At 72.4% G+C, this 57671-nt stretch carries 49 protein-coding genes and 1 tRNA gene (2 of these 50 cut by a window edge); 20 read left to right on the top strand and 30 right to left on the bottom strand.

What is annotated here, in order from left to right:
* A protein-coding gene (locus ACIPLC_RS20415) for a twin-arginine translocation signal domain-containing protein (protein WP_400474407.1) crosses the window boundary here: on the bottom strand, positions 1–1201 show its 5' portion. It extends 74 nt beyond the left edge of the window; the window shows 1201 of its 1275 coding nt (coding positions 1–1201); its start codon is at positions 1199–1201; its stop codon lies off the left edge, out of view.
* Positions 1202–1422: 221 nt separating this feature from the next.
* Here ACIPLC_RS20415 and ACIPLC_RS20410 point away from each other — a divergent pair, with 221 nt between their 5' ends.
* Positions 1423–1947, top strand: a complete 525-nt coding sequence (locus ACIPLC_RS20410; RefSeq protein ID WP_400474406.1) for an ATP-binding protein — start codon at positions 1423–1425, stop codon at positions 1945–1947.
* A gap of 34 nt (positions 1948–1981) precedes the next feature.
* Positions 1982–2953, top strand: coding sequence for a hypothetical protein (locus tag ACIPLC_RS20405; RefSeq protein WP_400474405.1), 972 nt, complete (start codon positions 1982–1984; stop codon positions 2951–2953).
* On the opposite strand, the gene hemC is transcribed toward ACIPLC_RS20405, so the two are convergent.
* Positions 2950–3876: a hydroxymethylbilane synthase gene (gene hemC, locus ACIPLC_RS20400; protein WP_400474404.1), complete on the bottom strand. Its 927-nt coding sequence runs from the start codon at positions 3874–3876 to the stop codon at positions 2950–2952. The genes ACIPLC_RS20405 and hemC overlap by 4 nt on opposite strands.
* Before the next feature lie 101 nt (positions 3877–3977).
* Between hemC and ACIPLC_RS20395 the strand changes: the two genes are divergently transcribed.
* The gene (locus ACIPLC_RS20395; RefSeq protein ID WP_400474403.1) at positions 3978–4418 is read left to right on the top strand and encodes a hypothetical protein; all 441 of its coding nucleotides are present in this window, start codon (positions 3978–3980) and stop codon (positions 4416–4418) included.
* Between the two features lie 108 nt (positions 4419–4526).
* On the opposite strand, the gene ACIPLC_RS20390 is transcribed toward ACIPLC_RS20395, so the two are convergent.
* The 5 genes from ACIPLC_RS20390 to ACIPLC_RS20370 form a co-directional block, all read right to left on the bottom strand.
* Positions 4527–5096: a DUF6262 family protein gene (locus tag ACIPLC_RS20390; RefSeq protein ID WP_400474402.1), complete on the bottom strand. Its 570-nt coding sequence runs from the start codon at positions 5094–5096 to the stop codon at positions 4527–4529.
* Complete coding sequence (locus ACIPLC_RS20385; RefSeq protein WP_400474401.1) at positions 5093–7030, bottom strand: tyrosine-type recombinase/integrase; 1938 nt, start codon at positions 7028–7030, stop codon at positions 5093–5095. The genes ACIPLC_RS20390 and ACIPLC_RS20385 overlap by 4 nt, the downstream gene beginning before the upstream one ends.
* A 313-nt stretch (positions 7031–7343) precedes the next feature.
* Entirely contained in the window at positions 7344–7568 is a 225-nt protein-coding gene (locus ACIPLC_RS20380; protein WP_400474400.1) for a hypothetical protein, read from the bottom strand.
* Positions 7565–8662, bottom strand: a complete 1098-nt coding sequence (locus ACIPLC_RS20375) for a tyrosine-type recombinase/integrase (protein WP_400474399.1) — start codon at positions 8660–8662, stop codon at positions 7565–7567. Before ACIPLC_RS20375 ends, ACIPLC_RS20380 begins: the two co-directional genes overlap by 4 nt.
* Positions 8663–9037: 375 nt before the next feature.
* Positions 9038–9823 (bottom strand): class I SAM-dependent methyltransferase, encoded by a 786-nt coding sequence (locus tag ACIPLC_RS20370; RefSeq protein WP_400474398.1) that lies wholly within the window; start codon positions 9821–9823, stop codon positions 9038–9040.
* A gap of 324 nt (positions 9824–10147) precedes the next feature.
* On the opposite strand from ACIPLC_RS20370, the gene ACIPLC_RS20365 reads away from it, so the two are divergent.
* The gene (locus ACIPLC_RS20365; RefSeq protein ID WP_400474397.1) at positions 10148–10918 is read left to right on the top strand and encodes a pirin family protein; all 771 of its coding nucleotides are present in this window, start codon (positions 10148–10150) and stop codon (positions 10916–10918) included.
* 67 nt (positions 10919–10985) lie between these two features.
* Here ACIPLC_RS20365 and ACIPLC_RS20360 read toward each other — a convergent pair whose 3' ends face one another.
* The 9 genes from ACIPLC_RS20360 to ACIPLC_RS20320 all read right to left on the bottom strand — a co-directional run bounded on the left by ACIPLC_RS20360 (position 10986) and on the right by ACIPLC_RS20320 (position 21500).
* Positions 10986–12464, bottom strand: coding sequence for a LuxR C-terminal-related transcriptional regulator (locus ACIPLC_RS20360; RefSeq protein WP_400474396.1), 1479 nt, complete (start codon positions 12462–12464; stop codon positions 10986–10988).
* Positions 12465–12595: 131 nt separating this feature from the next.
* Positions 12596–14053, bottom strand: coding sequence for an aldehyde dehydrogenase family protein (locus ACIPLC_RS20355; protein ID WP_400474395.1), 1458 nt, complete (start codon positions 14051–14053; stop codon positions 12596–12598).
* Positions 14054–14065: 12 nt separating this feature from the next.
* Entirely contained in the window at positions 14066–15076 is a 1011-nt protein-coding gene (locus tag ACIPLC_RS20350; protein WP_400474394.1) for an alcohol dehydrogenase catalytic domain-containing protein, read from the bottom strand.
* Positions 15077–15138: 62 nt separating this feature from the next.
* A complete protein-coding gene (locus tag ACIPLC_RS20345) occupies positions 15139–15894 on the bottom strand; it encodes an SDR family NAD(P)-dependent oxidoreductase (protein WP_400474393.1) in 756 nt (251 codons plus the stop codon).
* Positions 15895–16108: 214 nt separating this feature from the next.
* On the bottom strand, positions 16109–17071 hold the full coding sequence (locus tag ACIPLC_RS20340; protein ID WP_400474392.1) for an oligopeptide/dipeptide ABC transporter ATP-binding protein: 963 nt from the start codon (positions 17069–17071) through the stop codon (positions 16109–16111).
* Complete coding sequence (locus ACIPLC_RS20335; protein ID WP_400474391.1) at positions 17068–18063, bottom strand: ABC transporter ATP-binding protein; 996 nt, start codon at positions 18061–18063, stop codon at positions 17068–17070. The genes ACIPLC_RS20340 and ACIPLC_RS20335 overlap by 4 nt, the downstream gene beginning before the upstream one ends.
* Positions 18060–18932 carry an ABC transporter permease gene (locus ACIPLC_RS20330; protein WP_400474390.1) on the bottom strand — a complete coding sequence of 291 codons (873 nt, stop codon included), beginning with the start codon at positions 18930–18932 and terminating at the stop codon, positions 18060–18062. Before ACIPLC_RS20330 ends, ACIPLC_RS20335 begins: the two co-directional genes overlap by 4 nt.
* On the bottom strand, positions 18919–19941 hold the full coding sequence (locus tag ACIPLC_RS20325; RefSeq protein WP_400474389.1) for an ABC transporter permease: 1023 nt from the start codon (positions 19939–19941) through the stop codon (positions 18919–18921). Before ACIPLC_RS20325 ends, ACIPLC_RS20330 begins: the two co-directional genes overlap by 14 nt.
* Positions 19938–21500, bottom strand: coding sequence for an ABC transporter substrate-binding protein (locus tag ACIPLC_RS20320; protein ID WP_400474388.1), 1563 nt, complete (start codon positions 21498–21500; stop codon positions 19938–19940). Before ACIPLC_RS20320 ends, ACIPLC_RS20325 begins: the two co-directional genes overlap by 4 nt.
* Positions 21501–21749: 249 nt before the next feature.
* Here ACIPLC_RS20320 and ACIPLC_RS20315 point away from each other — a divergent pair, with 249 nt between their 5' ends.
* The 4 genes from ACIPLC_RS20315 to ACIPLC_RS20300 all read left to right on the top strand — a co-directional run bounded on the left by ACIPLC_RS20315 (position 21750) and on the right by ACIPLC_RS20300 (position 25293).
* Entirely contained in the window at positions 21750–22355 is a 606-nt protein-coding gene (locus ACIPLC_RS20315) for a TetR family transcriptional regulator (RefSeq protein WP_400474387.1), read from the top strand.
* A gap of 113 nt (positions 22356–22468) precedes the next feature.
* Complete coding sequence (locus ACIPLC_RS20310) at positions 22469–23209, top strand: tyrosine-protein phosphatase (RefSeq protein ID WP_400474386.1); 741 nt, start codon at positions 22469–22471, stop codon at positions 23207–23209.
* A complete protein-coding gene (locus tag ACIPLC_RS20305; RefSeq protein WP_400474385.1) occupies positions 23203–24984 on the top strand; it encodes a glycoside hydrolase family 3 protein in 1782 nt (593 codons plus the stop codon). Before ACIPLC_RS20310 ends, ACIPLC_RS20305 begins: the two co-directional genes overlap by 7 nt.
* Before the next feature lie 235 nt (positions 24985–25219).
* Positions 25220–25293, top strand: a tRNA-Met gene (locus tag ACIPLC_RS20300).
* A 128-nt stretch (positions 25294–25421) separates the two neighbouring features.
* Here the strand turns inward: ACIPLC_RS20300 and ACIPLC_RS20295 are convergent.
* Complete coding sequence (locus tag ACIPLC_RS20295) at positions 25422–26054, bottom strand: cyclase (RefSeq protein WP_400474384.1); 633 nt, start codon at positions 26052–26054, stop codon at positions 25422–25424.
* Positions 26055–26444: 390 nt separating this feature from the next.
* Between ACIPLC_RS20295 and ACIPLC_RS20290 the strand changes: the two genes are divergently transcribed.
* From ACIPLC_RS20290 to ACIPLC_RS20275, 4 genes are read left to right on the top strand one after another with little or no spacing between them, the layout of a single operon-like run.
* Entirely contained in the window at positions 26445–26579 is a 135-nt protein-coding gene (locus ACIPLC_RS20290) for a hypothetical protein (protein ID WP_400474383.1), read from the top strand.
* Between the two features lie 12 nt (positions 26580–26591).
* Positions 26592–27770, top strand: coding sequence for an agmatine/peptidylarginine deiminase (locus tag ACIPLC_RS20285; protein ID WP_400474382.1), 1179 nt, complete (start codon positions 26592–26594; stop codon positions 27768–27770).
* A gap of 7 nt (positions 27771–27777) precedes the next feature.
* Complete coding sequence (ureA, locus tag ACIPLC_RS20280) at positions 27778–28527, top strand: urease subunit gamma (protein ID WP_400474381.1); 750 nt, start codon at positions 27778–27780, stop codon at positions 28525–28527.
* Between the two features lie 8 nt (positions 28528–28535).
* Positions 28536–30233, top strand: coding sequence for an urease subunit alpha (locus tag ACIPLC_RS20275; protein ID WP_400474427.1), 1698 nt, complete (start codon positions 28536–28538; stop codon positions 30231–30233).
* Between the two features lie 171 nt (positions 30234–30404).
* On the opposite strand, the gene ACIPLC_RS20270 is transcribed toward ACIPLC_RS20275, so the two are convergent.
* Positions 30405–31001: a TetR/AcrR family transcriptional regulator gene (locus tag ACIPLC_RS20270; RefSeq protein ID WP_400474380.1), complete on the bottom strand. Its 597-nt coding sequence runs from the start codon at positions 30999–31001 to the stop codon at positions 30405–30407.
* Between the two features lie 350 nt (positions 31002–31351).
* On the opposite strand from ACIPLC_RS20270, the gene ACIPLC_RS20265 reads away from it, so the two are divergent.
* The 4 genes from ACIPLC_RS20265 (at position 31352) to ACIPLC_RS20250 (ending at position 35191) form a co-directional block, all read left to right on the top strand.
* Positions 31352–32350, top strand: coding sequence for an agmatine/peptidylarginine deiminase (locus ACIPLC_RS20265; protein ID WP_400474379.1), 999 nt, complete (start codon positions 31352–31354; stop codon positions 32348–32350).
* A gap of 178 nt (positions 32351–32528) precedes the next feature.
* A complete protein-coding gene (locus tag ACIPLC_RS20260; RefSeq protein WP_400474378.1) occupies positions 32529–33917 on the top strand; it encodes an ABC transporter substrate-binding protein in 1389 nt (462 codons plus the stop codon).
* Between the two features lie 113 nt (positions 33918–34030).
* On the top strand, positions 34031–34666 hold the full coding sequence (locus tag ACIPLC_RS20255) for a TetR/AcrR family transcriptional regulator (protein WP_400474377.1): 636 nt from the start codon (positions 34031–34033) through the stop codon (positions 34664–34666).
* Between the two features lie 69 nt (positions 34667–34735).
* The gene (locus tag ACIPLC_RS20250) at positions 34736–35191 is read left to right on the top strand and encodes an ester cyclase (protein ID WP_400474376.1); all 456 of its coding nucleotides are present in this window, start codon (positions 34736–34738) and stop codon (positions 35189–35191) included.
* 53 nt (positions 35192–35244) lie between these two features.
* Here ACIPLC_RS20250 and ACIPLC_RS20245 read toward each other — a convergent pair whose 3' ends face one another.
* The 7 genes from ACIPLC_RS20245 to ACIPLC_RS20215 all read right to left on the bottom strand — a co-directional run bounded on the left by ACIPLC_RS20245 (position 35245) and on the right by ACIPLC_RS20215 (position 44530).
* Positions 35245–36651 carry an APC family permease gene (locus ACIPLC_RS20245; RefSeq protein ID WP_400474426.1) on the bottom strand — a complete coding sequence of 469 codons (1407 nt, stop codon included), beginning with the start codon at positions 36649–36651 and terminating at the stop codon, positions 35245–35247.
* A gap of 173 nt (positions 36652–36824) precedes the next feature.
* Positions 36825–37859, bottom strand: a complete 1035-nt coding sequence (locus ACIPLC_RS20240; RefSeq protein ID WP_400474375.1) for a chitinase — start codon at positions 37857–37859, stop codon at positions 36825–36827.
* 665 nt (positions 37860–38524) lie between these two features.
* Positions 38525–41752 carry an AfsR/SARP family transcriptional regulator gene (locus ACIPLC_RS20235; RefSeq protein WP_400474374.1) on the bottom strand — a complete coding sequence of 1076 codons (3228 nt, stop codon included), beginning with the start codon at positions 41750–41752 and terminating at the stop codon, positions 38525–38527.
* 17 nt (positions 41753–41769) lie between these two features.
* Positions 41770–42747 (bottom strand): DUF4184 family protein, encoded by a 978-nt coding sequence (locus ACIPLC_RS20230; protein WP_400474373.1) that lies wholly within the window; start codon positions 42745–42747, stop codon positions 41770–41772.
* Between the two features lie 110 nt (positions 42748–42857).
* Complete coding sequence (locus ACIPLC_RS20225) at positions 42858–43760, bottom strand: hypothetical protein (RefSeq protein ID WP_400474372.1); 903 nt, start codon at positions 43758–43760, stop codon at positions 42858–42860.
* Positions 43757–44083, bottom strand: a complete 327-nt coding sequence (locus ACIPLC_RS20220) for a PadR family transcriptional regulator (protein ID WP_400474371.1) — start codon at positions 44081–44083, stop codon at positions 43757–43759. Before ACIPLC_RS20220 ends, ACIPLC_RS20225 begins: the two co-directional genes overlap by 4 nt.
* A gap of 108 nt (positions 44084–44191) precedes the next feature.
* On the bottom strand, positions 44192–44530 hold the full coding sequence (locus ACIPLC_RS20215; RefSeq protein ID WP_400474370.1) for a hypothetical protein: 339 nt from the start codon (positions 44528–44530) through the stop codon (positions 44192–44194).
* 56 nt (positions 44531–44586) lie between these two features.
* On the opposite strand from ACIPLC_RS20215, the gene ACIPLC_RS20210 reads away from it, so the two are divergent.
* The gene (locus ACIPLC_RS20210; protein ID WP_400474369.1) at positions 44587–45402 is read left to right on the top strand and encodes a hypothetical protein; all 816 of its coding nucleotides are present in this window, start codon (positions 44587–44589) and stop codon (positions 45400–45402) included.
* An 89-nt stretch (positions 45403–45491) separates the two neighbouring features.
* Here ACIPLC_RS20210 and ACIPLC_RS20205 read toward each other — a convergent pair whose 3' ends face one another.
* Positions 45492–46103 carry a TetR/AcrR family transcriptional regulator gene (locus tag ACIPLC_RS20205; RefSeq protein WP_400474368.1) on the bottom strand — a complete coding sequence of 204 codons (612 nt, stop codon included), beginning with the start codon at positions 46101–46103 and terminating at the stop codon, positions 45492–45494.
* A 187-nt stretch (positions 46104–46290) separates the two neighbouring features.
* Here ACIPLC_RS20205 and ACIPLC_RS20200 point away from each other — a divergent pair, with 187 nt between their 5' ends.
* Positions 46291–47253, top strand: coding sequence for an alpha/beta hydrolase family protein (locus tag ACIPLC_RS20200; protein WP_400474367.1), 963 nt, complete (start codon positions 46291–46293; stop codon positions 47251–47253).
* A 42-nt stretch (positions 47254–47295) separates the two neighbouring features.
* On the opposite strand, the gene ACIPLC_RS20195 is transcribed toward ACIPLC_RS20200, so the two are convergent.
* From ACIPLC_RS20195 to ACIPLC_RS20180, 4 genes are all read right to left on the bottom strand, one after another.
* Entirely contained in the window at positions 47296–47496 is a 201-nt protein-coding gene (locus tag ACIPLC_RS20195) for an MbtH family protein (RefSeq protein WP_400474366.1), read from the bottom strand.
* Positions 47497–47576: 80 nt separating this feature from the next.
* Positions 47577–48395 (bottom strand): dimethylargininase, encoded by an 819-nt coding sequence (gene ddaH, locus ACIPLC_RS20190; RefSeq protein WP_400474365.1) that lies wholly within the window; start codon positions 48393–48395, stop codon positions 47577–47579.
* A gap of 77 nt (positions 48396–48472) precedes the next feature.
* Entirely contained in the window at positions 48473–49297 is an 825-nt protein-coding gene (locus ACIPLC_RS20185) for an ABC transporter permease (RefSeq protein WP_400474364.1), read from the bottom strand.
* Between the two features lie 175 nt (positions 49298–49472).
* On the bottom strand, positions 49473–50384 hold the full coding sequence (locus ACIPLC_RS20180; RefSeq protein WP_400474363.1) for an ABC transporter ATP-binding protein: 912 nt from the start codon (positions 50382–50384) through the stop codon (positions 49473–49475).
* A gap of 421 nt (positions 50385–50805) precedes the next feature.
* Here ACIPLC_RS20180 and ACIPLC_RS20175 point away from each other — a divergent pair, with 421 nt between their 5' ends.
* Together ACIPLC_RS20175 and ACIPLC_RS20170 are read left to right on the top strand one after the other, a co-directional pair.
* Positions 50806–51282, top strand: coding sequence for a GNAT family N-acetyltransferase (locus tag ACIPLC_RS20175; RefSeq protein ID WP_400474362.1), 477 nt, complete (start codon positions 50806–50808; stop codon positions 51280–51282).
* A gap of 313 nt (positions 51283–51595) precedes the next feature.
* Positions 51596–57671: the 5' portion of an amino acid adenylation domain-containing protein gene (locus ACIPLC_RS20170; RefSeq protein ID WP_400474361.1), read on the top strand. 1148 nt of this gene lie beyond the right edge of the window; only the first 6076 of its 7224 coding nucleotides appear in the window; the start codon lies at positions 51596–51598; its stop codon lies off the right edge, out of view.

The raw sequence follows: 57671 nt of genomic DNA, 5'->3' as shown, positions 1-57671 counted from the left end.
ACCGGACCAGCCCGTCCCGGTAGGCCGCCGGCAGCTGCTGCCAGACCTCGACGGCCATGTCAGCGGCTGCGGCCGGGTCACCGTCCATGCTCAGGCAGGTCGCGGCGTCCATGGTCAGCAGGGCCCGGGTCATGACGGACGGCGACCTGGTGAGGGCGAGGGCCGCTTCCTGTTCGGCGTTCGCCTCGCGGGTGCGGCCCATCAGCGTGAACGCCTGGGACAGGTGGACGTGGTGCTTTTGGAGCGGGTAGCCGAACCAGGTGTCGGCGGCCTGCGCGGTGTTGAGGTGTTCGGCGATGGTGCGGGCGTCGGCTACCGCGCGAAGGGCCCCTCGGTGGTCACCGATGGAGGCCAGGGCGCGCGCGGTGACGGCGGCGGCCAGGGCTGCGGCGGCCGTGGGGGTTCGGCCTGCCTCGCGGCGGGCGCTGATGGCCAGGTTCGCGGCGGCGTTCGGGGCGCCGTAGTTCAGCGGGACCATCGCGTGCCGGGCCAGGACCCAGGCAAGCATGTGCCGGTCGCCGGATTCGCGGGCGGCCTTCTCGGCGGTGGCGAACCAGCCGTGGGAGTCGCGCTGGTCGCCTCGGTCGTGCTGGATGATCGCGACCAGTCCGGTGATCCCGGCGGCGGTGCGGGCCAGGTCGGTACGGGTGCCGGCGGGGTGCGGGCGGCTGAGGACGTCTTGTAGGAGGCCGAGGTCCTGGCGCATCTGCGTCAGCACGACGCCCGGTGCCCGGCCGTGGTAGCCGCCGCGGTGGCGTTCGAACGCCCCGTCGAGGTAGGCGAGATCGCCGGCGTCGGAGCCGGACAGGCCGGCTTCGATCCCCTCGCGCGCCTCCGCGATGCCTGGCAGCGTGGCGACCCCTGTCGCCAGTGCCGCCGCGCCGAGAAACTGTCGTCGATTCACCGCCGTACCCTCCTCTCCTTCGTCTTCGACCGGCTGCTGGTGGAGCCTGCGCCAGCGCCGCGAAGTGGCCACTGCTCGGGCGACCTCCTCCACCGAGAGCCCGTACCCGTCGGACAACAGTTGGTGCCACCTCGGGGTGGGCAGACGTCGCTCGGTCTCCCAGCGCTTCAGGTTCTCCGGGTCGAACCACGTGCCGCCTTGAGCGTCCTGTAAGAGCAGGGCCTGCTCGTCGCGGGTGAGTTCGGCCGTCTCCCGGATCCGCCTCAGCACGGCGCCGATGCCGTCTGGTGCCATCATGCCCGTCCCCCAAGCCTCTGAATGACTGGTGCCCGATCCTGGCCCCCCAAAGCGGCCCCCCGTGCGGAAAATGCACCCCCTGCTGGCACCACCGGTAGCACTACGGGCGGTAGTTGACTGTGTACCAGCCAAGCGGAGATCAGGCGAGATCAGTTCCTTCCCTCCGCACGGCACCCCCAAGCCCCCAGCTCCGGCCTGACGCCCCGAAGGGTCCCTTCGACATGCGCGTGTGCAGCAGCAGCTTCTTCCTGGCCCGCGACCCCGTCTCCGTCCCCATCAGCCGCCAGCGGCTCGGCCGACTGATCAAACAGTGGGGGGTCCGCACGGACAACGACAGCCGCCTGGCCCTGGACACCGTGATCTCGGAACTCGTCACCAACGCGGTGCGGCACACCACCGGGGCGATGCTCACCGTCGGGGTGCACGCCAACCTCGACCTGCGGCGCCTGATCATCGAGGTCTACGACGGCTCGCAGGCCCTGCCCCGCCAGCAGGTCTCGGGCCCGGACGCGGAGGCCGGCCGGGGCATGTTCCTGGTCGAGCGCCTGGCCCTCGCCCACGGGGCCGAGCACACAGTGCGGGGCAAGAAGGTCTGGGCCGAGGTCGCCCTGCCCGAGCAGCCGCTCACCCGCCGCCAGCTCCTCGTTCACCCCCGCCGGGCGGCCCGCGCGGTGGCCCGCCGCCTGTCGGGTCGGCGCCGCCCGCCGATACATCCGCCCGCCCTGGCCGCAACTGGCGCCCGCTGATTCACGCGCCCGCAGCCACGATCGAGAGGACGACATGACCACCACCCAGCACCACGCCGCGATCACGGACGCCGCCCGGCTTCACGGCCGGGCCGCCGTCCGCAGCTTCCTGGAGGGCCCCTCGCTCACGGCGGCCGACCTGTCGATGGTCCTGCTGGTGCGCGAGGACAGCGAGGGCGCCGACCGGCCGATGCCGACCGTCACGGTGGCCGAGATCCCGCAGACGGTGCGCGACCTCGCCGCTCTGGGCGTCCGCTCGGTGAAGGTGTTCGCCAACAGCCTGCACCGCGACGCCGAGGCGTCCGGCGCCGTGGCACCGGACAGCCTGATGGTGCGGGCCATCCACGCCGCCAAGGACGCCGAGCCGGGCATCGCGGTGATGACCGAGAACTGCCTGTGCGGCCACACCGACACCGGCGAGTGCCACCTGACCAGCGCTGGCCGGATCGACCTGGACCGCACGGCGGCGATGATCGCCGCCCAGGCCGTCATCCAGGCCGGCGCTGGCGCCGACATCGTGGGACCGGCCGCGATGATCCGGGGCACCACCGCCTGCGTGCGAGCGGCCCTGGACGATCACGGCCACCGCGACGTGGCGACCATGCCGCACCTGATCTTCGACTCCGCGCTCTACGAGGGCTACCGGGCCACCATGCGGGCCACCCCTGCCTCCGGTGCCCACCGGCCGTTCCAGATCAGCCCGCGCCAGCCGGAGACCGCGGTGGACACCGGCCTGGCCTTCGTCGGCGAGGGGGCGGACATGCTGCTGCTGGAGCCGGGGATGCTCTCGGTGGACGTGCTCGCCACCCTCAAGCAGAAGACGTCGGCGCCGCTGATGCCGTTCTCCGTCTCCGGCGAGTACACGCGGCTCGCCCCGCTCGACCCGGGCACCGGGCGGCGGGACTTCCGTCCGTTGCTGGAGCTGTTCACGATGCTCAAGCGCTCCGGGGCGGAGCGGATCATCACCTATGCCGCTGCCGACCTCGCCCGGCTGCTGACCGGCTAAGCGGCCGGGCGGATCTCCGACAGGATCGCCTCGGCGCCCTGGTCCAGGAGAAGGCCGGCCACCTGGATCCCCAGCTTCTCCGGCTCCGAGACGGGGCCGGAGAGGCGGGCCTCGACCTGCTTGGTCCCGTCCAGGGAGGTGACCTGCGCGTGCAGCGACAGCATGTCGCCGGTGGCCTTCGCGTAGGCGCCGACCGGCACCGAGCACCCGCCGTGCAGCTCGCCGAGCATCGCCCGCTCGGCCCGCACCTCCGCGTCCACCACCGGGTCGCCGGTGCCGGCCAGGATCTCGCGGGCCAGCTCGTTGTCCTCGCGGATCTGGATCCCGAGCGCCCCCTGGCCGGGGCTCGGCGGGAACTGGTCGAGCGGCAGCAGCTCGCCGATCGCGTCGTCCAGGCCGAGTCGCACCAGCCCGGCCGCCGCCAGGACGACGCCGTCCAGGTTCATCGTCTTGAGCTTGTTCAGCCGGGGCGGAACGTTGCCGCGAATCGGCACGAACACCAGGTCCGGGCGGACGTGCAGCAGCTGGGCGATCCGGCGGGCCGCCGACGTGCCGACCCGGCCGCCCTGCGGCAGGGCGGCCAGCGTCGAGCCGCACAGCGCGTCCCGCACGTCCTCGCGGCCCGGCGGGGGCAGCAGCACCAGGCCGGGCGGGTTGCTGGTCGGCAGGTCTTTCAGCGAGTGGACGATCACGTCCACCTCGCCCCGCACCAGCGCGGCTTCCTGCTCGGTGGAGAACGCGGAGCCGCCCGAGCGGGCCGACACCTGCGACAGGGCCGTCTTCCGGTCCCGGTCACCGCCTTCAAGGATCACCTGGTGGCGGAACTCGACGTCGGGGAAGCGCTCCCGCAGCGGCGCCAGGAACTCCTTGACCTGTGCTCGCGCGAGGTGACTGGCCCGCGATCCGACAATCAGCGTCCGCATTCCCGAACTCCCAGCATCTGAAGAGATGTTGACCGCATGTTACTCGAACACGGGCCTACCTTTTTCCGACGGTTTGTCGGAGTCGTGATTGGAGAGATCGAATGCCGTCCAACCGCCGCACGATCCGTATCGGTGCCCGCGCCTCGGCCATGTCGCTCGCCCAGGTTGCAGGCGTCCGGGCCGACCTGGCCGCACTTCACCCCGACGTGGTCACCGAGCTGGTGCCGTTCGTCGCCGCCGGCGACCGCGAGCCCGGCGAGCAGGCCGAGCTGCACGACAAGGGCGCCTTCACCGGCGACATCGAGGAGGCCCTGCTGAGCGGGGTGTGCGACCTCGCGGTGCACTGCATGAAGGACGTGGCGGGCGACCCGCTGGTCACCCCGGGCACCGTCTTCGCGGCCCACCCCAAGCGGGCGGACATCCGAGACGCCCTGATCCACCCGGGCGGCCTCACCCTCGACCAGCTGCCGCCCGGCACCCGGGTCGCCGCCTCCTTGATCCGCGACGGCGCCCGCGGGCTGATCGACTCGATCGACCACTGATCTCGCCCCTCGGCGGCGCCGGGGCCCTGCCGGGCGGCCTCCGAAGCGGCCTTCGGCAGGGCCCCTTGCCGGCCGCTTGGCCTCCCCGAGAAGGCTGCCGTGAGCCGGTCAGCCGTCGCGGTTCTGCGTTCGCATCATCTTCCCCAGCGCCGCGCGGGCCGAGATCATGTCGTCCTGGGTCTCGGCGAGCTCGCGCTCCAGTCGCTGTCTCTCAACCTCGGCGGCCGCCAGCTGGGAGGCCAGAAGCTGGTTCGCCTCGGTGAGTTCTTGAACCCGGGCGACCAGGTCCTTGGCCTGGACCGCGTTGACCTGCACGCCGAGATTCCGCTGCACGGCGGCCTTGAGCCGGTCTCGCTCCTCGGTCACGGCCCGAAGCTGGCCCCGCGCGAGCTCCAGATCCGTGGCCAGGCTCGCAGAACTCGCCACCGCCCCTTCCTTGCGCTCCCGGCCGCGGTTGCCGGCCTGCGACTTCCGGGCAGCCTCGATGTGCTCGCGGACGCCGTCGGCATAGACCAGCCAGTTCGACACCCCGGCGGCCCTGGCCACTGCCAGGAAGGTGATCGGGCCGCCGTTGGCCTTCAACTCGTCCACGACCGCGAGCACCTTGGCCCGCTTCTCTTGGCTGGCCTTCTGCCGGGCCTCCAAGAGCACCTGGGCGGGCTTGCGCGGCTGGGTCACGCTGCCTCCTCCGGCGGGCCGACGGTGGGCATCCCGAGGCTTACCGCCGCCCCCGAGGCGCCTGCCCGTAGCTTCCGCAGAACCTTGCTGGCCTCTTCCACCTCGTGCCTCATCTCCTCGGGCATCGACGCCAGATTCTTCTGCTGGGTCTCGCGCACCGCCTGGAAGGCGGCGATCTGGTCCTCGAAGTTGCGGACCACGTACTCTGCCGCACCCATCGCGATGGCGGCTTCCCGGTCTGCCTTCAACGCTCGGACGTGCTCCTCGATCGCAGGCAGGTAGGACGGGTCCGGACGGTAGGAGCCGCAGCCCGCGCACTGGAACCGGATGGGGCACTGCTTGCCGCCGGCCTTCACGTTACTGGGTTCGATACAGTTCCCGAACGGCACCGCAACCGACCCCAGCTCGTAGGCGGTGGCCGACCCGATCGGCGCGGGCGAGCCGTACCGGTCCGTCGCCAGCCGTCGAACGGTATTGATCGCCTCACGCTTCATCTTCGCGGGAACCCGATAGTAAGTCCCGGTGGTTTCAGCTGACTTGTGGTCCATCAGCGCTTGCAGGACATGAGGCTCGACACCGGCGTCCGCGTACCGCTGGCAGAAGGTGTGCCGGAAGGCGTACGGGAAGATCGCCGAGCGGTCGAACGGCAGCGGACTCCCGTCCGGACCGGGCTCCTCGGAGTCCAAGCCGGGCAGGCCGTCGATCCATGCCCGGATCGCCTTGGAGATGTAGCCGGTCGGCAGGTGGGCGCTTGCGGTCTTGTCGGTCAGCGTCGGGAAGAGGAACGGGGCGCTCTTCTTCGGCACGTCGATCGTGGCCCGGAGTGCCTGCCACTCCTTGATCGCGGAAACGGCCTCCATCCCGGCCATTGGCAGGGTCCGCCTCAACCGCTTGCCCTTGAAGTTGTGCCAGATCAGCTCGTACTCGCCGGAGTTGTACCGCAGGCAGTTCAGGTCGAGTCCGGCGACTTCGAGTGGACGCCGGCCGGTGTCACGAAGGATCACGTAGGCGGTCCGGAACATCGCGTGGACGTGCTCGGGCGCCATCCCTCCGTACGCCTGCCAGCCCAGCAGGTGCAGCTGCCGGTCGAGTTGGCGGATGACCGATTCCGGGATCGCCTTGCCGATCTCGTCTTCCTCGGCATCGACCCAGTCGATGCGGTGCTCGCGGTGACGGGTGAAGCGACTGGAGAGCCCGTCGAGGACTCCTTCCCGCCGGCCGAAGTCGATCACGGACAGGAAGTGGTGCAGCCAGCGGGCGCGTTGCTTGTACGCGACCGGGCTGCCGTCCTTCTGCGGAGCGGTCTTGAAGCCGTCCACGACGGCAGTCATGTCGGCATATCCGAGAACCGCGGGATCGTGGCCACCTCCAGGCCGAGTGGCAAGGGCTCGCGATGCAATACCTGCCGCGCGAAGCCCCAGGCGGAGCTCGTGTCCGTCCGGAAGAACAGTCTTCACCCAGTGCATGGCCAACTCGCGCAGCCACACCTGCTGAATCTCCGTGAAGTCGATACTTCCCGAGTGTCGCCGGAATCCCGTCAGGCTCTGCTTGGACGGAAGTCGCTCGGGGAGCGCAATGATATCCCAGACAAGCTTATCGGTCTCCTCAATTCCACGGGACCGGTCGAAGCTCCTCCGAAGGTCCTCCCCGAGCTCCTTGATAAATGAGTGGACCCCACCGCTCGTGACCTTGGGGAGTCCATCCTCGGACTCGCTCTGCACGATCAGGGAATGAATCCCCTTGAGGAAGCGCACAGCCTGCCGGATGTTCGTCGGACGCAGGGGGAACTGTCCGCGATCGTCGCGCAATTGAAGAACATGGAGCATTTCAAACCGGGCGAGCGGCTGTAGCGGCGTCAGGGAGAACTGATGAGCCGAAAGCGACGGCTCATGGAACTTGACCCACTCGTCATCGGGACGGTCCGGCGGCTTCACTCCCGGAATGTCTGGACGGTTCTTGACCCATTCGAAGCGGTGGGTTCCGCAGAGCCCGGCAGGCATTGTCCGCTCGCGCGGGCATCCCTGGATCGCGCAGGTGGCTTCGGCTTCGAGCGGCCGTTGCCCCGCAGCCCAAGCCGTCAGGCTCTTCCCCTGGGCGTCGTGGCGGTGGAAGGACCGCCAGCCCGAGTAGTGAGTTCGACACAGGCCCATAGACGAGTAGTGCCGTTGACAGCCGGAGACTATGCACAGGGTCTTCTCGACGTTGGTCCACCGGCGAACGTGCGGCGACTTCGGTATCCTCTGAAACTCATCGTGAGGCAATCCGCTCGCCGGTGAAAAGGAGCGTCGAACCGTTCCACTCGGTGGGCCGCCAGGCCGAATCAAGAGAGGTTTCGAGCCAGGATTTCCAGCCGTCGAGTGTGTCCTGGTTGAAAGCAATATCCTCCCTGAAGGCGATCACGTCGGCGTAATCGCCGGAACGAGGGGTGATCACCTTGGGGGTCATGGCTGCCACTGATGCTTTGCCCTTCACTTGGAATTCCTCAGATTAGTGACAGCTTCCACGGCGTCGCGCTTTTCCTGATCGCTGGCATGGATGTACTGATCCATCGACTGCGGACTCACGTGCCCCAAAAGATCCTGGACGACATCACGCCGACGCCCCTGGCGGATCCACCGGGTGGCCGCCGAATGACGGAACATGTGAGGGCGCGCTACAAATCCAGCCCGCTTGGCAAGGCGCTTGAACAGCTCGTAGGTGGACGGGTATTTCATCGGCTCGCCCAGAGGGACATGGAAAAGATTGACGAACACCATGTCGCACGCATCGGCCCGACTTACCGCGTCGCGCTCCCATTGGTATTCGGCGTAAAGGCCAGCAAGCTCTTGGGTGACCGGGAGCCACCTCGGCATCCGGGCCTTGGACAGCGCGCCGTTGGCGTTCTGGCGGCGTCTCACGTGGATGTGCGGGCCGGCCACCTTGCAGTCGAGCATCCGTGAGTTGGCCAGCAGGTGCATGTCCTCGCGGCGAAGTCCCAGGGCCTCGCCGATCCGAATTCCGGTCTCTGCCAGCAGAGTTACCAGAAGGCGGTCGCGCGCGTGCGTGGTGCAGCTGAGCACCTGCACGATCTCCTCGTCGGTCAGGTACTCGAATCCGGGCACCGCGACCTTGAATTTGATCTTCTGCGAGCGGACCGTGCGGTACTGGCCGTCTTCGCCGGGGTCGAAGCCTCGGGGCAGGTGGTGCAGGAACTTTGGCTCGCTCAACTGGGCAACCAGGTCGGCAGAGACCCAGCCGTGCATCGAACAGTGCCGCAGGAACTGGCAGATGGTGTTGATGATCGCGTTCGCAGTGCGCTTGTCGCGGTGGCGCGGCTCTGCTGGCACGGTCCGGCCCTTGGGCGGAAGAGGCTCGTCGATCAGCCAGTGAAGAAGCCGGGCGAGCTCGTTGAGAGTCGGCGCTGCCCAGCTGATGCCGAAGTCATGGCAGTAGGACAGGTACAGCGCGACCCGGCCCGCGTAGGTCCGTTCGGTGTTGACCGAGGCATCCTCCTGCGACCGCAGGACCGCCAAGTACGACTCCGCCTCGAAGTGGATCACGTAGTCACTGCTGACGACAGTCCACATTGGCTGACCATCAGCAGGCCCGACTGCCCTCTCGGATCGGAAGGCACGTGGCGTCGAGAGTTGGGATTGATACGTCACAGAAGACCCAAGGATAGATGTGAGGCACGTTGAGAGAGCAGCATGTATCTCACGTGCCAGAGGATTGGGAAGACACCCAAGATAAGCAGTGACCACTGCGGGAGCCGTGCAGGGCGAGCAGCCACAGGACGGTTTCCGGGCCGAGGGTGGCGTCGGCCGTCTGCCCGAGGTCGATCTGGCGATGGATGGAGGCGAGGATCGGCCACTGGCGCTGACTCGATGCACCTGCACCTCGCCCACCGCACTGCGGAGGCCCGATGACCGGTTGCAGACCCCGTTGCTCGGGTGCCCGAGCGGTCAGCTGCCGCGCCGGCCCCAGGCGGAGACCATGGAGAACGCCAGGTCCCACACCCGGGGATTCTGGAAGTCCGCGTAGACGTCGGCCAGTTCCGCCTCGGTGACCAGGCCGGTGTCCACCATCTTCCGGGACAGCGGCTTCATGCTGAGGTGCAGCATGCGCGCCATGTCGTCCTGGCCATGGAAGGGGAGGGTGCTGACATGGGCTCCGATGTCAGTGAGGCCGTGGTCCGCGAGCGGGGTCGGGAGGTGGCGGGTCCACGTGATGTCGGTGCCGGCGGTTTCGTGCATGACGCGCCACATGGCGGCCATGGCGTTGCGGTGGTGCGGGCGCGGGGAGGTGGCGGAGGTGGTGTCGGCGGTTTCCTCGATGACGAGCCACCCGCCGGGGCGCAGCCAGGAGGTGAGACGTTCGAGGAGTTCGTCCCGCCGGGGTACGTGGATGAGGACGAAGCGGGTGTGGACGAGGTCGAAGACGGGGCCCGGGTCGAAGTCTTCGGAGAGGGCATCGCCGGTGATGGTCGTCAGGCGGGGGTGGGTGGGGAGGAACCGGTCGTCGCGGTCGAGGGCGGTGACCTGGACACCCTGGTCGGCGAGCCACCCGGCGATCGACCCGCTTCCCGCGCCGATCTCCAGGCAGTTGCGTCCGGCGGGGGAGAGCAGGGAACCGATGACGTGCTGGGTGATGGGGTCGTAGGCGGTGGTGAGGTGCCTCAGCCGGTCTCGTTCTTCCTCTGTCGAGAGGGTGAAGATCTGGTCGTAGGTGTGGTGGTCGCTGTGGTCCACGGGGTGCTTCCTTCCCTCTGCTGGTCAACTCGTCATGCGATCCGCTGACCGTAGTCGTTCCCGTTCACGCCTGATTGACGGAGCATCAAATTCTCTCCCGGCGCGCTGGTACGCGAACTGCCCGGCGGTGGATCCCGAGTTGCGGACCCCGGGGACGGAGGGTGGCCGACGTGGCGGTCTCGTGGACGCGGCCGGGTGACACCGCCCCCGCGAGGCACCCGAGCGGAATAGTTGAACAATGAACTATGTTGTGTCGTGCAGGGTGCCACGAGGCACCTCCCGGGGGCTCGCGAGAGCTCCCGGACCGCCCGAGAGGACCACGAGATGAGCACCGCCGCGAACCACCCCCGGATCGACGTCCGCCGCGCCGGCGAGCGTTCCGCCACGAAGATCGACTGGCTGGACTCCAAGCACTCCTTCTCCTTCGGCGGACACCACGATCCCGCCAACACCCACCACGGGCTGCTGCTCGTCAACAACGACGACATCGTCAAGCCGGGCAGCGGCTTCGAGACCCATCCGCACCGCGACATGGAGATCGTCACCTGGGTGATGCAGGGTTCCCTGGTCCACCAGGACTCCACCGGCCACTCCGGCGTGATCTATCCCGGACTCGCCCAGCGCATGAGCGCCGGCACCGGCATCCTGCACTCGGAGAAGAACGACTCCTGGCGCCTCAGCGGCGCCGACACCCACACCGATCCCGTCCACTTCGTCCAGATGTGGGTCCTCCCCGACGAGGGCGGCATCACTCCGGGCTACGAACAGCTCGAAATCGACGACGAGCTGCTGTCCGGCGGCCTGATCCCGGTCGCCTCGGGGATGGACAAGCACGACGGCGCGTCCGCCATCCGCATCAGGAACCGCTATGCGGCGCTGCACGTGGCCCGCCTGCAGCCCGGCCAGAGCGTCGAGCTGCCCGACGCCCCTTTCGTGCACCTGTTCGTCCCCCGCGGCAACGTCGCCCTGGAAAGCGTCGGCCCGCTGGCCACCGGCGACGCCGTACGCTTCACCGCGATCGGCGGGCAGAAGGTCACCGCGGTCGAGCCGGCGGAGATCCTGGTGTGGGAGATGCACGCCACCATCGCCCGCTGACCGCGTATTCGGCGGCGGCAGGCGGCGCACGGTGCCGGACGGCTCCGCCCCGCCCCAGGATTCGTGTTCAGCGCTGCCGGGCGGCCGGCATCGCGGACGCCAGCTCCGTGCGCCCGGCGATTCCCAGCTTGCGGTAGGCGCGCGTCAGGTGCTGCTCGACCGTGCGCGGTGCCAGATGCAGCCGGCCGCTGATCGCCGCGTTGGTCAGTCCTCGGGCCGCCAGGTCGGCGACGGCCTGTTCGCTGCGGGTCAGGGCGGTTGCCGGCCTGGTGCCGGGGCGCCTTCCGTGGGCGCGCAGCGCCTCGCGAAGGGCGGGCACGAACAGACCCATCCCGTACTGTTCCGCGATCCGCAGTGCCTCGGCCAGTCCGTCCGGCTCGTCGAGCGCCAGCAGGGCCCGCACCAGTGCCGACCGGGCGGGGGTGCCCCGGGTGAGGTCGACGGCCTCGCGCAGCAGGGCCGTGTCCCCGTGCACGATCCCGGCCGCGGACAGCGCGACGCCCAGCGTGTGCGGGGTGCCCCACCGGCGGGCCGGCCGCAACTCGTCGTCGGCCAGCCGGCGGGCCTGCGCCACGTCGCCCAGCCCGTGGGCGGCGAGCGCTCCGAGGGAGCGCCAGGGGAGGACCAACGGGTTGTCCACCGTCCCCGGCAGCAGCCGCCCGCACATGAGGGCGTCGGAGAGCGCCTCCTCCCACCGGTTCTGGGCCAGTCGCAGACCCGCACGCGTACCCGCCACCACGAACTGGTCCGTCGAGCGGAGTTCACCGGAGGCCAGCGCCCCCAACGCCTCCTCCGCCTCGTCGAGACGGCCCGCCGCGAGCAGCGCGCCCACGACGAACCCGCCCACGTGGAAGATCGGTCGCCCGCTCCCGGGGACGGCCTGGGGCCCCTCGACGTCCCGGGCGGCGGTCAACGCGTCGTCGGTGTGGCCGGCCAGCAAGGCGCACATGAACCGGACCCAGACCGTGCCCCGCAACACGACCGGCCAGCCCCGGCGAGCCGCCAGTTCCTCCGCCCTGGCCGTCCAGGCCAGGGCGTCGTCGAAGCGTTCGGACGTCAGCAGCCCCTGGACCGCCCCGTACTGGATGTGCATGTCGGCCGCTTCGGGTTCCCCCGCGCCCCAGAAGAGGTCCAGTGCCCTGGCCGCCTGAACGGCGCAGGCCTCGGCGTCCGAGGCGATCTCCCCGGCGAGCTGGGCGCGGGCCGCACACACGATCGCCAGGCCGTGCGGGTGGGCGTCGGCCACGGTCTCCACCTGGTCCAGGACCGCGCGCACCGGGCTGTCGGACAGCCAGCCGGCACCCATCGAGCGGGCGATCAGCGGAAGAACCGCGGCCAGATCGTGCCCGGCCACCTTGTCGATGACGGCGCCCACCACCGTCGTTCCCGCGCTGAAACCCTGTGTGTTCAAGGTGGCGAGGAGCAGGTCGGAGGCCACCTGGGCGTGCAGGTCACCGCTGGGCGGCCCGGTCTGGAGCAGGTGGGCGGCGATCCGCTCGGTGCTGAGGAAGTGCCGGTGGCAGAACTCGGCCGCTGTGACGTGCAAGGCACGGGTGCGCAGCGGACGGCGTCCTGGTCGTCGAGCGGACGGGCGATCGGCACGGGGACGCCCACGACGTCGTCCCAGAGCCCGGGCCCGCCCTGCCGGACTCCCGCCGGAGCGGATCCGGCGGACCGTCAACCACGGCTGATGGTCCCGGTGGTGATGGTGATGTGCTTGTACTCGACGAAGTCGTCCATCACCGCCATGCCGTTCATCCGGCCGAGGCCGGACTGCTTGAAGCCGCCCTCCTCGAACTCGTCGTAGACCGTGGCCCAGTCGTTGATCCAGATGGTGCCGGCGTCCAGTTCGCGTGCGACCCGCAGCGGGCGGTCGATGTCGCGGGACCAGATGCTGGCGGCGAGGCCGTACATGTTGTCGTTGGCCAGGCGGACGGCGTCGGCTTCGGTGTCGAAGACCTGGAAGGTGAGGACCGGGCCGAAGGTCTCCTGCTGGACGATGTCGAGGGAGTTGTCGGTGACCTCCAGCAGACTGGGGTGGTAGAAGGCGCCCTTGGCGAGCGGCCCCTCGGTGATCGGGCCGCCGCGGACCAGGGGTTTGGCCCCGGCGGCGATCGCGGCCTGGACGACCTGGTCGATGCGTTCGGCGTTCGCCTTGTCGATGACGGGGCCGAGTTCGCTGGCCGGGTCGGCCGCCGGGCCCACCCGCAGGTTCTCCAGCCGGTCGGTCAGGCGCTCGCGCAGCACGTCGGCGATGCCGCGTTGGGCCAGGATGCGGCTGCCGGTCATGCAGAACTGGCCGTTGAAGACGACCAGGGCGTTGACCAGGGCGGGGACCGTGGCGTCCAGGTCCGCGTCGTCGAACACCAGCATGGGGGTCTTGCCGCCGAGTTCGAGGCCGCAGCGCTTCAGGTGCTCGGCGCCGGTGGCGGAGATCGCCCGGCCGACCTCGGTGCTGCCGGTGTAGCTGATGCACGGCACGTCGGGCGAGGCGACCAGGTGGCGGGCACCGTTGCCGTGCAGTTCGGTGAAGGCGTTGACCACACCCCGGGGCAGTGTCCGGGACTCGGAGAAGATCCGGTAGATCAGGGAGTTGATCTGCGCGGTCCGGCCGGGCATCTTGACCACGGCGGTGGTGCCGGCGGCGAGTGCCGGGGCGAGCGAGCGGATCAGGAGCACGAGCGGCGAGTTCCAGGGCGTGATGATGCCGGACACCCCGCGCGGCTGGCGCAGCACCATGGAGAAGGAGCCGGGCTTCACCTCCAGCGCGCGGCCGTACTCGGTGCGCACCAGCGAGGCGTAGTAGCGCAGCTTGTGCGGCACCATCTCCGCCTCGAAGCGCGCGTGCGGCTTGAGTTTGCCGGTCTCCAGGGCCAGTGCCTCGACGAGCTCCTCGGTGTGGTCCATGAAGGCGTGGGCCAGCTCGTTGAGCACGCGGACGCGCAGCAGCCGGTCGTCCTTCCACCCGGTCCGCTCGAAGGCCGCCTTCGCCGCCGCGATCGCGGCGGCGGCCTCCGTCTCGCCGCCGTCGGCGTACCGGCCGATCGTCTCTCCGGTGGCGGGGTTCACGCTGTCGGCGTGCGACTGCGAATCCACCCACTCGCCGTTGATCCAGTGCAGTGCGGTCGTGTTCATGCGGTTCCTGCCCTACGGGAGGAGGACGGCGCGGTACTTGGCCTTGCCCATGTTCTGGAAGGTGTTCTCGGCGTCGTCGAGGGGGTGGGTCTCCACCATCGGGCGGACACCCTTGAGGGCGGCGAAGGCCATCGCCTCCTCGCTGTCCTTGGCGTGGCCGCTGTACCAGCCGGCCAGCTCCCGGCGGCCGAACACCAGGAGTTCGGGGTCGACCTGGATCGGGTCCTGGCCGGTGGCGATCACGACCAGGCGGCCGTTCGGCGCGAGCCCCTGGACCAGGTCGGCCTGGGAGGGGCTGTGGCCGGCGGTGGAGATGACGGCGGCCGCCCCACCGTGCTTGGCCAGCGCCTCGCCCGCGCTGCCCTCGTCGCTGTCGATGTACTCGTCCGCGCCGAGCCGGCGGGAGACGTCCTCCTTGGTACGCCCGCGGTTGATCGCCACCGTGCGGAAGCCCATCTTGTCGGCGAACTGCACGGCCAGGTGGCCGAGGCCGCCGATGCCGTGGACGGCGACGGTGTCGCCGGGGCCGGCGCCGCAGTGGCGCAGCGCGTTGAAGGTGGTGATGCCCGCGCACATCAGCGGGCCCGCCTCCTCGAAGGAGATCGCGTCGGGGATCCGGGCCAGGGCGTCCTGTGGTGCGACGACGCACTCGGCGTAGCCGCCGTCGTAGGTGACGGCGACGACGTTGCCTTGCACGCAGTTGGCGAAGTCGCCCCGGCGGCAGGGGTCGCAGACGAAACAGCTCCCGCCGTGCCAGCCGATGCCGGCCCGGTCGCCGGACTTCCAGGCGGTGACGCCGGGGCCCACCGCGTCGACCTCGCCGGCGATCTCGTGGCCCGGCACCCGGGGCAGGCGCACGCCGAGCAGGCCGTACCGGACGACGTTCTCGCCGCCGCACACCCCGCAGGCCCGCACCCGGACCCGGACCTGGCCGGGGCCCGGCTCGGGGACCGGCAGTTCGCCGACCACGAAGGGTTCGCCGACCTCGACCGCCTGGACGGCTTTCATCGTTGACGTGCTCATCCTGGTCACTCCTCGCGTTCCTCGTCCTGTTCGGCCCGGCGGCGTCAGTTGCTGGAGCGGCGTCAGTTGCTGGAGCCGCCGTTCATCAGGACCTCCTCGCCGGTGATGAAGAACGATTCGTCGCCGGCCAGGAATTCGGCGACGTCGGCGACGTCCGTGGGGGTGGCGAGGCGGCCGATCGGGATCGTGTCCAGCAGCGCCTTCTTGTACGGGTCGTCGTCGCCGACACCGGTGAAGATGCCGGCGCCGTCGATCGGGCCGGGCAGCAGGGAGTTGACCGTCACACCCCGGTGGCCGATCTCCTGGGCGAGGACCTTCACCAGGTACTTCGGCGCGGACTTGCTGGTGCCGTAGAGGCCGAGACCGGGCTGGGGGCGCGCGGTGGAGCTGGAGGCCATGTTGATGATCCGGCCCCCGTCCGAGACGTGGCGGGCGGCGGCCTGGATCACGAAGAACGGGCCCTTGGTGTTGACCCGGAACAGCAGGTCGTAGTCGTCCTCGGTGATGTCGGTGACCGGGATGTTGACCTTCTCGACACCGGCGTTGGCGACCACGATGTCGATCTTTCCGAAGGCGTCCAGGCCGGCCTTGAACAGCTTCTCGATCTCGGCGACGTCCGACACGTCCGCCTGGACGGCGATCGCGCGGACGCCCGATGCGGTGGCCTTGGCCACCGCATCGTCGGCCGGCGCCCTGTCCCGGGAGTAGTTGAACACGACATCCGCTCCGCGCTCCGCGAAACGCAGCGCGACCGCTCTGCCGAGCCCCTTCGACGAGCCGGTGACCAGCGCGACCTTGCCCCTCAACGACTGTGCCATCTGGGAGTCCCTCTCTCGGCCCGCCCACGTCCGTCCCGGGCCTGCGCGACGATGACCCCCTAGGCCAGTGAACCCGCCGTGCCCGGCAGGCGCATCTCCACGACGTCGTACGCCCGATGGGCCGGAACCGGTACCGCACTGGGGTACCCGCGAAGCGGAGGACCGAGGGGGCCCGTACCCGGTACGGGCCCCCTCCTCACCCCGGTGGCGCCGCTCAGGGGACCAACGGCCGGTGGCAGGCCACGGTGCGGCCCGGGGCGACCTCGCGCAGGGAGGGCGTCTCGCTCGCGCAGCGGGCGTCGGCCAGGGGGCAGCGGGTGCGGAAGCGGCACCCGGAGGGCGGGGCGAGCGGGGAGGGCGGATCGGCCGGCAGCAGGCCGGTGTCGCCGAGCGGGCGGCCGGGTTCGGGGACGGCGGCGAGCAGGGCGGCGGTGTAGGGGTGGGCGGGGGCGGCCAGGACCTCCTCGGTGGGGCCCTGTTCGCAGAACCGGCCGAGCTGGAGGACGGCGACGTCGTCGCTCACCGCCCGCACCACGCCGAGGTCGTGCGAGATGAACAGGCTCGCCAGGCCGCGTTCCTCGGTCAGCCGGCGGAGCAGGTTGAGGACGGTGGCCTGGGCGGAGACGTCGAGGGCGGAGACGGCCTCGTCGGCGATGAGGACGCGTGGTTCGGCGGCGAGCGCGCGGGCGATGGCGACGCGTTGGGCCTGGCCGCCGGAGAGCTGGGCCGGCCTGCGGTCGCCGAACAGCGCGGGCGGCAGGCCCACCGCGGTCAGTTGCTGCTCGACGACGGCCGCCCGGTCGCGCGCCGGGTCGGGGTGGGCGTCGAGCGGTTCGGCGACGAGGTCGCGGACCGTCCGGCGGGGGTTGAGCGAGGAGAGCGGGTCCTGGAAGACCATCTGCATCCGGGGTCGCAGCGCCCGCAGCGCGCGCGGGGAGAGCGCGGCGAGGTCGGTGCCGTCCAGGGTGACGGTGCCGGCGGTGGGCGGGGGCAGCCGCAGCAGGGCCTTGGCGATGCTGCTCTTGCCGGAGCCGGACTCGCCGACCAGGGCGAGGGTACGGCGCTCCCGCAGCTCCAGGGCGACGTCGCTGACGGCGTGCAGCGGTCCGGAGCGGGTGCGGTGGATCACCGAGAGGCCCTCGGCCCGCAGGACGGGGGCAGTCGGGGCGGCGCTCATGCGGCGTTCTCCATCGTGCTGAGGGGGAAGTGGCAGGCCACCGTCCGCCCGGGGCCGGCCGGCTGGACGGGCGGCGCGGCCGTGGTGCAGAGCGGCCGGGCGAGCTCGCAGCGCGGGGCGAACGGGCAGCCCGCGGCCGGCCGGGAGAGGTCCGGCGGCGAGCCGGGGATGGCCGGCAGGGTACGGCGCAGCGGTCCGGTGACGCGCGGCACCGAGCGCAGCAGCGCGGCGGTGTACGGGTGGGCGGGCCGTTCGGTGACCTCCTCGGTGGGGCCGGTCTCGACGATCCGGCCGCCGTACATGACGGCGATCCGCCGGGCCCGCCCGTAGAGCAGGCCGATGTCGTGGGTGATCAGGAGGGTGGCGAGGCCGCGGGTCTCGCGGTGGCGGTCGAGCAGGTCGAGGACGGTGCGCTGGACGGTGACGTCGAGGGCGGTGGTGGGTTCGTCGGCGAGCAGCAGGGCGGGTTGCCCGGCGAGGGCGGCGGCGATGCCGACGCGCTGGCGCAGGCCGCCGGAGAGTTCGTGCGGGTAGGCGCGGGCGCGCCGGGCCGGGTCGGGGACGTCGACGGCGGCGAGCAGGTCGGTGGCCAGCTCGCGGCGGGCCCGGCGGCCGATCCGGCGCCGGTTGGTGAGCGACTCGGTGACCTGGTCGGCGATCCGGACCACCGGGTTGAGCGAGGTCATCGGGTCCTGGTGGACCATGGCGACGCCGGTGCCGAGCAGTTCGCCGCGGCGGGCGGCGGTGGCGGTGAGCAGGTCCTCGCCGTTCAGCAGCACCGTGCCGGTGGACTCCACCCGGGTGGTGCGGGCGTGCACGCCGAGGACGGTGCGGGCGAGGACGGACTTGCCGGAGCCGGACTCGCCGACCACCCCGAGGCACTCCCCCGCCTCGATGGTGAGGCTGACGTCGTGCAGGATGTGCAGCGCCCGGCCGTCGGGGGTGTGGATCGTGGTGTCGAGCGAGCGGACGTCCAGAACCGCGGTGGTCATGCGGGCGCTCCCTTCCGGTGGGGCGAACGCAGGTGCTCGCCGAGGTAGTTGAGCGCGAGGACGGTCAGGCAGAGCACCGCGGCCGGCGCGAGCGAGATCCACGGCGCGCTGCCGAGCGTGGTGCGGCCCTCGGCGATGATGCCGCCCCAGGACGGCTCCGGCGGCCGCAGCCCGAAGCCGAGGAAGCTGAGCGAGCCCTCGGCGACGATGGCCACCGTCGTCGCGGTGAAGGCGAAGGTCAGCGCGATCGGCGCGACGTGCGGGACGACCTCGCGGCGCAGGATCCGCAGCGGCGCGGTGCCGATCATCCGGGCGGCCTGGACGAAGCCGCGTTCGCCGAGCGACAGCACGACCGCCCGGACCACGCGGGTGAACGAGGGGACGGTGAACAGGCCGATCAGCGTGCCGATCACGGGCAGGCCGGGGCCGCGCAGCGACACCACGATCATCACCAGGATCAGCGTGGGGACGGACATGAGCAGGTCGGTGGCGAAGCCGATGGCCTTGTCGACCGGGCCGCGGAACCAGCCGGCGGCCAGGCCGAGCACGCCGCCGCCGAGCAGGCCGACCGAGACGGTCAGCGCGGCGACGGCGAAGGAGGCGCGGGCGCCGGCCACGGTGCGTTGGAGGAGGTCGCGGCCGGAGGCGTCGGTGCCGAGCCAGTGGCCGGGGCCGGGAGGGGCGGAGGGGTGGGCGAAGTCGCCGTGCAGCGGGTCGAAGCCGGGCAGCAGCGGCAGCAGCAGGGCGCAGAGCGCGACGGCGGCCAGCCACGCGGTGGCGGCGACCACCCCGGCCGGGGGCCGCCGCCGGGCCGGCCCGGCGGGTACGGCCCGCACCGGCTCCGGTGCGGCGGTCTCAACGGTGGTCATGGGCGATCCTCGGGTCGAGCGTGCGGTAGAGCAGGTCGACCGCGAGCGTGGCCGCGACGACGGCGGTGGCGCTGACGACGACGACGGCCTGGATGACGGGGAAGTCGCGGGCGTTGATGGCTCCGGCGGCGAAGCCGCCGATGCCGGGGACGGCGAACAGCGTCTCGACCAGGACCGAGCCGCCCAGGGAGGTGCCGATGCCGATGCCGACCAGGGTGACGAGCGGGAGCGAGGAGGGCCGCAGGGCGCGGCGCAGCAGGAGCCGGCCGGTGCCCATGCCGCGGCTGCGGGCGGCGGCGATGTGCGTCTGGTCGAGGGTGTCCAGCAGTTGGCCGCGCAGGGTCCGGGTGAAGACGGCGGCCTCGGTGAGGCCGAGGGTGAGCGCGGGCAGGACGAGGTGGCGCAGGTTCTCGACCGGGTCCTCGGTGAACGGCGTCCACCCGGTGGCGGGCAGGATGCGCAGCTGGACGGCGGCGATCCAGATGAGCAGCAGGCCGAGCACGAAGCCGGGCACGGCGAGCCAGACGAAGGCCCCGGCGGTGGCGACCCGGTCCAGCGGGCCGCCCGGCTTCCAGGCCGAGAGCAGCGCGACGGGCAGGGCGATGCACAGCGCCACCAGCTGCCCGGCGAGGAAGAGTTCGAGGGTGACGGGGATGCGGTCGGCGAGTTCGGAGGTGACGGCGGCGCCGCTGGTGAGCGAGTGGCCGAGGTCGCCGTGCAGGGCGTCGCCGAGCCAGTGCCAGGTGGCGGTGAGCAGGTCGTCGTCCAGCCCGAGGCGGGCCTCGTAGGCGGCGACCTGCTCGGGGGTGGCGGTGGGGCCCAGCGCGGCGACCGCCGGGGAGCCGGGCATCAGGTGCGGCAGCCGGAGCGCGGCGAGGGTGACCAGGAGGAGGGCTGCGCCGGCCCGCCCGACCGGCCCAGCGGCACCCCACAGGCGGGCACCCCACAGGCGGGCGACCGGGTGGCGGGCGGCGCCGGGCCGCGAGGCCCTGACGGCGGCGGCCGTCACTTCTTCACCCACAGGACCGCGGGGGAGACGTTGACGACGGTCCGCCGGGACACGTCGGGCAGGCCGGCGACCCGGGTGGTGGCGAGGAAGCCGACCGGGTTCTCGGTGAGGAAGAGCATCGGGGCGTCCGCCACGACGGCCTGCGCCGCCTCCTGGTAGGAGCGGGCCCGCTGGGCCTGGTCGAGCGAGGCCCGCCCGGCGCCGATCGCCCGGGCGGCCCCGGGGCTGTCCCAGCCGCTGAAGTTGAACGGGGAGTCGGGCAGGTAGAGGCTGGCCAGCGCGGTGTCGGTGTCACCGAACATGCTGGTGACGAAGTCCATCACCTGGAACTTGCGCTGGAACATCGCGGTGCCCAGGCTCGCCGCGTCCATCGGCTTGACGGTCATCCTCACCCCCGCCTCGGCCAGCATCTGCTGGAGGACGGTGGCCCGTTGCTGGCTCTCGGGCCGGTTGTCGACCAGGTACTCGAAGGAGAGGTCCGGGTGGCCGGCCTCGGCGAGCAGCGCACGGGCCCTGGCCACGTCGCGGGCGGGGTACGCCGCGGCGCCGGTGCCCCGGTAGGGGGAGGTGGAGCCGATCGGGCCGTCCGAGACCTTGCCCTGGCCGACGTAGACGACCTTCTCGACGGACTCGCGGTCGATCGCGTACTGGAGGGCCCGGCGGACCTTCGGGTCGTCGAAGGGGGCGGCCTTGGTGTCGAACACGACGGTGGAGGTGGAGCCGGGGCCGGTGGCGGCCCGCAGCCCGTCGCCGGCGGCCTGCTTGTACTGGGCGGGGGTCTCCGTCCAGATCAGGTCGGCGTCGCCGGAGCGCAGCGACTGGTAGCGGCTGTCGGCGTCCGGCAGCACCCGGTAGACGAGCTTGTCGGCGTGGCCCCTGGCGCCCCAGTAGGCGGGGTTGCGGGCGAGGGTGACGGAGACTCCGGGCTGCACGCTCTCCACGGTGTACGGGCCGGAGCCGACGGCCGGGGCGTCCCCGGCGGGCGGCTCGGAGACGTAGCCGAGCGAGCGGGTGAAGAGGCTGGGGAAGGCGGCGTTCGGCGCCTTGAGGGTGAAGGTGACGGAGGTCGGGGAGTTGACCGCCATGGCGCCGATGGTGGCGGCGTCGGCGGTGCAGGAGCACTTGGCCTCCGGCTTGGCGAGGCGGTTCACGTGGTCGACCACGGCCTGCCCGTCCACCGGCTTGCCGTCGCTGAAGGTCACGCCCTCGCGCAGGTCGAGGGTCCAGCCGGTGGCGTCGGCGTTGGGGGTGAAGGACTTCGCCAGGTAGGGCTTCGCGGCGCCGTTGTCGTCGTTGACCATCAGCGGGTCGTACAGCGCGTTGGCCAGGATCATCATCGGCATCTGGGTGAGCGTGCCGTCGGCCGGGTCGAGCTTGGCGAACGGGCGGTCCAGGCCGATCTTCAGGGTGCCGCCGTCGACCGGCGCGCCGTCGTTCGCCGCCGACGGGGCGGAGCCGTCTCCGGACACCGCGTCGTCGGAGGCCGAGCAGGCGCCGGCGGTCAGGGTGACGGCCAGTGCGCAGGCCACCGATGCCACAACGTGCTTGTGCCGCTTCATGGTTCCTCGGGATTCTCAGGTCGCGGGGGTGGGGCGCCGGCAGGGGGGACTGCCGACGACGACACCATTTCGGAGGTGGCAGTACTGCCAAAAGGCAGTTGTGCAAACGCCGCGTGGCCAGCTGCCGAAGAGTCGGCGCGCGCCTTGAGCGGGTCACGCCGGACGTGATTCGGTACTGGCCGTGGCGGTACGCGAGGCACCGCCCCAGCGACACCCGGCGACGGGCTGACGACGAGGAGCGGTACACCGATGCGGGCGCAGGAGACGGACACCGTGGCAGAGCTGGGCATGCGCGACCGCAAGAAGGCGCGCACCCGCGAAACCATCCGCACCGCCGCGCTGGACCTCTTCGAGGAACAGGGCTTCGAACGCACCACGGTCGACCAGATCTGCCGCCGCGCCGACGTCGCCCACCGCACGTTCTTCCGCTACTACGCCACCAAGGAGGCCCTGCTCTTCGGCATGGACTACGGCCGGACCGTCCTCGGCGCCTTCGCCGCCGCCCCCGCCGACCTCAGCCTCTGGGAAGCGTTCGGCCACGCCCTGGCCGCCACCGGCGGACGCATGGAGGAACCCGCCGAGCACACCACCCGCCGCCGGGCGCTGCGCCGCGAGTTCCTGGAGATCAAGTCGGTCCGCGACCACGCCCTCGTGCTGGTCGACGACTTCGGCCAGCGGGCCGCGGACATCGCCGGCGAGCGCCTCGACGTGGACCCGCGCACCGACCTGCGCCCGGCGGCGCTCGGCGCGATGCTCGCCGGCATGATCCGGCGCCACATCCTGATCGGCTCCGAGACCGGCGGGCTGGCCGACTGGGCCGACGCCTTCCAGGACGCCCTGCGCCCCACCCGGTGACCGGCCGCCCCACCGAGCACCGCCCTCACCTTCGTACCGTCTCCGTTCCCGTGATTCGCACCGTCTCCGTTCCCGTGATTCGCACCGTCTCCGTTCCCGTGAAAGGCCCCCGCATGTCACTGGTCAACTTCCGCGACCCCGCCGTCCTCGCCGACCCCGGCGGTCGGTGGATCCGCCCCGGCGCGCTCTACCGCTCCGCCCAGCCCTTCCCGGCCGCCGACGAGGCCACGGTCGACCAGCTGCGCGCTGCCGACGTCCGAACGGTCGTGGACCTGCGGAGCTCCGCCGAGTGCGACCCGGCCGACTGGGCGGCCGTCGAGGCCACCGGGGTGACCGTCGTCGCCGCCAGGGTGGACCCCGCCTCCGACACCGTCGCCGCGGCCATGCGGACCATGACCGGCGCCGCCGACCTCGGCGCCTTCTACCTGCTGATGGCCGAGCAGGCGCCCGGGGCCGTCGCCGTCGCCGTGGAGGCCGCCGCCCGGCCCGGCGGCGTCCTGCTGCACTGCGCCGCCGGCAAGGACCGCACCGGCCTGCTCACCGCCCTGCTGCTCGACGTCCTCGGCGTCCCGGCCGAGGAGATCATCGCCGACTACGCCCGCACCACCGACGCCCTGCCGCAGATCTTCGCCGGCCTCGCCGAGCGCCACCGCACCGCCCTCAACGACACCGCCGCCCGCCGCTCCGTCCCCGCCCCGCTGCTGGCGGCCCCCGCCGAGGCGATGGCCACCTTCCTCGACCTGGTCCGCACCCGCCACGGCGGCTCGGCCGCCTTCCTGGCCGCCTGCGGCGTCACCGCCGCCACGCTCGACGCCTTCCGCGCCAAGACCGCCCCGGAGGCCGTCGCATGCTGACCCTGCTGCGCCACACCGACGGCACACCGTTCCGCGACCTCAACCACAACGGCACCATGGAGCCCTACGAGGACCCGCGGCTGCCCGTCGAGGAGCGCGTCGAGGACCTGCTCGGCCGGATGACCCTCGCCGAGAAAGCCGCCCTGATGCTGCACGGCCGGATGATCCCCGGCGGCCCGGACGGCCGGGCCGGCCGCTACCCGACCGGCGCCCACCTCATCACCCGACACGGCCTCACCGCCTTCGCCATGATGGCCGTCCCCGACGCCCGCACCATGGCCGGGTGGAACAACCACGTCCAGGACCTCGCCGCCGCCGAACGCCTCGGCATCCCGGTCACCCTCGCCTCGGACCCCCGGCACGGCACCTCCGCCAACCCGCTCACCGCCGCCAGCGGAGGCGGCTTCAGCCTCGGCCCCGAACCGATCGGCCTCGCCGCCGCCGACGACCCGGCCCTCGTCCAGGAGTACGCCGCCCTGATCGGCCGCGAACTGCGCGCCGTCGGCATCCGGCTCGCCATCCACCCGATGGCCGATCTCGCCACCGAACCGCGCTGGGCCCGGATCAGCGGCACCTTCGGCGAGGACGCCGACCGCGCCTCCCGCACGATCGCCGCCTACATCCGCGGCCTCCAGGGCGAGCGCATCGGCCCGGACAGCGTCGCCTGCATGACCAAGCACTTCCCCGGCGGCGGCCCGCAGTTCCGGGGCGAGGACTCGCACTTCGCCGCGGGGCGCCGCCTGGTCTACCCCGGTGGCGCCTTCGAGCACCACCTGCGTCCCTTCGAGGCCGCCTTCGAAGCCGGCACCGCGCAGATCATGCCCGCCTACGCGATCCCCTCCGGCACCGGCCTGGCCGAGGTCGGCGCCAACTTCAACCACGACGTCATCACCGGCCTGCTGCGCGGCACGTACGGCTTCGACGGCGTCGTCTGCACCGACTTCAACGCCATCACCGGCATGGACGTCCCCGGCCTCGTCACCCTCCCGCCGCGCCACTGGGGCGTCGAGGAACTGCCGATCACCGAGCAGGTCGTGCTCACCCTCGACGCCGGCGCCGACCAACTCGGCGGTGAGACCGACCCGGAGCTGATCCTGGCCGCCGTCCGCTCCGGCGCCGTCGCCGAGCAGCGGATCGACGAGTCCGCCCGCCGGATCCTGCGCGACAAGTTCCGCCTCGGCCTCTTCGACGACCCCTACGTCGACCCGGACGCCGCCGCCGAACTGGTCGGCGCCCCGGCCGGACGCGAACTCGGCCGCCGGCTCCAGGCGCGCTCGCTGGTGCACCTCGCCGGGCAGCCGCCCACCGGGACGCGCCTGTACGTCGAGGGCGTGGACCCGGAGGTCGCCGCCCGCTACGGCACCGTCGTCGACCGGCCCGAGGACGCCGACGCCGCCGTCATCCGGATCGCCGCGCCCTACGAGCAGCGCGAGGGATTCCTGGAACGGCACTTCCACAGCGGCTCGTTGGAGTACCCGGCCGGGGAGGCCTCGCGACTGCGCGGCATCGCCTCCGCCGTCCCGACCGCCTTCGCCGTCCACCTCGACCGCCCCGCCGTCCTCACCCCGCTCATACCCCACGCCGCCCTGCTCATCGGCGAGTTCGGCGCGCACGACGACCTCGTCCTGGACGCCGCCCTCGGCCGCGCCCCGATGACCGGCACCCTCCCCTTCGACCTGCCGCGCTCGGACGCCGCCGTCGAAGCCGCCCGCGAGGACGTCCCCTTCGACACCCGCGACCCGCTGTTCCGCTGCGGCCACCCGGCCGCCCGCTGATCTGCCGCACCGGTCGCCCCGCACCGGTGGCCCCGCACCGGTGGCCGCGCACCGGTCCTCGGTGCGGGGCAGCAGCAGCTCGATGCGGTCGGCATACCGGCGAGTCCTCCAGTGACCGGGGCTCCCTGTCCGGGAGTTGGGAACGGCCGACCGCATCTCAACCAGCCGCGCACGCGGCCGCCCCGGTCACCGAATAGGTGATCGCCGGCTGATGCCGTACAGTCGGTACTACCGACGCGGGGTGGAGCAGCTCGGTAGCTCGCTGGGCTCATAACCCAGAGGTCGCAGGTTCAAATCCTGTCCCCGCTACTTCCGACGCCGGGGCCGACGCACATGTGTGCGTCGGCCCCGGCGCTTTCATCCCTTCTTCCACTCCTGTCCCGCTCCTACGCCCGTGAACAGCGGCTGCGGACGGTGCGGCTCGCCACCGAGCCCGGTCAGCTCACCGTTGTGGTGCTGAGCGCCTGCGCGGTGGCCGGGTAGCAGGCGGTGGGCACGTCGACGGTGAAGAACGAGACGGGCACGGTCGCCGTGAAGGTCAGCCCCGGGTCCGAGTAGCCCGTGCCGGCCACCGAGGTGCGGATGACGCTGCCGGAGGCCCCGGCGGCCAGGTTCAGGGTCAGCGCGGGGAGCGTGAAGGTGCCGCCGCCGTCGACCGACCCGTTCACCGTGACCACGACGTTGCCGTTGTTCACCGCGACGCTCGCGCTGCCCGAGTAGCCGGAGCCGCCGGTCAGCGACTCGCCGGTCAGCGTGGCGTTCGCGGGGACCGGCACGGTGAGCACGATGGTGCTGATCGACTGGACGCTGTAACCACCCACCGTGGTGGGCACGGTGAGCGCGTCGGGGGCCAGGGTGACGGTGAACTGGCTGCCGGCCGCGACCGCGGCGGGCGCGGTGGCGTTGACACCGGCGTTGAGGTTGAAGGTCTGTGCCGACCCGATCGGCGGAGTCGCCTGGCAGGCCAGGACGACCGGGGTGTCCGCAGCCGCGGCGGTCGGCGCGAAGAGCCCGACCGCCGCCACGCCGCTGGCGAGCACGACCGCGGCACGTCGGAGAGCAGAGGTCATTCTCATGAGGGTTCTCCCGAGAAGCCCGAGGTGGGGGTGAGGGTGAAGGTGCGCGCGAGCGTCGGGGCTTGGGGCTTGGGGCTTGGGGCGCCCGAGCCACCCGACGACCCGACGACCCGACGCAGGCCGAGCGAGTTCAGCATGGGCGCGTCAGGGGCCCCCAACAATCCTGCTGCGCACGGCAGTTGCAGCACTTTCCGGCCATTCTCCGGCCGGGCCGCCCCATCCGGGGGTCATCGCCGACGACGAGCTTCCCCGCATCCTCCATGAGACTGAAATTTCAGTCAAATCAGGAGGAGCAACGGCACGGAACCGCGCCTCCCGGCGACCTCCGCCCCGCGACCGCAGCTGGGCCGCTCACGAGCTTGACCGATTTTTCAGTCAATGAAAGTGTTCACGTCGAGCTCGAAGCTCGCCGACTCCCACCTCGGCATCCACGTCGTCAACGGCAGCCTCGTCGCCGCCTCGTTCGGCGGCCACTGCCTTGACGCCGGCCAGCGCCCGACCGCCAGCACCACCCCCTGACCGGAGGATCCCGTGCCCTACCCCGATCTGTCCCGCCGCACCATCCTGCGCTCCCTCGGCGGCGCGGGCGTCCTCGCCCTCGGTCTGACCGCCTGCTCGGACCTCGACCAGCCCGTCGAGGACGCCCCGCAGTCCCCGCCACCGTCCGGGGCCCCCACGGCGTCCGGGGCCCCAACGGCACCCGGTGCGCGCCGCTTCGGCGCCGAATGGGAGAAGCACGTCCGCACCGTGATGTCCTGGCCCGCCTCGGAGAACGTCTGGGGCGACCAGCTCCCCGACGTCCGGAAGGACATCGCCGGCCTGGCAAGGGCCATCGCCGCCCGCGAACCGGTCGTCCTGATGGCCCGCCCCGAGCAGCAGGACGCCGCTCGGAACGCGTGCGGCTCCGCGGTCGAGGTCGTCCCCGTCGCCGTCGACGACCTGTGGGCCCGCGACACCCTGCCCGTGTTCGTCGAGGAGGGCGGCAAGGTCAAGGGCGTCGACTTCAACTTCAACGGCTGGGGCAACAAGCAACAGCACGCCAACGACGGCAGGATCGCCCGCACCGTCCTGGCCAAGTACGGCGTCGAACGCATCGAGACGAAGCTGGTCGCCGAGGGCGGCTCCTTCGAGACCGACGGCCAGGGCACCCTGCTGGTCACCGAGAGCTCCGTCGTCAACGGCAACCGCAACCCCGGCATGACCCGCGACCAGGTCGAGGCCGAGCTCAAGAAGGCCCTCGGCGTCACCACCGTGATCTGGCTGGCCGGCGTCAAGGGCAAGGACATCACCGACGCCCACGTCGACTGCCTCACCCGCTTCGCCGCCCCCTGCGTCGTCCTGCTCGACCAGGCCTTCCCCGGCACGCCCGCCGACGTCTGGTCCCGCTCCGCCGACCAGGCCCGCGGCGTCCTCCAGAACGCCGTCGACGCCCGCGGCAAGAAGCTCGACGTCATCGAGCTCCAGCAGCCCGACCCCGACAGGATCACCGGCCGCGGCGACGCCTTCGTCTCCTCCTACATGAACTTCTACGTCGGCTCCAAGGGCGTCTACCTCCCGAAGTTCGGCGACGACCGCGCCGACGACCGGGCCCAGCAGATCCTCAAGCAGCACTTCCCCGACCGCGAGATCGTCCCCGTCAGGATCGACACCATCGCCTCCGGAGGTGGCGGCATCCACTGCGCCACCCACGACATCCCGGCCGTGGGGTGAACGCGCGATGCAGCTGACGCCCACCGAACGCGACCGGCTGCTGATCTTCACGGCCGCCGAACTGGCCAGGGCCCGGCACGCCCGCGGTCTGCGGCTCAACGTCCCGGAGGCGACCGCGCTGATCGCCGACACCGTCTGCGAGGCGGCCCGGGACGGCGCACGCCTCGCCGAGGCCGTCGCCGTCGGCCGCAGCGTGCTGGCCGCAGACGACGTGCTGCCCGGCGTGGCGGACCTGATCGGCGAGATCCACGTGGAGGCCGTCTTCGAGGACGGGACCCGCCTCGCGGTCGTCACCGACCCGTTCCAGGACGCCGACGGAGGCCTCGGGGACGGCGCGCCGGGCGCGGTCCTGCTCGGCCCCGACGCCCCTCACGCCCCGGCCGCCGCCGTCACCCTGGCCGTCCGCAACACGGCCGAGGTGCCGGTCTCGGTCACCTCGCACTTCCACTTCTTCGAGGCCAACCCGCGCCTCGCCTTCGACCGCGCCGCCGCGTACGGCATGCACCTGGCCGTTCCGGCCGGCTCCTCGGTGCGCTTCGACCCGGGCGCCACCGTCGAGGTCGGCCTGGTGCCGATCGGCGGCGACCGGGTCGTGATCGGCTTCGCCGGGCTGGTCGACGGCCCGCTGGACGCGCCGCGGGTGAAGCGGGAGGCCCTGCGCCGCGCGGCCGCGTGCGGCTACCTCGGGGCCGGGACCGGCGAGGACGAGGCCCCCGGCACCGAGATCCGTGACGACCGACAGGAGAGCAGGCCGTGAGCAGCAGCATCGAACCGCACGAGTACGCGGCCGTGCACGGCCCGCGCGCCGGGGACCGGGTGCGGCTCGGCGACAGCGGTCTGGTCGTCCGGGTCGAATCGGACTCCCAGGCACCGGGCGACGAGTTCCTGGTGGGCTTCGGCAAGACCGCCCGCGACGGCATGCACCTCAAGGCCGCCGCCGTCCGCGACACCTGCGACGTGGTGATCAGCAACGTCCTGGTGATCGACGCCGTCCAGGGCATCCGCAAGACCTCGATCGGCATCCGGGAGGGCCGGATCGCCTCGATCGGGCGGGCCGGCAACCCCGACACCCTCGACGGCGTCGACGTGGTGGTCGGCACGGGGACGGCGATCGTGTCCGGGGAGGGCATGATCGCCACCGCGGGCGCCATCGACACCCACGTCCACCTGATGTCGCCGCGGATCATGGAGGCCTCGCTCGCCTCCGGCGTCACCACCATCATCGGCCAGGAGTTCGGCCCGGTCTGGGGCGTCGGCGTCAACTCACCGTGGGCGCTGCGCCACGCCTTCAACGCCTTCGACGCCTGGCCGGTCAACATCGGCTTCCTGGGGCGCGGTTCGTCCTCCCACCCGGCGCCGCTGGTGGAGGCGCTGGCCGAGGGCGGCGCCTGCGGGTTCAAGGTCCACGAGGACATGGGCGCGCACACCCGCGCCCTGGACACCGCGCTGCGCGTCGCCGAGGTCCATGACGTGCAAGTGGCGCTGCACACCGACGGGTTGAACGAGTGCCTCTCCGTCGAGGACACCCTTCGCGTCCTGGAGGGGCGGACGATCCACGCCTTCCACATCGAGGGCTGCGGCGGCGGACACGTCCCCAACGTGCTGAAGATGGCGGGCGTGCCGAACGTCATCGGCTCCTCCACCAACCCCACCCTGCCCTTCGGCCGGGACGCGGTCGCCGAGCACTACGGCATGATCGTCTCCGTCCACGCGCTGAAGACCGACCTGCCCGGCGACGCCGCCATGGCCCGCGACCGGATCCGCGCCGGCACCATGGGTGCCGAGGACGTCCTGCACGACCTCGGCGCCATCGGGATCACCTCCTCCGACGCCCAGGGCATGGGCCGCGCCGGCGAGACCGTCCGCCGCACCTTCATGGTGGCCGCGAAGATGAAGGCCGAACTCGGCCCGATGGACGGCGACGGGCCGGACGACGACAACGAGCGCGTGCTGCGTTACATCGCCAAGCTCACCATCAACCCCGCCATCGCCCACGGCCTCTCCCACGAGGTCGGCTCCATCGAGGTCGGCAAGCTCGCCGACATCGTGCTGTGGCGCCCCGACCGCTTCGGCGCCAAGCCGCAGCTGGTGCTGAAGGCCGGCTTCCCCGCCTACGGCGTCACGGGTGACCCCAACGCCGCCACCGAGAGCTGCCAACCACTGGTGCTGGGGCCGCTGTTCGGTGCCCACGGCGCCACCGCCGCCGACATCTCCGTCGCCTTCGTGAGCCGTGCGGCGGCCGATTCCGGGTCGTCCGACAGGCCCTACGACAGCATGACCACCCGCCGCCGCCGGGTCGCCGTCCGCGGCACCCGCGGCATCGGCCCGCGCGACATGGTCCGCAACGCCCGCACCGGCCTGGTCGAGGTCGACCACCTGACCGGCGCGGTCTCCCTGGACGGCGAACTCCTGCGCTCCGAACCCGCGGACAGCGTGCCGCTCAACCGCCTCTACTTCCTCTGAGCCTTCCTCTGAGCCTTCCTCTGAACCGTCCGCTGAACCGTCCGCTGAACCGTCCGCTGAACCGCCGGCCGCCGCGACACGCCCGTCACGGCGGCGGCCAACGGCCGACGGCCAACGTCGGGCGGTCGCTCCCCCGGGGCGCGACCGCCCGACGGGCAGGTGAAAAGTCGGTCAGCACCGGCACCGTACGGCGGCCGACAGCACCGACAACTCCACCTCGATCGCCTCCCGGAGCAGGTGCCGCGCATGCTCCAGCGGCATCGAGCCGGTCAGCCAGCGGGCGCTGAGTCCCTCGATGAGGACGGTGAGACGCTCGGCGGAGGCCGCGTGCGCCGGCGCCGTGGCCCCGGGGCGGGCGCGGCCGAGCAGATCCGCGACGTCGTGCACCCAGGCGTGGGTGGCCCGTGCCAGTTCCTCCCGGAGATCGGGTTCGAAGACCGCACTGGCCCTCAACTCCCCCCAGGCCGTGCTGTTCTCCCGGACCTCCGGGGTGTCCTGGAGTTCCAGGAGCAGGACCTGTTCGAGATCCCGCCGGGGATCGTCCGAGTACCCCGCGCAGTCCCCCTCGGCGGTGTAGCGGTCCGCCCGGTCGCTGATGAACTCCAGGGTCCTGCGGAGCAGCCCGGCCCGGTCGGTGAAGTGGTAGTACAGCAGCGAGGTGGACACCCCCGCCTCCGCAGCCAGCTCGCCAACGCGCAGTCCGCGCACACCACGCCGCGCGATGACCCGGGTGGCGGCGATGAGTATCTCTGTTCGACGATCGGACACAAGCGATCACCCTACCGGCCGGGGCCTCCTGCGGAGAAATTCCTGATCGAAGATTCAGGGCCAAATTCCCGTGCGGCCAGGCGGTCAGCCCCGGATCAGGACTCATGACGGACCATCACGGCAGCGGAAACTGGAGGACCGTGCGTATCGGGTATTGACTGAATTTTTAGTTGCAGTCAAGATGTGCGTCACCCCGCTCCACCCAGTCGCAGCCCGCCGTGCCGCCCGCCATCTGGGCGCGGCACCGCCCCGGTCCGCCGCCTCGGCCGGCCACCCCGGTCCACCGCCTCAGTCAGCCACCCTTGATCCACTTCCTGACTGAAAATTTGAACAAGAGAGAAGGATTCGCCATGACGTTCCAGATGCCGGCCGAGTGGACCCCCCACGACGGGTGCCTGATGGCCTGGCCGACCCGGTCGGACCTCTGGGGGGAGACCTTCGAGGAGGCCAAGCGCGAGTACGCGCAGGTCGCCCGGACGATCGCCGGGTTCGAGCCGGTCACCATGGTCGCGCTGCCGGGCCGCGGTGCCGAGGCGCAGGAGCTGTGCGGGGAGGGCGTCGAGGTCGTGGAACTCCCCATCGACGACTCGTGGTTCCGCGACTCCGGGCCGATCTTCGTGCTCGGCGAGGACGGTCGGCGGGCCGGTGTGGACTTCCGCTTCAACGCCTGGGGCGGCAAGCACCACCCGTACGACACCGACGACTTGATCGCCGGGCGTCTGCTGGAGCGCCTGGGCGTCGAGCGCATCGACTCCCGCATGATCCTCGAAGGCGGGGCGATCACGGTCGACGGCGAGGGCACGCTGATCACCACCGAGCAGTGCCTGCTGAACCCGAACCGCAACCCGGGGATGAGCAAGGAGGAGATCGAGGCCGAACTGATCGCGAAGCTCGGCGTCAGCACGATCATCTGGCTCCCGTACGGCGGCCTGCTGGACACCGAGACCGACGGCCACGTGGACGGCGTCTGCGCGTTCGTCGCCCCCGGCAAGGTGATCGTCCAGCTGCCCGCCGACCCCGATCACCCCGACCACGAGCGCATGCGCGCCAACCACGCCGTCCTGACGGCCGCCACCGACGCCCGGGGCCGCGAGCTGGAGATCCTCGAAGTCCCGCAGAGCGCCTTCGTCGAGGTCAACGGCACCGACGTCGAGGTCGGCTACCTCAACTTCTACATCGCCAACGGCGGCGTCGTCGTCCCGGTCGCCGACGTCCCGGAGGACGAGGGGGCACTCGCCGCCATCGCGACCGCCCTGCCCGGCCGCAAGGTCGTCGGCGTCCGCTCCCGGGTGATCGCCTACGGCGGCGGCGGCATCCACTGCATCACCCAGCAGGTGCCCACCGCCTGAGCCGCTCGCCGACCGCCCCGCCCGTCACCCCTCCGACCGCCCCGCCCGTCACCCCGCCTGCCGCCCCGCTCATCGCCGTGGCCTGAGCAGCGAACCCCCCACTGCCAGCCCCCCGCTGCCAGCCCCCCGGCCAGCCCCCACGCCGGACCCCCGTTGAGCCTGGAAGAAAGAACCCTCGATGCCACGAAGCCAGCGCCCCGAGCACAGATCCCCGCACCGCCGCCACGCCCTGCCGGCCGCCGCCCTGGCAGCCTTCGCCCTGGTCGCCGCCTGCTCCGGCCCGCCGAAGACCGGTGACAGAGGCAGCGGCGGCCAGGCGTACAAGCTGTCCGCCGACACCCCTGCCGCCAAGGGCCAACTCGACTCGTTCAGCTGGGCCTTGTACGCCGAGCCCCCCACCCTCGACTACATCTCGGCGTTCGACTACCCGCAGAACACCATCCTGTCCAACGTGTGCGAGAGCCTGATGCGGTGGACCCCGCAGCTGACCCTGGCGCCCGGGCTGGCGGCGAGGACCACCAACCCCGACCCCACCACCTGGGTCTACGACCTGCGGCCCGACGTGCACTTCCACGACGGCGGCGTGATGACCGCCGACGACGTGGTCTACAGCCTCGGCCGGCAGATGAACCCCGACAACGCGGCGGCCTGGGCCCAGCAGTTCCAGAACGTCAGCACCGTCGCCAAGAGCGGCCCGCTCCAGGTCACCGTCAAACTCAAGCAGCCCGACTCGCAGTTCAACCAGTACATGGCGACGGCCGCGGGCGTCGTCGCCTCCAGGGCCGGCATCGAGGCGGCCGGCAAGGACTACGGCACCTCCGACAGCCTCGACTGCACCGGGCCCTACCAGCTCGGCTCCTGGAACAAGGGCCAGTCCATCCAGCTGCGGCGCTTCGACGGCTACTGGGGCACCAGGGCCAAGTCCGCGAAGGTCGACTTCCGCTTCCTAACCGACCCCTCGGCGCGCGTCAACGCCATGATCAGCGGTGAGGCGGACGGCGGCTACCTGATCCCGACCGAGAGCTACGACCGCCTGGGCAAGAGCGGCGTGGGCACCCTCTACTTCGGCGAGGGCCTCAGCACGGTCAACGTCAACGTCACCAACATGAAGGGCGTGCTCGGCGACGTCCGGGTCCGCAAGGCGCTGTCGCTGGCCCTCGACCGCTCCGGCTTCGTGCGCACCGGGCTCGCCGGGGCCGGCAGCACCACCGGCTCCCTCACCGCCCGCGCGGCCTGGGCCGCGGCGCTGCCGGACGTCAAGCAGGACGCGTTCGAGGGGCTCACCCCGACCGCCCCGGACATCGACCAGGCCAGGGCCCTCATCAAGGAGGCCGGCGCCACCGGCAAGACCGTCACGGTCGCGACCAGCTCCATCGGTCAGGACGTCTCGCTGCTGGCCACCGCCGTCCAGTCGGCCGGCGCCAGGATCGGTCTCGACGTCCAGCTCAGGACGATCGCGCCCAACGCCTTCACCGCGCTGTTCACGGACGCGAAGGCGCGCGAGGGCATCGACCTGTTCCCGGAGACGTACTACGACTCCATCACCGACCCGCTGGACCTGCTGTAACCCGCGCGGTGGCACACGGCAGGCACTGGCCGGGGATGGCGTGGATGGCGTGGATGCCAGGAACTCAAACATCCGCTTGACAATGAACCCGAGCGCCTGCTTGAGTCCGGATCATGGTGCGGGAACAGAGGGCGGATCTACGCCGGGAGGCCGGCCGGCGGACCAGGGACGGCCTGCTGACGGCCGCCCTGGAGCTGCTCGCGGAGCGGGGCCAGGGCGGGGTGACCCTGCGCGAGATCACCGACCGCGCGGGGGCCAACGTCGCCGCGGTCAGCTACCACTTCGGGTCGCTGAAGGCGCTCTGCGACGCGGCGATCGAACACGCGCTGGAGCAGTACCTGGACGCGCAGATCCAGGCGCTCGACCCGCTCGGCCCCGAGTCGACGCTCCAGGAGCTCGCGGCGGCGTTCGCCCGGCCGATGGTGCGCGCGCTGGCCGCCGGCGGCCGGGACCTGGCCGTGATGCGCACCGTGGCCCGCGTCGGGATCGACCCGCCGCAGGGCTGGGAGCGCCTGGCCGGCAAGTTCGAACGGACCCGCCGGGACGCCGTCCGGGTGCTCACGGCGAACCTGCCCGGCCTCGACGAACGGGACCTGGTCTTCCGGACGCGCTGCGCCGCTGGCCTGCTCAACTGGCTCGCCCTGGCACCCCTCGGCGCCGAGTTGGCCACCGAACCCGCCGAGCGGATCGAGAGCCGGCTGCTGCCCGTCCTGGCGGGGGCCTTCCACGGCCAGCCGTACGCCGGCTGACCCGCGCGGACTCCGCCGCGGCCGAAACAGTTCAAACAACTGCTTGACGAGGCCGCCGACGCAGAAACCGTGGTGCGGGCCGCGTACCACGCGGCCGAGGGCAGCGTCCTGGACGTCCAGGGGTTCATCGACCTGTTCGCCGAGGACGGGGTGTTCAACAACGTCGTCGCGGGGGACAGCTACCGCGGCGAGCACCTCGGCGACCTGGTCGCCGCCATGGGCGGGCTGGCGCCCGACCTCCACCGCGAGCTCCACCGGTTCCACGTCCTGGGCGACGTGGTCGCCGTCGAGCTGACGATCGAGGGCACCGTCACCGGCCCCTTCGAGACGCCCGCCGGCGTCATCCGACCGACCGGCGCCCGGCTCAGCATCCCCACCGCCGACTTCTGGTACATCGAGAACGGGAAGGTCAAGGAGTTCAACTGCTACGTCGGCGTCAGCGTCATGCTGGCCCAGCTGGGCGTGCACCCGGACTTCGCCTCCGCCGTCGCGGCCCCTTGGCCCCCTGACCGTTTGACCCCCTGACCGTCCGCCCGTCCGCCTGTCCGCCTGTCCGCCCCGGAACGACGGGCTGGTCACTACCCGGCGGGCGGGGTGGCGGTGTCGGCGTACCGGGCCTCCCGGTATTCCTCGCGGACCTCCTTGGGCCCGAACGGCCAGGCACCCTCGACCCTCGACCAGATCAGAAAGGCGAGGCCACCGAGGGCGACCCAGACCAGCGACCACTCGATCGGGTGAACACCCTCGTTGGCCTCGTCCGCGTAGCCGTAGATGACCAGCCAGCCGACGGCGGCGACGATGCTCGGCAGCGGGTAGAGCACCATCTTGTACGGGCGGGCGAGGTCGGGCTGCCGCTTGCGGAGCACGGTGACGGCGGCGATCTGGGCGAGCGCCTGGACGATCACCATGACGCTGGTCAGCAGGGCGATCAGGATGCTCAGCGGCGGGTGCTCGGAGGTGTCACCGAGGTGCCGCGCGAACAGGAAGCCGGCGGCGGTGACGGTGACCATGGCGATCAGGCCGAGCACCGGGAAGCCGTGCCGGGGGTGCAGTCTGGCGAAGGAGCGGAAGAACATCCCGTCACGGGCCGCGTCGTACGGCACCCGGGAGCCGCCGAGCAGGCCCGCGAAGACGGAGGCGAAGGCGGTGACGAGGATCAGCACCGTCACCGTGTCGGCGGCGCCCCTGCCCCAGGTCCTCTCCAGCACCGCGGAGGCGACCGACTTGGCGGCCACGTTGCCCGGGTCCAGCATGTCCTGCCAGTTGATCACGCCGAGGACTCCGACCTGCATCAGCAGGTAGACGGCCATGATGGCGATGATCGAGTGGATGATCGCGCGCGGCATCACCCGGCCCGGGTTCCTGATCTCGGCGCCCAGGTAGGAGGCGGTGTTGTAGCCGAGGTAGTCGTAGATGCCGATGGTCAGACCGGCGGCGAAGCCGACCCAGAACCGACCGTGGGTGAGCTCGATGGCACGGGCGGGCCAGGTGAAGGCGAGCGAGGGGTGGAAGTCGGTGGCGGAGGCCAGGATCACCGCGCCGACCGAGAGGATCATCACGACCCACATCCCGACCGTGATCGCGCCGATGCCCTCGACGGTGCGCCACAGCAGCACCAGGACCAGGGCGAGCACCGCGACTCCGACGACGTCCCCCTGGACGGTCGTCATACCGGGCCACAGGTACGCGAGGTACTGCACCAGGCCCTGCACACCGGTGGACATGATCAGCGGTATGAAGAGCATCGCCGTCCAGACGAACAGGAACGGCATCAGCCGCCCGGTGCGGTACTGGAAGGCCTCGCGCAGGTAGACGTAGGTGCCGCCGGCGCCGGGCAGCGAGGCGCCGAGTTCGGCCCAGACCAGGCCGTCGGCCAGGGCGAGCAGCGCGCCGGCGATCCAGCCGATCACGGCCTGCGGGCCACCGAAGGCAGCGACCATCAGCGGGATCGTCACGAACGGTCCGATGCCGCACATCTGGCTCATGTTGATCGCGGTGGCCTGGAAGGGGCCGATCCTTCGGGTGAGGCCTGAGGACACGAATGACTCCAGGAGTGGGGGGACGGCAGCCGTGAGGCCCGCGTCCGGGAAGGGCTCCCCGGACGCGGCAGCCTCGTGCCGGGCCCGCGCCGGGCCCGGCACGTCATCGCGGGCGGGCCTCAGCCCTGGTACTGGACGACGATCCTGGTGAACTCGTACGGGGACTGCGCGACACCGCTACAGGCGTCGGCGTCCGTGCCGGAGCCGCAGGCCCGGTCCCGGTTGACGGCCCAGAAGGCGAAGCGGGCGAGGTGGTGCTGCTTCGCGTACCCGAGGATGGTGCGGAAGTCACCGGTGGTGACGGTCTCCCCCGCCTCGTCGGTCTTCCCGTTCATCGAGGAGACCCCGATGTGCCGGTACGCCGCGTCGTCGCCGTAGCCGTACGCGCTCTTGACCGCCGCCTTGAGACCGTCGAGCGCGCTGAGGGTCGCCTGCCCCATGCTGCCGCTGTGGCCGCCGAAGTCGAACGGCATCACCACCCAGCCGTCGTTCGCCAGGCCCGCGGCGGCGCCCCGCTTGATCAGGTCCGTGCCGGTGGCGTCCGGACCGCTCGGCGTGGTGCCCATGGTGATGTAGGTGACGATGCCGGGGTTCCTGGTCTTGACGGTCTTCAGCGCGTCGACGACCCGCTGACGGACCGTCGCATTGCCGAACTCGGTGTCCTCGATGTCGATGTCGAGCGCCTTCAGCCGGTAGGCGTCGATCACCTTCTGGTAGGCGCCGGCCAGCGCGCTCGCGCTGGAACACTTCTCGCCGAGCTTGTTCCCGCTCCACCCGCCGACCGAGACCACGACGTCACCGCCGGCCGCCCGGATCGACTTGACGGCGGCCTCGTCCGAGCCCCCGGTGAGCGCCCGGCTGCCGTCCCACTTCGGGTTGCACCCGCCGTCGGAGAGGACGAACGCCAGGGTGAACCACGTGACCCCGGCCGCCTTCATCACCTCGGTCGGCTTCTGCGGGCTGCCCCAGCCGAGGTACTCGTACGGCGCGGCGGCCATCCCGGGGACGGCCGCTGCGGGCACGGCCGTCCCCCCGGCGGCCGTCCCCCCGGCGGCCGCCGTCGCCGAGGTCGCGGGCGCCAGCAGGAGCGCGGCCGGGCCCAAGGCGGCGGCCAGCAGCGGGGCGGTGAGGCGGACTCCGATGGTCTTGCGCATGCCAACTCACTTTCGTCGATCCGGGCGATCCGGGCGATCCGGGGAAACGGTGACGGCGGGTCAGGGAGGCGGGGCCACCCGCGGCGGACGGCGGCGGTCCGCGGTGGGTGTCTCACAGAATCGGGGCACCGGGCTCCGGGGTCAATGGCTTTCGTTAGGAAAGTTTCCCAACTGTGCGTCAACGGCACCTCGCCCGGCGGCGGCCGGATCGGGCACCCGGGCCCTGCGGGGCAAGCCCGGACCGCCGTCGCAGGCCGTGGCGGCGGCGAGCGAGGGCGGTGCAACGCGGCTCTCGTCCCCCAGCACGCGGATGACGTGCCACCTCCGGTTCACCTCGTCCCGGCGCCGGGGCGGCGGTTGCGTTGATCTGCTGTCTACCGGGCCCTGCGAGCGTGCGGACGTCTTGCCATATGCACGTAGGGAGCGTCATCCGTGTTTCGAACGATTGTTGTCCGTAAGGCTGTTGTCCGTAAGGCTGTTGTCCGTACGACTGTCGCCGGTGCGGCGGTGCTGGCGTCGGTGTTGGGTGCCGTCGCCGTGGGAGCGGGGGATCCCGGGCGGCAGGGCTCGCCGACCGAGCCGTCGGCGCGGGCCTGCGACGGGTCGGCCGGCGTGCACTGCCTGGCGGGGCGCATCGCCTGGAACGGGACCGGTCTCGTCTTCCGTTACCTGGGGTGAGGGGTTCGGTCGGCGGTGGCCAGGGCGGTCAGCATCGACGTCACATCGGCGGCCTCCGGGGCGCTGAGACGGCTGAGCAGTAGGCGCGCCTTCGCTTCCTGATGCCGTGCGGTGCGGTGGTCGTTGCGAGCGGTCATCGCGTGGGCCAACACCAGGTGGGCGAGGGCGCGTTCGCGCTGTCGCCCACCTGCTTCCGCGAGGTCCAGTGCCCGCTCCGCCTGCTGCACGGCCTCGTCGAGCCGTCCGAGCAGGCGCAGGACGTCGGCCAGGCGGCTTCGGGCGGCCGACTCGCGGTCGAGATCGCCGGTGACGCCCGCGCAGCAGATGCAGGACCGCAGCTGCGCCGCGGCGTCGTCGAGTCGCCCCGACTCCTGGTGGGCGAGGCCGAGGACGTAGTGCACGTACGCGGTCATCGCGAGGTCGGCGGTTCCCCCGGGTTCGGCGAGGATCCGCTGACAGGTCTGCACCGCCGTGGCCGCGTGACCGGTGCGGATGCGGGACAGGGCCGCGTTCGCGGTGCTCGCCACCTCACCGGACCGGTGGCCGAGCTGCCGGGCGAGGGCCACCGCCTCGTCGAAGGCGGTGATCGCCTCCTCGTGCCGGCCCTCGGCCTGGGCGATGAGGCCCAGGTCGTTGAGGGCTTGCCGGAGAACGGCCGGGTCTTCCGCCTCCCGGCAGGCTTCAGCGGCCTGCCGGGCTTGGACGCCGGCCTCGCCGAGCCGGGCACGGGCCAGCAGCACCGTGCCCAGGAGGAAGCGCGACCGGCCCTCCGCGCAACGGTCGCCGGCCGCGACCGCGGCGGCGATCAGCGTGCGGGTGGCGTCTTCCGCCCGGCCGCCCACGGCGCCGAGGCCGAGCGGGCTGAGGGCGATCAGCAGATCGACGGCCGACCGCAGTTCGGTCATCGCCGCCGGCCGGCCGTCGGCGATGGCGCGCAGGGTGTCCGTCGCGACGGCGGCCGCGAGCGCCACGGCGCCGGGCGTCTCGGTCCGCGCCCACCGGCGGGCGTCGGCCAGATCCGCGAAGACCGGGGCGGCCGGGGCAGCCGGGGCAACCGGGGCAGCCGGGGCGACTTGAGCGGCTTGGACGGCTTCGGCGGCTGGAGAAACCGGGGAGCCTGGGGAGCGCGGACGGCCGGCCGGCTGCTGGAGCGGCTCGCCGAAGACGTCGGCGACCGGGTCGCCGGGTACGGCGAGCGTGAAGGCCGTACGGGCGCAGGTGAGCAACTGGGTCAGCAGCCGCCGCTGGGCGGTGGCCCGCTCGTGTTCGCCGGTCCGCAGCGACGCCCGGCGGGCGAAGGCGCGCACCAGGTCGTGGTAGCGGTAGCGCCCGGTGCCCATCGACTCCAGCAGTGCCTGGTCCACCAGCGACTCCGCGAGCCGCTCCGCCTGGTGCTCCGCCAGGCCCAGGAGTGCCGCTGCCGACGCCAGGCCGATGTCGGGCTCCGCCCAGGAGAGCGTCCTGAACGCCGTGGCCAGGGGTCGTGGCAGCAGCCGGTAGCTGAGCTCGAAGACCTGCTCGATCGCCAGGTCGCCCGTACGGAGCGCGTCGATGCCGTCGCGGTCGTCGGCCAGGCGCCGTACGAGATCGGCGATCGGCTGGTCCGGGGTGGCGGCGAGCCGGGCCGCGGCGATCCGTACGGCCAGCGGGAGCCGGCCGCAGGCGTCGACCAGCATCCTGGCCTGGGGGTTCTGTTCGGAGCGGCGTGCCGCGCCGATGACCGCGTCCAGCAGGCTGATCGCCTCGTGCTCGCTGAACACGTCCAACGCGACGTGCAGTACCGACGGGACGCCGGTCAGCACCGTTCGGCTGGTGACGATGACCGCGCAGTCGGCCGAACCCGGCAGCAACGGCTGGATCTGGGCCTCATCGCGTGCGTTGTCCAGCAGGATGAGCAGCCGTCGTCCCGCGCTGGCCGTCCGGAACAGTGCGGACCTGCTTTCGAGGTCCTTGGGCACGACTGCCGCCCGGACGCCCAGCGCCGTCAGGAAGTCCGCCAGGATGTCGGACGCGTTCGCGGGCACCAGGTCGGCGCCGCGCAGGTCCGCGTACAGCCGGCCGTCCGGGAAGTCCGGGCGCACGGCGTGGGCGGCTCGCACCGCGAGGGTCGTCTTCCCCACCCCGGCCATCCCGGTCACGGTCACCAGTCGCAGTCCGGGGCTGGTCCGTCCGGTCAGCGCTCGCCCGATCCGGGCGACGTGGTCCTGCCGTCCGATGAACTGCGGCAGCTCCGGGGGGAGTTGGTCCAGGGCCCCGCGGTCGGCGTCTCGCCCGCCGTCGCGGTCGGCGTCGCGGTCGGCGTCGCGGTCAGTGCCGCGGTCGGCACCTCGCCTGCCGTCGCGGTCAGTGCCGCGGTCGGTGCCGCGGTCCCCGTCGCGGTCGGCCGGCGCGGGCGATAGCGGTACGTCTGGTCGTAAGTCCGGACCAGGCGCAGCGGCCCTCGGTCGTATGGTGGCATCCACATCGAGATCGTGACACAACTCCGTGAACGCGGGCCTCGGTTCGATCCCCAGCTGCTCCACCAGCCGTAATCGGAGCGCATCGCGGACCGCACACGCCTCGGGCGTGCGGCCCTGCCGGTGCAGCGCGCGGATGAGGAGTTCCTGTAGGCGCTCGTGGAACGGGTGGTCCCCGGCCAGCTGCTCCAGTTCCGGCAGGTAGTCGGGGGGAGCGCCGAGCGCGACGTCGAGTGCGAGGCGCTCCTCCAGGAGCGTGAGGCGCAGGTGCGACAGCCGTTCCCGCTCGCGGTGCATGAGCGGTCCCGGCAGGCCGACGAGCGGCTCCCCGCGCCACTGGGCGAGGGCTTCGCCCAGTGCGTGCCGGGCGTCCTCCGGCCGCTCGACGGCGCACGTCCCGGCCAGCTCCTGCAAGCGCTTGACCCGCCACAGATCCACCCGGTCCGGCTCGACCGCCAAACGGTAGCCGCCCGTTCGGGAGAGCAGCACCGTGGGCGTCGCGCGCACCGGCTCCAGCAGATTCCGCAGCTGCCACACGTAGGTGCGCAAGGTGGTGTCGGGCGCACCGGGCGGCCGGTCTCCCCACAGGTCGGCGATCAGCTCGTCGACCGTCACGACCGCGTTCGGTCGCAACAACAGGGCGACCAGCACCGACCGCTGCTGCGGGCCGCCGAGGCACAGGTCCGTGTCGGCGCGCCGAGCCCGCGGCGCGCCGAGCAACTCGAAGCTCAGCGGCTCCTGATCATGACCTGGACGCACGTTTCCCCCTCATCTGGTCAACGACCGAACTGGCCATCGGCCTCTGCCTGGTGTTCTGGGTGTCGGTGAACGACCCTGGGCCCTCTCCGAGGACCCAGGCGGCCCCGCCCCCCTGTGGCAACTCCGCCCCTGCGGGGCCGGGTCGCCGTGACGGAGCGCCGGCTCCACCACGCGAGAACGTACAGGGTCAGGCTGCCGATCAGGCCGACACCCGCGCCCTTCGCCGCGTCGGACAGCACGCCTTCGATCACGACGCTCAGCGGCAGCCCGTCCGGCGCCGCCTCCGGGCCGGCGAGCCGCCACCAGGCGTGGGCGACCGCTCCGACGACCGTGAACAGGGCCATGGCGAGGAGGACGAGGCGCCGGGTTGCGCCGCTGGGCCTCGTACGGCCCTCAGCGGCAAGGAGGCGGGCCCGCCTGCGCCACGCGTACACCGCGATGGCGGCCAGGCCGCCGATCGTGCTCGCGTGCTGCAACGCCCGCGCCCAGGTGAGGCCGCCCACCAGCGTGGAGTTGAGCCAGGGGGCACGGGTGACCACGAAGCCGTCGTAGTGGGTGAAGGCGTCCCAGACCAGGTGGGTGGCGATGCCGATCAGGGCGGACAGCACGATCCACCCTGCTCGCCGTGCCAGCGCGCCGGCCGTGCGGGGCCGCGACGGGGTGACGGGCACCGGCACCGACAGCGGCAGCGGCAGCGGCAGCGGCAGCGGCAGCGGCAGCGGCAGCAGGGACGCCAGCGGGCGGTGGCCAGCTCGGATCAGCCCGCACAGGGCGAGGGCGTACGGCAGGGCGACGGTGGCGACGCCCGGAGCGCTGTGCGAGGTGGTGGCGTTGGCGAAGGGTTCGTACCAGGACTGCGCGCTGACGGGCAGCCCCGTGGTGACGACGAAGTAGGGCAGGTCCGGTGCAACGGCTCCGGCGACCAGTGCGGCCCGGCTGAAGGGCCGCCGCATCAACGGCAGTACGGCCGCGGGGTGGGCCAGGGTGAACGGCATGAGCATCCTCTCGCACGGACCCAATAGTCCGCCGAACGGAATGCTACGTCAAACGGACTAATGGGCTCTGGTGGACGCTCCGCGCCGAGCCACCGGTCGCGGCAGGCCGTTCAGCGAAAGGTGCGACCGCTTCGCTTCAGGCGACCGGCAAGCCGGGCGACCGCCGCAGTGGCGGGCAACGCGGCCACCAGGCACGCGACGACAGCCGTCTCACCCCACGCCACCGTGTAGGCCTGGGCGAGCAGCGGCGGGGAGGCCAGGGCCATCGCCGCCAGCTCGCGGCCGCCCCGCGATCCGCTGAACCAGGTCAGCGCGACACCGGTCGCGGCGAGGACGACCAGCGGCCAGCACCCGTAGTCGGTGCTGACCCACGGCACCCCGTGCGCGTCGATCGCCGCCAGCGGCACGACCACGAGCGCGACCACGGCACCGGCCACGCCCGACCGCCCCGCCGCGACGCTCTCCGCCCGCCGGTCCGGCGGGCAGGCGAGCAGCACGGCCGCCGCCAGGACCATCGCGGCCGGGGTGACCACCGGGTCACCGAACGCCCGCCCGCTGACCACCGCGGCCGCCGCGAAGGAGAGCAGCCCGGCCACCGTGCAGGGCACCCCCGCGCGCCACCGGCCGGCCAGCGCCGACGCCGCCCCCGCGAACACGACCAGCGACGAGACGAGCAGCGCACCCCACGCCCCCCGCAGGTCGACTCCGAGCTGCAACCGCCATGGTGTGGGCGAGGAGACGAAACCGGCGTACCAGCGCAGCAGGTGCAGGCCGCAAGCGGCGGCCGCGACGGCCAGGACGAACGGATACGCCAGCGCGAGAACCTTCGCGACGGGAGCGGCCGTCCCCAGCCCCATCCGCATCCGCACCGCGTGCGCCGCCAGGCCCGCGCCCTCCCGCAGCCGCGAGCCCAGCGGCTCGCCCGCGGTCATCTCGCGAAAGGTCGCGACGATCTCCCCGCCATGGGCCCGCCGGTAAGCGGCGGGATAGAGCCGCAGGACGTGCTCGATCACGCGGAGGCCGCCGGCGGCCGGGCGACGGACAGGCGGCGAGTGGCCTCCCGCGCCGCCGCGGCCAGACGTTCGGCCTCCACCGCGAGCCGCTCCCGCCCCGACGGGGACAGCGTGAAGATCCGCCGGGCCCGGCCGTCGACGATCTCCTCGCGGTCGATGTCGATCAGGCCGTCGGCCAGCAGCCGGTCCAGGGCCCCGTACAGCGCGCCCGTCCGCAGCGCGACCCGGCCGCCGGTCATCGCCTTGACCTCCTGCGCGATGGCGTATCCGTGCCGGGGCGCGTCCGCGAGGGCGGTCAACACCATCAAGGTGGGCTCTTGCATCACACGTTCACTCACCTCACGAAGATAGTCACTCCGCCGGACCATCTCAACGCGGTCGGCCGGGGCCTTGAGGTGCGGTGCCGGGGCCTTGAGGTGCGATGCGGGGGCCTATCGTCGTTCGGCGCGTCGTTCGGCGCGTCGTTCGGCGCGTCGTTCGGCGCGTCGTTCGGCGCGTCGTTCGGCGCCCGGTTCCTGCGCGGGCAGGCCGCGGAGAAGCGCGTCGAGGAACAGCTCGAAGCGGGGAGTGCTGTCGCCGAGGTCGAGGGGGTGCTCCTGGACGGCGAGCCAGCTGACGATGGTCGTGATGACGATGTACCAGCTCTGTTCGGCCAGGTGGGGGGGGGAGACTCCGGCGTCGGTGAAGGAGGTGGTGACGCTGCTGCGCAGTCGCCCGAAGGCCTGGCCGGTGTGGCGGTGCGGCCCCAGGTCGCCAACCGTCCCGAGCAAATCCGATGGTGCGAATCCGATTGCGCCGAGAGCCTTCAGATGACGAGACTGCTCTGGTGAACACCCTGCCGCCGCTGCCCGGACCGCTCCCTCTGCCAGTACCGGACCCGCGTGCCCGCGACGTCGTTCCCGACTATGCGGGCATGCACGCCTTGGTGGCCGACCTGGTTCTGCCCAACGGCGCGTCGATGTACGTCATGAGCGCACTGGAAACGTCCCGCGAGCTTCTCCGGCACTCCTACTACCGGTACGAGTTCGCCACCGTCGCCGTCACGCATTCCCTGTTCGCCCTGGAGCACGTCCTTGCCGATCGTCTGGCCATCGGCGAACCACTCCAGGACCTCATCGAGCGGGCCGCCGACGCAGGGCTCATCCCGGCCGAACTCGCCGCCGAGCTCGACCACAGCCGACGACTGCGCGGCGAACTCACGCAGGGCACCGTGACAAGTGCCGATCTCCGCCTGGTCAGGGCCATCGCCATGGTGCGTGCCGTCTTCGATGCTGTTTCCCTCCTTCTTCGCCCGCCATCTGCGGCAGAAGCGGCAGAAGCCAGCATGAGCCGAGCGCAGCCTGACGACCGACTCGCCCGGCTGTGGGAGGAACACCGGCGCGCCCTGTACCCCGATAGCTTCCGCGGCGTTGGCATCGAGGGCGTGGAGCTGATCCTCCTGGACGCCGACGTCGCCGGCCTCGTCCACAGCGAGCTGGACGGTGGGCTCGACGACAGTGGCGTTGCCATCCTCTGGGCGTGCATCGCCGACCTGGACAAGGTTGTGCCCCTGATCAACTCGGAGTACTGCGCCTCCTACTTCGCGAAACTTCGGACGATGGCCAAGCTCGCAGCGGCACGCCATATCCCCACCGCGACCTGACCGGCGGAGTCGAGGGCGGGATCTCCGACCGGCTGAAGCGAGGCGCCCGCGGCCGTCGGGGGCACCCGGTTTCGGAAGGCCGTGGCCCGTCAGGATGACGGGGGTCGCTGTAGCCCCTGGAGGAGCAGGTCGACCAGCCGGCGGGGGTCGTAGCGGGAGTCGCCGTCCCGTCCGGCACAGAGGTTGCCGATGCCGCGCATCAGTTCGTAGGCCTGCGTTCCGGGCCTGCTCTCGCCGGCCTCGGCGGCGGCATCGAGCAGTTGGGCGCAGACGGGCACCAGGCGGTCGAGGAAGTAGGCGTGCAGCGCGTCGAAGCCGCTGCCGTCCGATTGCAGCGCGTTGGCGAGTCCGTGCTTGGTGACCAGGAAGTCGACGAAGAGGTCGACCCACTGGCGTAGTGCTGCGAACGGGGAGTCGGCCTCGGCGAGCAGGCTCGGACCGGCCTCGGCGCAGGCCTCGACCTGGTGGCGGTAGACGGCGACGACGAGGTCCGCGCGCGTCGGGAAGTGGCGGTAGATCGTCCCCGTCCCGACGCCCGCCCTGGCCGCGATCTCGCGGATCGGCGCATCGACGCCGGAGGCGACGAACACCTCGGCGGCGGCGGCCAGCAGCGTCTGCCGGTTGCGCTGCGCGTCGGCCCGCCTTCCCCTGGCCGGCGTCTCCCCGGACTGGGTCTCCCCGGACTGGCCCGCAGTGGACACCACGCTCTCCTCCCGACAGCCGTTGACGAAGCGGAACGGCGTTCCGTATAGTAAGTGGAACAAGGTTCCGGTTTCAGCATAGCCGAAGCCGGATGCTCCCGACCGCCTCGCCCGCCCCCTCCCCCGGCCGCTACCGCTGGCCGCTCAAGCCCGGCGGGGAGAGGCCCATGAAAGGGACATGCGCACCATGAGCGAATCGACGCACCACACGGCCGACACCTTCGGCCCGCCCGTTCCCGTCCTCTCCGTCAGTCCGGTCGTCCTACCGGTACCCGGCCGAGCCGTGGACCTGGAGGTACGGGTCTCCGCGCCGGTGACCGGGAGCGGCCTGCCGGTCGTCCTCCTCTCCCACGGTCAGGGCCACTCGAACCACCTCTCCTCGCTGGACGGCTACGCCCCCCTCGTCAACTTCTGGGCCGCGCACGGCTTCGCCGTGATCCAGCCGACCCATCTCAGCTCGACGACGCTGGACCTCGCCCCCAACACCCCCGGGGCGCCGATGTACTGGCGGTCACGGGCCGAGGACATGAAGCACATCCTCGACCGGCTCGACGCGATCGAGGCCGCCGTCCCCCAGCTCCTCGGGCGCCTGGACCACGGCAAGGTCGCCGTCGCCGGGCACTCGATGGGCGGGCACACCGCGAGCCTGCTGCTGGGCGCCCGGCTCACCGACCCCGACGACGGGACGGAAGTGAACCTCGCCGAACCCCGGATCACGGCGGGCGTCCTCCTGGCCGCACCCGGCAGGGGCGGTGACGCCCTCACCCCGCAGGTGGCCGAGAACTACCCCTTCCTCTCGACCCCGGACTTCTCCCGGATGACGACGCCCGCGCTCGTGGTCGCCGGCGACGAGGACGCCTCCGCCCACCTCACCGTCCGGGGCCCTGAGTGGCACACCGATCCGTACACCCTCTCCCCCGGCCCCAAATCACTGCTCACCCTGTTCGGCGCGGAGCACGGGCTCGGCGGGATCTCCGGATACGACGTCGCCGAGACCACGGACGAGAACCCCGAACGGGTCGCGGTGGTCCAACGGCTCACCTGGGCCTACCTGCGCACCGGGCTCCACCCCGGCGACACCGCCTGGCAGACGGCATGCGACGCGCTGGCAGCCGGACCCGACCCGCTCGGCCGGGTCGAGTCCACGTAGGACCGGCCGGGAGGCGGTCGGCGGCGCGGCGCGGCGCGGCGGTCAGCCGTGGGTCAGGCTCCGGGGGCGGATGTCGGGCCAGGCCTGCTCGATGTGGTCGAGGCAGGCCTGCCGCCGCGCTGCGCCGAAGACCTTCTCCCAGCCCTCGGGCACGACGGCGAAGGCCGGCCAGAGCGAGTGCTGGCCCTCTCCGTTGACCAGGACCAGGTAGTCGGCATCGGGGTCGTCGAAGGGATTCGTCACCACGTCGTCCTCTCTCGATTGGTTGACTCGGTTGCTTGGTTGACTCGGTCAGGGGTGGGGCCGGGTGGCTTCCGGCGCCGTCACCGGCCGCCGCGCAGTTCCAGGGTGCAGCACTTGACGCTGCCGCCCGCCTTGAGGAGTTCGGTGAGGTCCACGCCGATCGGCTCGAAGCCGCGGCGGCGCAGTTCGCCGATCAGGTGGGTGGCCGACTCGGGCAGCAGGACGTGGCGGCCGTCGGAGAGTGCGTTGAGGCCGAAGACGGCGGCGTCCTCGGCGGTCGCCAGGATCGCGTCCGGGAACAGCTCGCGCAGCACCGCCCGGCTGCCGGGGGTGAAGGCCTCCGGGTAGTACATGATCTCGTCGTCGGAGAGGACGGCGAGCGCCGTGTCCAGGTGGTAGAACTCCGGGTCGACCAGGGTCAGGCTGGTCACCGGGACGCCGAAGAACTCCTGGGCCTCGGCGTGCGATCCCGGGTCGGTGCGGAAGCCCGTGCCGGCCAGCAGTCGGCGGCCGACCAGCAGGTAGTCGCCCTCGCCCTCGTTGATGTGCTCGGGCCACAGCAGTTCGGACCAGCCCTGCTCGCGGAACCAGGACAGGTAGGCCGGGCCCTCGGCCGTGCGCTCGGCGTGGCGGAAGCGCGCGCCCAGGACCTTGCCGTCGACCACGGTCGCGCCGTTGGCCGCGAAGACCATGTCGGGCAGTCCGGGCAGCGGCTCGATCTCCTCGACGGTGTGGCCGAGTTCGCGGTAGAGGTCGCACAGCCTGGTCCACTGGGCGAGCGCGAGCGCGCCGTCGACCGGCTTGTCCGGGTGCATCCAGGGGTTGATGGAGTAGCTGACGTCGAAGTGGCTGGGCCGGCACATCAGGAAACGGCGCGGGCTCGCGACGCGGGCGGTCATCGGGTCGGTTCTCCTTGGTCTGCGTGGTACCCGAGGGGGGGGAAGGGGCCGGGAGCGGGGCGGTCGGTCCAGCCGGTTCAGTCGATGAGCCGCCGGCGCATCCCCCGGACGGCCAGGAACCAGGCGACGACGGCGAATCCGGCCAGGACGGCTCCGTGCAGGAGGTCGCCCGCGCCGAGGGTCCCGAAGGCGGCGTGGCGCACCGTCTGCGTGCAGTGGTAGATCGGATTGACGGCCGCCACCGCCTGGACCCAGCCGGGCAGCCCGTCCAGCGGGAAGAACACGCCCGCGGCCATCACCAGCGGGGTCAGCACGCCGGACACCACGAGCCGCAGCCAGTCGATCGCCGGCACCAGGCAGGACACCCACATGCCGAGCAGCGCGAAGGCGAAGCCGGAGACCAGCGCCACCAGGGGCACCAGCAGCAGCTCCGGGCCCGGCGGCAGGCCGATGGCGAGGGAGACCAGCAGCGGCGCGGTGCCGTAGACGGAGGACTTGACGGCGATCCAGGACGCCTCGGCGGTGACCAGTTCCCAGACGTCGACGGGCTGGCACAGGACGGCGTCGTAGATCTTCTGGTACTTGCGGCGGTTGAAGCTCTCGAACATCCCGGCGAAGGCCGAGGCGAAGAGCACCGAGGTGACCACCATGCCGACGCCGACGAACTGCGGGTACGGGTGCCCCTGGACCGAGTCGATCAGTCGGCTGAAGCCGACGCCGAACCCGGCCATGTAGACCAGCGGCTCGATCAGCGAGCCGAAGGTGATGGCGGGCCAGTAGCGGCGGAAGAGCAGCAGTTCGCGCAGCCACACCGCCCGCAGGGTCGGCCACAGGGCGGGCGGGCGGCCGGGGGCGGGGCCGGTCTGGGCCTCGGTGCGGGGCATGGGCGTCGCCGTGGTCATCGGGTGTCCTCTCTGTGGGGGGCGGGCGGGCAGGCGGGCGGCACTCAGCGCGCCGGGCCGGGCCGGGCCGAACGGCGGGCGCGGCCGGTACACGGCGCGACCGGCCCAGGACGCGGCCGGTACAGGGCACGGCCGGCACGGGACGCGACCGGCACAGGGCACGACCGGCACGGGCTCAGCCGAACAGCTCTCCGGTCAGCGCGACGAACACGTCCTCCAGGGACGTCGGCCGGAGCACGTCCGGCGCCCCGAGGCGCTCGCGCATCTGCACGGGGATCGTCTCGGCCCGCAGGACGGAGACCGCCGGCCCGGTCCGCCGGCTGGGCAGCCCGGCCCGGGCGGCCTCGCCCTCGACCAGTTCGCGCCGGGCCGCGTCGCCCCGGTACTCGGCGGCCTGGGCGCCCGCGTGCGCGCGCAGCAGTTCCGCGGGGGTGCCCCGGGCGATCTGCCGGCCGCCGAACACCACGGCCACCTCGTCGGCGAGCCGCTCCGCCTCCTCGATGTAGTGGGTCGACATCACCACCGTGGTGCCGGTCTCGCGCATCCCGTCGATGACGTCCCACAGGTCCTGCCGGATCTGCGGGTCCAGGCCGACGGTGGGCTCGTCCATGAGCAGCAGTCGCGGGTTGTTGACGATGCCCCGGGCCAGCAGGACCCGCCGGCGCATGCCGCCGGAGAGCGCGTCGGCGCGGGTGTCGGCACGGTCGGTCAGCCGGACCGCGGCCAGCGCCTGGTCGACCGCCTCACCGTAGCGCTCGCGCGGCAGCGCCGTGAACCGGACGAAGACGTCGAGATTCTGACGCACGGTCAGTTCGGGGTCGATGTTGTCGTGCTGCGGGACGACGCCGACCAGGGCGCGGGCGCGGCGGGAGTCCTCCGGCATCCGGTGTCCGAACACCTCCACGGTGCCCGCGTCCGCGCGGGTCTGCCCGGTGAGCATCCGCATGGTGGTGGACTTGCCCGCGCCGTTCGGCCCGAGCAGGCCCAGGAACATGCCGGGCGGCACCTCCAGGTCCAGGCCGCCCACCGCGGTGGTGGCACCGAACGTCTTGACCGCGCCGCTGATTCGGACGGCAGGAGTGTCCACGCGGGCGCTCCTTTCGGGGAGTCGGGGGAAGTCTGGGAAGTCAGAAGTCAGGGGAAGTCAGGGGAAGCCGGCCGAAGTTGGGGGGTCGGGGAAGTCGGGGGAAGTGGGGGAAAGTCACCGCCCGGTGCGCCGAAATCCTCGCTCCCCGGGGGCCGGGCCCGCGCGATCATCTAACCGCAGAATCGACTTGTCAGGAACCTGCTTTCGGGGGTTCCCCTGTCCATGACCAGGTGTTAGGTTGCTCGAAGATCAATGCCGCCGGGACGCAGTATGTCGGCCCCATCCGGGGGGAAATTCGGCTCCATCACCCGTAGTTCGCGACCGTAGCGTCGGCGCGCGGCGGGTGTCGATCACGTATTCCTCCTTCGGTCGCCACCCGCGGCACCACCGCCCCTTCACGCACCTGATCGAGGAGATGTGGATGCAGCCTGACGGACCGCTCACCGCGAACGTCCGCCTGCGGGCCGCGGTAGCCGAGGACGCCGGTGTCGTCACCGAGGTCTTCCTGGCCTCCCGCACCGCGACCATGCCGTACCTGCCCCGTCTGCACAGTGACGAGGCCACCCTGGGCTGGATCACCCACGTCGTGCTCCCGGACACCCGGGTCTGGCTGGCCGAGGACGCCGGGACCGGGGCCGTGCTGGGCTTCGCCTCGCTCGACGGCAGCCTGCTCGACCACCTCTACCTGCGCCCCGAGGTGCGCCGCCGCGGCATCGGGACCCTGCTGCTGGAGGCCGTCAAGTCGGCCAGCCCGCAGGAGCTTTCGCTGCACGTCTTCCAGAAGAACACCGAGGCGCGCGCCTTCTACGAGCGGCACGGCTTCGTCGTGGTGGACACCAACGACGGCAGCCGCAACGAGGAGAACGAGCCGGACATGACCTACCGCTGGACCGCGTGACCCCCGCCCGCACAGCGCGGTAGTCACCCGCCGAGGGACGTCGGCGGGCCCCCACGGCCCGGAGCCCACAAGGCCCCGGAAGCCACAGCGCCCGGGGCCCGCGACGGCCCGGGGCCCACAACGCCCTGAACTCACAGCGGCCGGGCCCGCAACGACCCGGCCCCCACGGCCGCAACCCACAACAACCGGGGCCCACAGCAGCCGTGACCCACCACGGCCCGGGGCCCGCGACGGCCAAGAGCCACCGGAAACCACCGTCCGGCCCGCCCGACCCACCCGGCCGGCGGGGCGGTTCGACCTGGAGGGATGCCCCGTGCTGGGCGAACACAGCCTGCCCGCGGAGATACCGCTCTCGTACGCGCAGTTGGCGCTCTGGTTCAACGACCGCCTCCAAGGCGGCGACGCCTCGTACAACGTCCCGGTGGCACTGCGGCTGACCGGCCCGGTCGACCACGAGGCGCTGCGATCCGCCCTCGCCGACGTAGTGGAGCGGCACGCCGCCCTGCGCACCGTCTTCCCCGAGCGCGACGGCGTCCCGCGCCAGCACGTGCTGGCGACGGCCGAGCTGCCGCCGGTGCTCACCGTGGTGCCCGCCACCGAGGAGGAGCTGCCCGCCCTGATCGAGGCCGGCTCCGGGCACGTCTTCGACCTGGAGGCCGAAGCCCCGCTGCGGGTGCACCTGTTCGTCCTCGGCCCGCAGCAGCACGTGGTGCTGATGGTGCTGCACCACATCGCCGGGGACGGCTGGTCGCTGGCCCCGCTGGCCCGCGACCTGAGCACCGCCTACCTGGCCCGCAGCCAGGGCCGGGCGCCCGTCTGGTCCCCGCTGCCCGGCACGTACGCCGAGTACGCCGTGCGCCAGCACGCGAGCCTCGGCGACCTGGACGACCCGCAGGGCCAGGGTGGGCGCCAACTCGCCTACTGGCGCGAGGCGTTGGCGGGCCTGCCGGACTTCCTGGAGCTGCCCGCCGACCACCCCCGGCCGCCTGCGATGTCGCACCGGGGCGAGTACTTCCCGTGGGACCTCCCGGCCGGGCTGCACCGCGAGCTGCTGGCGCTGTCCCGCTCCTGCCGGGTCAGCATGTTCATGGTGCTCCAGGCGGCGCTGGCCGCGGTGCTGACCCGCTCGGGGGCCGGTACGGACATCCCGATCGCCAGCCCGATCGCGGGCCGCACCGACGAGCGCTACGACGACGTGGTCGGCTACTTCGTCAACCCGCTGGTCCTGCGCCTGGACACCTCCGGCGACCCGACCTTCCGCGAGCTGCTCAAGCGGGTGCGCCGCACCGACCTCCAGGGCTTCGCCCACCAGGAGTTCCCGTTCGAACGGCTGATCACCGCGCTCAACCCGCACCGCTCGCTGGCCTGGCACCCGCTGTTCCAGGTGATGCTGGCCTTCCAGAACACCCCCGAGGCCTCCCTCGCGCTGCCCGGCATCACCACCGAGATCACCGAGGCGGGCCCGGGCGGCGCCAAGTTCGACCTGTCCTTCAACATCCGCGAGGTGCACGACGCCGAGGGCGCCCCGGCCGGGCTCGGCTGCTTCGTCGAGTACAGCACCGACCTGTTCACCCGCGCGGGCGCCGAGGCCCTGACCGCCCGGCTCGGCCGGCTGCTGACCGCGGCCGCCGCCGACCCGGACCAGCGGATCGGCGGGTACGACCTGCTCGACGCCGACGAGCGGCTCGACCTGTTCGAGCGCGCCCACGGGCCCGCCCTGCCCGCCCCCGCGGTGACGCACCACGGCGCCCCCGCGGTGACCTACCACGGTGCCTTCGAGGAGCGCGCCGCCCTGGAGGGCGAGGTCACGGCCCTCGTCGCCGAGGACGGCCGGTTCACCTTCGCCGAGGTCAACGAGCGGGCCAACCGGCTCGCCCGGGAGCTCGTCGGGCGCGGGGCCGGCCCCGAGCGGTACGTCGTCCTGGCGCTGCCGCGCACCACGGACCTGCTGATCGCGCTGCTCGCCGTCCTCAAGTCGGGCGCCGCCTACATCCCGGTCAGCCCCGCCATGCCGCGCGAGCGGCTGGCCGGCGTCCTCGCCGACGCCGCCCCGGTCTGCGTGCTCGCCACGGCCGCCGACGCCGCGCGGCTGCCGGAGGGCGCGCCCGTCCTGGTGCTGGACGAGCCCGGGGTGCGGGCCGCCGTCGCCGCCCACCCCGGCGGGAACCTGACGGACGCCGACCGGACCGGCCCCACCGGCCCGGACGACCCGGCCTACGTCATCCACACCTCCGGCTCGACCGGGGTGCCCAAGGGCGTGGTGATCCCGCACGGCGGCCTCAGCAGCCTGATGCACCACCACCGCACCCGCATGGTCCGCCCGTCCGGCGGCCCGCACGGCCGGCGGCTCCAGCTCGGCCTGGTCGCCTCGATCACCTTCGACACCGCCTGGGAGCCGCTGTTCTGGCTGCTGGAGGGCCACCCGCTGCACCTGCTGAGCGACGAGGTCCGGCTCGACCCGCAGGCCCTGGTCGGCTACGTCCGCCGGGAGCGCCTCGACTTCCTGGACCTCACCCCGACGTACGTCCCGGCGCTCACCGCCGCCGGCCTCTTCGCCGAGGGCCACCACCGCCCGGCCGTGCTGATGCTGGGCGGCGAGGCCGTCGGACCGGCGCTGTGGACCGAACTCTCCGCCCTGCCGGACGTCGCGGTGTTCAACTACTACGGCCCGACCGAGTGCACCGTCGACGCGCTCGCCTGCGCCCTGGACGACAGCCGCACCCCCGTCATCGGCCGCCCGCTCGACAACACCCGGGCGTACCTGCTGGACGACCTGCTGCGCCCCGTCCCGCTCGGCGTGCCCGGCGAGCTCTACCTGTCCGGGCCGCACCTGGCCCGCGGCTACCTGCGCCGCCCCGCCCTCACCGCCGAACGCTTCGTCGCCGACCCGTACGGCCCGCCCGGCACCCGGATGTACCGCACCGGCGACCTCGCCCGGATGCGCCGCGAGGACGGCCAGGTGGAGTACCTCGGCCGGGCCGACGGCCAGATCAAGATCCGCGGCTTCCGGATCGAGCCCGGCGAGATCGAGGCGGTGCTGCTGCGCCACCCCGCGATCGTGCAGGCCGCCGTCCTGGCCCGGGGCGGCAGCGCCGAGGAGCGCCACCTCGCCGCCTACCTGGTGACCGAGGACGGGAACGCCCCCGACCTGGCCGAGGTGCGCGAGCTGCTGGCCGGGCAGCTGCCCGACTACATGATCCCGGCGGCCTACGCCGTCCTGGCCCGGCTCCCGCTCAACTCCAGCGGGAAGCTGGACGGTTCCGCTCTGCCCGAACCCGAGCTGCGGGCCGCCACCGGCCGCTCCCGGGCCCCCCGGGACGCCCGCGAGGCCGCACTGTGCGCGCTGCTCGCCGAGGTCCTCGGGGTGGCCGAGGTCGGCCCGGACGACGACTTCTTCGCACTCGGCGGCCACTCCCTGCTCGCCACCCGGCTGGTCAGCCGGGTGCGCACCGCCCTGGGGGCCGAACTGCCCATCCGGGCGGTCTTCGAGAGCCCGACGGCCGCCGGGCTCGCCCGCGTGCTGGACGCCGACCGATGTCGACCGTCACTGACCGCCGCCGCCCGCCCCGAGCGGATCCCGCTCTCGCACGCCCAGCGCCGGCTCTGGTTCCTCCAGCAGCTGGACCCGCACAGCGACGCGTACCACATCCCGCTCGCCCTGCGCCTCACCGGCGCCCTGGACCGGGACGCCCTCGCCGCCGCCCTGCACGACTGCGCCGGCCGCCACGAGGCCCTGCGCACCGTCTTCCCGCTCCCCCGCGGCGAGGACGCGGCTCCCCACCAGCGCATCCTCGCCCCGGAGCAACTCCCGCCGCTGCTACGGCACTCCGGCACCACCGCGGTGACCGAGGAGGGCCTGGCCGAGGCCCTGCGCACCGCCGCCGCCCAGCCCTTCGACCTCGCGTCGGAGCCGCCGCTGCGCGCCCACCTCTTCGCCCTCGCCCCCGAGCAGCACGTCCTGCTGCTGACGGTCCATCACATCGCCTGCGACGGCTGGTCACTGGGCCCGCTCGCCCGCGACCTGGGCACCGCCTACCAGGCCCGGGCGGCCGGCCGGGCCCCCGAGTGGCCCGCTCTGCCCGTCCAGTACGCCGACTACACCCAGTGGCAGCTCGCGCTGCTCGGGGACGACGAGGACCCGGGCAGCACGGCCGCGCGGCAGTGGCGGTACTGGAGCGAGGCGCTGGCCGGCCTGCCCGAGGAGATCGCACTGCCGGTGGACCGGCGGCGCACCGCCGAGACCGGCCAGGAGTCCGGCCGGGTGCCGCTGCGGCTGAGCGGCGCGGACCACCGCGCCCTGGCGGAGCTCGCCCGGGCCGACGGCGCCAGCCTCTTCATGGCCGTCCAGGCCGGTCTGGCCGCGCTGCTCACCCGCCTCGGCGCGGGCACCGACCTGCCGATCGGCACCCCGATCGCCGGGCGCACCGACGAGGCCCTGGACGACCTGGTCGGCTTCTTCGTCAACACGCTGGTGCTGCGCACCGACACCGACGGGGACCCGGGCTTCCGGGAGCTGCTGCGCCGCGTCAAGGACACCGACCTCGCCGCCTACGCCCACCAGGACCTGCCGTTCGAGCGGATCGTCGAGCTGGTCAACCCGGAGCGCTCCCCCGGCCGCCACCCGCTCTTCCAGGTCGCCCTGGTGATGGAGCAGGCGGGCGCCGCCGTGGAGATCCCCGGCCTCGACAGCGAGCTGCTCGCCGCGGGCCCGGCGCCAGCCAAGTTCGACCTCACCGTCACCCTGGGCACACCCGCCGGCCCGGACGACGAGCTGACCGGCGCCATCGAGTACCGCGCCGACCTGTTCGACCGGGCCACGGTCGAGGCGATCGCCGGCTACCTGGCGCGGCTGCTCGGCGCGGCGGCCGCCGATCCCGAGCGGCCGATCTCCCGGATCGAGCTGTCCGCCGACGGCGAGCGGCCGCGGCTGCTGGAGCGCTCCGCCGGCGAGCGGCGGGAGCTGGCGCCGACCACCCTGGCCGCCCTGGTGTCGGAAGGGCTCGCCGCGCCGTCCGACACCCCCGCGCTGGTCTTCGAGGGGCGGGAACTCGGCCCGGCCGAGCTGGACCGCCGGATCGACGCGCTGGCCCGCCGGCTCGCCGCGGTCGGCGTCCGCCCGGGCAGCCGGGTCGCGGTGGCCGTGCCCCGCTCGGTGGAGCTCGTGGTGGCGCTGTGCGCCGTCCACCGCGCCGGCGGCGCCTACCTGCCGCTGGACCCGGACTACCCGGCCGACCGGCTCGCGTACATGCTGGCGGACGCCCGCCCGGCCGCGGTGATCGCCGCCCCGGAGCAGGCCGCCGCGCTGCGCCCCGCCGAGGGCGTGCCGTGCCTGTCACCGGAGGACCTGCCGGCGCCCGAGGGCGTCACGCCGACCGCCCCCGGCCCCGGGGACCCGGCCTACGTGATCTACACCTCGGGCTCGACCGGACGGCCGAAGGGCGTGCTCGTCCCGCACCGGGCCATCGCCAACCGGCTGCGCTGGGGCCAGCAGGAGTACCGGCTCGGCGCCCGGGACGGGGTGCTGCAGAAGACCTCGGCCAGCTTCGACATCTCGCTGTGGGAGTTCTTCTGGCCGCTGATCACCGGCGCCACCCTGGTGGTGGCGAAGCCCGACGGGCACCGCGACCCGGCCTACCTGGCGGAGCTGATCCAGCGCGAGGGCGTGAGCGTCGCCCAGTTCGTGCCGTCCATGCTGGACGTCTTCCTCCAGCACCCGCGGGCCGCCGAGTGCACCGGGCTGCGCCTGGTCGTGGCCAGCGGCGAGGCGCTGCCCGCGGCCACCGTGCGCCGGTTCCGCCAGGTGCTCCCGGGCGTGCGGCTGGACAACCTCTACGGGCCCACCGAGGCCACCGTGGAGGTGACGGCCTGGGAGTGCGGCCCGGCGGACGAGCGGCCGCGCCCGGTGCCGATCGGGCGGCCGGTCTGGAACTCCGGCGCCTACGTCCTGGACACCGCCCTGAACCCCGTCCCGCCGGGCGTGCCCGGCGAGCTCTACCTGACCGGTGAGCAGCTCGCGTACGGCTACCTCGGCCGCTCGGCGCTCACCGCCGAGCGCTTCGTCGCGGACCCGCACGGCGCGCCGGGCACCCGGATGTACCGCACCGGCGACCTGGCCCGCCAGCGCCCCGACGGCGTGGTGGAGTACCTGGGCCGGGTGGACAGCCAGGTGAAGCTGCGCGGCCACCGGATCGAGCTCGGCGAGATCGAGACCCGGCTCGGCGAGCACCCGGCGGTCACCGCCTGCGCCGTCACCGTGCGCGAGGACCGCGCCGGCGCCGTCCGGCTGGTCGCGTACGTGGTGGCGGACGGGGCCGCGCTGCCGCCCACGGCCGCCGCGCTGCGCGCCCACCTGCGCGGCCACCTGCCCGAGTACATGGTGCCCACCGCCT

It is taken from the genome of Kitasatospora sp. NPDC086801, from assembly GCF_044745805.1.
GTDB lineage: Bacteria > Actinomycetota > Actinomycetes > Streptomycetales > Streptomycetaceae > Kitasatospora.
This window is presented reverse-complemented; position numbering and strand designations above follow the sequence as displayed.

Excerpts from the sequence above, each read along its gene's own strand:
- ACIPLC_RS20350 (WP_400474394.1), bottom strand. The coding sequence starts at position 15,076 with ATGAGCACGTCAACGATGAAAGCCGTCCAGGCGGTCGAGGTCGGCGAA.
- ACIPLC_RS20240 (WP_400474375.1), bottom strand. The coding sequence starts at position 37,859 with ATGCGCAAGACCATCGGAGTCCGCCTCACCGCCCCGCTGCTGGCCGCC.
- ACIPLC_RS20295 (WP_400474384.1), bottom strand. The coding sequence starts at position 26,054 with ATGACCTCTGCTCTCCGACGTGCCGCGGTCGTGCTCGCCAGCGGCGTG.
- ACIPLC_RS20305 (WP_400474385.1), top strand. The coding sequence starts at position 23,203 with ATGCTGACCCTGCTGCGCCACACCGACGGCACACCGTTCCGCGACCTC.
- ACIPLC_RS20355 (WP_400474395.1), bottom strand. The coding sequence starts at position 14,053 with ATGAACACGACCGCACTGCACTGGATCAACGGCGAGTGGGTGGATTCG.
- ACIPLC_RS20365 (WP_400474397.1), top strand. The coding sequence starts at position 10,148 with ATGAGCACCGCCGCGAACCACCCCCGGATCGACGTCCGCCGCGCCGGC.
- ACIPLC_RS20255 (WP_400474377.1), top strand. The coding sequence starts at position 34,031 with ATGGTGCGGGAACAGAGGGCGGATCTACGCCGGGAGGCCGGCCGGCGG.
- ACIPLC_RS20265 (WP_400474379.1), top strand. The coding sequence starts at position 31,352 with ATGACGTTCCAGATGCCGGCCGAGTGGACCCCCCACGACGGGTGCCTG.
- ACIPLC_RS20315 (WP_400474387.1), top strand. The coding sequence starts at position 21,750 with ATGCGGGCGCAGGAGACGGACACCGTGGCAGAGCTGGGCATGCGCGAC.
- ACIPLC_RS20345 (WP_400474393.1), bottom strand. The coding sequence starts at position 15,894 with ATGGCACAGTCGTTGAGGGGCAAGGTCGCGCTGGTCACCGGCTCGTCG.
- ACIPLC_RS20185 (WP_400474364.1), bottom strand. The coding sequence starts at position 49,297 with ATGACCACGGCGACGCCCATGCCCCGCACCGAGGCCCAGACCGGCCCC.
- ACIPLC_RS20230 (WP_400474373.1), bottom strand. The coding sequence starts at position 42,747 with ATGCCGTTCACCCTGGCCCACCCCGCGGCCGTACTGCCGTTGATGCGG.
- ACIPLC_RS20330 (WP_400474390.1), bottom strand. The coding sequence starts at position 18,932 with ATGACCACCGTTGAGACCGCCGCACCGGAGCCGGTGCGGGCCGTACCC.
- ddaH (WP_400474365.1), bottom strand. The coding sequence starts at position 48,395 with ATGACCGCCCGCGTCGCGAGCCCGCGCCGTTTCCTGATGTGCCGGCCC.
- ACIPLC_RS20220 (WP_400474371.1), bottom strand. The coding sequence starts at position 44,083 with ATGCAAGAGCCCACCTTGATGGTGTTGACCGCCCTCGCGGACGCGCCC.
- ACIPLC_RS20310 (WP_400474386.1), top strand. The coding sequence starts at position 22,469 with ATGTCACTGGTCAACTTCCGCGACCCCGCCGTCCTCGCCGACCCCGGC.
- ACIPLC_RS20375 (WP_400474399.1), bottom strand. The coding sequence starts at position 8,662 with ATGTGGACTGTCGTCAGCAGTGACTACGTGATCCACTTCGAGGCGGAG.
- ACIPLC_RS20245 (WP_400474426.1), bottom strand. The coding sequence starts at position 36,651 with ATGAGCCAGATGTGCGGCATCGGACCGTTCGTGACGATCCCGCTGATG.
- ACIPLC_RS20395 (WP_400474403.1), top strand. The coding sequence starts at position 3,978 with ATGCCGTCCAACCGCCGCACGATCCGTATCGGTGCCCGCGCCTCGGCC.
- ACIPLC_RS20405 (WP_400474405.1), top strand. The coding sequence starts at position 1,982 with ATGACCACCACCCAGCACCACGCCGCGATCACGGACGCCGCCCGGCTT.
- ACIPLC_RS20410 (WP_400474406.1), top strand. The coding sequence starts at position 1,423 with ATGCGCGTGTGCAGCAGCAGCTTCTTCCTGGCCCGCGACCCCGTCTCC.
- ACIPLC_RS20320 (WP_400474388.1), bottom strand. The coding sequence starts at position 21,500 with ATGAAGCGGCACAAGCACGTTGTGGCATCGGTGGCCTGCGCACTGGCC.
- hemC (WP_400474404.1), bottom strand. The coding sequence starts at position 3,876 with ATGCGGACGCTGATTGTCGGATCGCGGGCCAGTCACCTCGCGCGAGCA.
- ACIPLC_RS20260 (WP_400474378.1), top strand. The coding sequence starts at position 32,529 with ATGCCACGAAGCCAGCGCCCCGAGCACAGATCCCCGCACCGCCGCCAC.
- ACIPLC_RS20175 (WP_400474362.1), top strand. The coding sequence starts at position 50,806 with ATGCAGCCTGACGGACCGCTCACCGCGAACGTCCGCCTGCGGGCCGCG.
- ureA (WP_400474381.1), top strand. The coding sequence starts at position 27,778 with ATGCAGCTGACGCCCACCGAACGCGACCGGCTGCTGATCTTCACGGCC.
- ACIPLC_RS20340 (WP_400474392.1), bottom strand. The coding sequence starts at position 17,071 with ATGAGCGCCGCCCCGACTGCCCCCGTCCTGCGGGCCGAGGGCCTCTCG.
- ACIPLC_RS20335 (WP_400474391.1), bottom strand. The coding sequence starts at position 18,063 with ATGACCACCGCGGTTCTGGACGTCCGCTCGCTCGACACCACGATCCAC.
- ACIPLC_RS20200 (WP_400474367.1), top strand. The coding sequence starts at position 46,291 with ATGAGCGAATCGACGCACCACACGGCCGACACCTTCGGCCCGCCCGTT.